The organism is Acidovorax sp. GW101-11A03, from assembly GCF_059424825.1.
In genome coordinates, this window is the sequence record NZ_JBWKZU010000026.1 from 1 (window position 1) to 57438 (window position 57438).

Consider the following 57438-nt stretch of genomic DNA (forward strand, 5'->3'; position numbering starts at 1 on the left):
GCCAAGGGTGTGCGGCTGGCAGGGGTCGAGGTGGTAGTGGCAGAGGGGTTTGAGCGCATCCACCGCACCAATCTGATTGGGATGGGGGTGTTGCCGCTGGAGTTTGAGGCGGGCACCAGTCGGCTGACGCTGGGCCTGGACGGCACCGAGACCTTTGACGTCGAAGGCAAGCTGAAGCCCCGCACACGCCTCACGCTGATCGTCCGGCGCAAGAATGGCGAAGTGCTCAACGTGCCCGCAGTCTGCCGCTTGGACACCGCCGAAGAGGTCTCCGTGTACGAGGCAGGTGGCGTTCTGCAACGCTTTGCACAAGACTTCCTCGCCAAGAGTGTTGATAAAAAGCAGGCCTTGGCGCGCGCCTAGCCAGCGCCAACAGCTATCAAATTTGATATTCCTCCATGAGCACCTCGTTGGCACCACAGATCCGCATCCCCGCCACCTACCTGCGCGGCGGCACCAGCAAAGGCGTGTTCTTCCGCCTTGACGACCTGCCCGCCCCCGCCCAGCAACCCAGCCCCGCGCGCGACGCCCTGCTGCTGCGCGTGCTGGGCAGCCCCGACCCCTACGGCAAGCAGATCGACGGCATGGGCAATGCGTCCTCCAGCACCAGCAAGGCCGTGATCCTCTCGCGCAGCACACGGCCAGGGCATGACGTGGACTACCTGTTTGGCCAGGTGTCCATCGACCAGCCGTTTGTGGACTGGAGCGGCAACTGCGGCAACCTCTCGGCGGCGGTGGGTCCCTGCGCCATCCACATGGGGCTGATCGATGCGGCGCGGATTCCGCAGGACGGCACCATCCCCGTCCGCATCTGGCAGGCCAACATCGGCAAGACCATCGTGGCACATGTGCCCATCGCCCACGGACAGGTGCAGGAAACGGGCGACTTTGAGCTGGACGGAGTGACCTTTGCGGCGGCCGAGGTGGCGCTGGAGTTCATCGACCCGGCGGACGACGGCGACGCAGGGGGCGCCATGTTCCCCACCGGCAATGTCGTGGACACCCTCGAAGTCCCCGGCGTCGGCAGCTTCGCCGCCACGCTGATCAACGCGGGCATTCCCACCATTTTTCTCAACGCGCAGGACCTGGGCTACACCGGCACCGAGCTGCAAGGCACGATCAATGGCGACCTGGCCGCACTGGTGCGCTTCGAGGCCATCCGCGCCCACGGCGCCCTGCGCATGGGCCTCATCCAACACCTGGGCGAGGCCAGCACACGCCAGCACACGCCCAAGATCGCGTTTGTCGCGCCGCCGGCCAGCTACACGGCCTCCAGCGGCAAAGCCATTGACGCCAAAGACATCGACCTGCTGGTGCGCGCGCTCTCCATGGGCCAGCTGCACCACGCCATGATGGGCACGGCAGCCGTAGCCATTGGCACGGCAGCGGCCATACCGGGCACGCTGGTCAACCTGGCAGCAGGCGGTGGCGTGCGCAGCAGCGTGCGGTTTGGCCACCCCTCGGGCACCCTGCGTGTGGGGGCCGAGGCAGCGCAACTCAACGGCCAATGGAAGGTGACCAAGGCCCTGATGAGCCGCAGCGCCCGCATTCTGATGGAGGGCTGGGTGCGAGTGCCTGGCGGTATTTTTTGAGGTTTTTTGGCCTCTTCCGCGCATCCATCATCCCCTTATAGCTATCAAAACAGTAGCGAATCAAGATCCTTGCGACTCATGAACAGCAAACAACAACTCAAAGCCCTGGCCCAGGCCCGCCGGGGTGTGATCGTGCCCGGCGCATTCAACGCGCTTTCCGCCCGTGTGGTGGCCGACCTGGGCTTTGAAGCCCTCTACGTGACCGGCGCGGGCGTCACCAACATGTGGTTCGGCTTGCCCGACCAGGCCTTCATGGGCCTCACTGACATTGCCGACCACACGGCGCGCATCCGCGATGCGGTGGAGCTGCCGCTCATCGTCGATGCCGACACGGGCTTTGGCAACGCACTCAACACCTACCACGCGGTGCGAACGCTGGAGCGCGCAGGTGCCGACTGCATCCAGCTCGAAGACCAGGTCAGCCCCAAGCGCTGTGGGCATTTCAACGGCAAGGAGGTGATCCCTACCTGCGAGATGCTGGGCAAGATCAAGGCCGCCGTGGACGCGCGCCGCGACGCAGGCACCCTCATCCTGGCCCGCACCGATGCCTGCGCCACCCAGGGCTTCGAGGCCGCCGTGGAGCGCGCCCAGCGCTTTCAGGAGGCGGGCGCCGACATCCTGTTTGTCGAAGCCGTCACCACGCTGGACGAGATCCGCGCCCTGCCCCGGCGGCTGGCTGCGCCGCAGCTCATGAACATGGTGATTGGTGGCAAGACCCCCATCACCAGCGCAGAGGAGCTGGCCACGCTGGGCTACGGCCTGGTGCTGTATGCCAACGCCGCGCTGCAGGGTGCCGTGGCGGGGATGCAAAAGGCGCTCACGGTGCTGCGCGAGCAGCGGCGCATCGACGAAGACCCGGCCCTGGTGGCACCGTTTGCCGAGCGCCAGCGCCTGGTGCGCAAGGCCGAATGGGACGCGCTCGAGACCCGGTACACCTGAGACCCTCACCCGCGCCCCGGCACCACACGGAGCGGGCGCAAACCGGCGGGCGGGGTCGGGGGCGTGTTTGTTTACCCACACAGCGCCACACAAAAGCGACGACAACCGCAGTGTGCGCGGCACAATGGGCTTCCACTCCTGCACCTTGCGCGCGCCGCCCATGCACAGCATTCCTTCTTTGAACGTGGTGGACCTGATGCTCGATGCCGTCTGCCTCGTCAACGTGGACAGCACCATTGTTTTTGTCAGCCCCGCGTTCGAGCGCATATTTGGCTACCTGCCTGAAGAAGTGGTGGGCAAGCGCATGCTGGACATGGTGCACCCCGATGACCTCGCCATTACCCAGCGCCAGGCCAAAAGCGTGACCGAAGGCAACCTGCAGCTGCAGTTCGAGAACCGCTACGTTCGCAAGGACGGCACCATTGCCCACATCCGCTGGACGGCGCGCTGGCTGCCCGAGCAGCAGATGCGGCTGGCCGTGGCGCACGACATCACCGAGCGCCGGCTCACCGAGTCCATGCAGGCCGTGATCTACGCGATCTCCGAGGCCGCCCACACCACACAGAACCTGCAGGCGCTGTTCCAGCACATTCACCAGATCATCGGGCGGTTGCTGCCCGCCACCAACTTTGCGGTGGCGCTGTACGACGCACAGGCCGATGCGCTGAGCTTCCCCTACCACGTCAACGAATCACTGCCTGCCCCGCCCCCCATGGCGCTGGCACAGGACGCGCTGTGTGCCGAGGTCATCCACAACGGCTGCACCCTGCTGCTGACCCCCGAGAACCGCACCGCCCACCCACCACCCGCCCCACAGCAGCGCCCGCCGCTGTACTGGCTGGGTGTGCCCCTACAAACACAGAAAGGCGCAATTGGCGCGCTGGTGCTGCAAAGCTACACCGAACAGGGCCGCTACACCGACAAGGACAAGGACCTGCTGCAGTTCGTATCCACCCAGGTGGCCGCCGCCATCGAGCGCAAGCAGATGCACGAGCGCCTGGAGCACATGGCGCAGTACGACCAGCTCACCCACCTGCCCAACCGCCAGCTGTTTCTGGACCGCCTCAAGACCGCCCTGGCCCGTGCACGGCGCGACCAGCGTCTGCTGTCGCTGCTGTTCATCGACCTGGACCGGTTCAAGGAGGTCAACGACACCCTGGGCCACGCCATGGGCGACCTGCTGCTGCAGCGTGTGGCGCAGCGTTTGCTTGAGTGTGTGCGCGGCTCCGACACCGTGGCCCGCCTGGGGGGCGACGAATTTGTGGTGCTGCTCGAAAGTGGCCTGGCCCGCGACCACGCCACCACGGTGGCCGACAAGATCCTGTCGGCCTTTACGCAGCCGTTTGACCTGGAAGGCATTCGCCTGAACATCCAGCCCAGCATTGGCGTGGCCATCTACCCCGAACACGGGGGTGAAGAACACCACCTGCTCGGCCACGCCGACGAGGCCATGTACCAGTCGAAGAAAAGCGGCGGCAACCAGGTGCGTGTGGCACAGCAGGCAGCAACGGAGCCTATTTGATCGCTGATATGTTGCAGCGCACTGTCGCCAGGACCACTGGATCAGCAAGTATTCGATGCATGAACGCCTAGACACGAAGCTATGACTGCCTTCGGCCTTCCTCAGTTTTTGGCGTTTTGCATTTCGTTGTTTGGACTGCTGGGCCTATTCATTTACGCAACTCTGCGCTCAAAGAAGTCCTCAGGTTTAGGTTTAGGCGCAGTGACATGCGGAGTTGTAGCCTGGATGTGTTTGGTGCTGCTCTCCTGGGGTTTGGCTGGACGCATCTCAGGGAGACCGTTCCTTCCGTCAGCATTGGCGCCTATCGAGTTGGTTATCAAAGCCGTTCCTTTGTTCTTCAGAGCACTTTGACGCGAGCGCCGGTAGAAAATCAGCACTGCCATACCCGCTTTGGCACACCACATGCAACCCGGGGGAAACGTCAGAGACTTACTCGGATCGATCCCAATCCACAACTTCATCACCCCCATGCTCTACAACGCCCTCAAGCTCGCCCATGTCCTGTCCATCATCGTGTGGATCGGTGGCATGGTGTTTGCCCATTTCTTTCTGCGCCCTGCGGCGCAGTCGCTGGAGCCGCCGCAGCGCCTGCGGTTGATGCACGATGTGCTGCAGCGTTTTCTGGGCGCTGTCTCCGTGGCGGTGGTGGTGGTGCTGGTCAGCGGGCTGTGGATGATCGGCAACGTCGCGCGGCAGGCTGCGCAATCAGGCGGAAGTTTTGCGATGCCGCTGGACTGGACTGTCATGGCCACGCTGGGCCTTGTGATGGTGGCCATCTTCGGCCATATCCGCTTTGCGCTTTTTCGGCGCCTTCAGCGGGCGGTGGCAGCGTCTGACTGGCCTGCGGGCGGACAGGCCATGGCCGCCATACGCCAATGGGTGGCTGTGAACCTGGGCCTTGGCCTGGCCATCGTGGTCATTACCCTGCTGATGTAACCCACGGCAACGCATTGCGCATGCTGGGGTCCACAGTGCACCCACTCCAGGCGCGGGCAAGTCGGGGTGATCTCACTTTCCGTGCAGAAAACCCGGTTAAGAGCTACGGGTTAACCCGCACTTTTTTATTGTCTGGAATTATCAGTAGCGAATACGTAGACTGCAGCAGGCTTGCGACCGCGCCAGCCACGGGAGGACCAGCTTGTCTAGCTACTACCTACGTTTCGTTGGCGCCGATACCCTGCCCAAATCGCTATCCAAGCGGGAAGTCGAAGAGTGTTTTGGGCTGAGTATCGAAGACATCCAGGAGCTGCGCCCGCCCCGGTTCAGAGGGACTGCACGCCTTGGCGCTGCAGTTCAACTGGTCATGCTGCGCGCTACGGGGCGGCACCCCGATGCCTTTTCAGGCATCCCCTCCGTCCTGCTGCGGTACCTGACCTCAGCGCTTGGCATGAACGCGACGGACATCGCATCGGTGACCTCGCTGTACAAGGACAAGGACACACGATACGAGCACCAGCTCTGGGCTCGGGAACGTGTTGGCTTCGCGGTAGTGGACGACGCCACAAAGCCGCTCCTGGCCGATGCTCTGGCTGAGCTTTCCGCCTCAGCGGTATCAGTCGATGACTTGATCCACCAGTCAGAACACTGGCTCTTTGATCGACGGCTTGTCCTGCCTGGTGACCGGACACTGCGCGACATGGCGCGGATGGCCTTCGCTGAACAGGAAAATGCCGCAATCGCTGCGATCCGCACCTGTGCGCCACCCAAACAGGTTCAGGCGGCTCTCTCGCACGCATTCTCAAAGCGATCAGGGCCCGGCGGTCACACAGTGCTGGAGTGGCTGCGCACACCCCCAGGGAAGCACGGGCAGCTCACGCTGAGCGAGGTCACCAAGAAAATCGAGTGCCTCAAGTCACTGCAAATTCACAAGTGGAAGCTGTCGGCGATTCCATTGAATCGTCTCAGGGCGTACAGCCAAGAGGTGATCAATCGTCCACCCTCCGCGACGAAGTTTCTCTCTGAGGATCAGCGCGATCTGCGCATCGTCTCTTTCCTGCATGTCACCCTCTTGGATCAGACCGATCTCGCCGCAGACATCGGTGCGCGATGTCTCACAGATCTTTATCACAAGGCTTCTGGCAAGGTCCTAAAGAAGCAGGCCGAAAGTGCTGTGGATCTGCGTGCTGAGCGCGTCAAGCTGAAGGACATTCTCTACGACACGCAGTTGACCGATGCTCAGATCGTCGCGGCGATGCGCGACCTGGTGCCCAAGAATGCAGAAAACTTTGCCGGTACGCGGGCTCAATTCGTCCGGGAAACACTGGTGAAAGAACAAGCGCCGCGTATGTCGGCCCTGCTCAATGCCCTCGGAGTCCTTGAGATCAAAGGCGAGGAAACGGACAAGGCGCTCAAGCAGCTCAAGACGCTGCGCGATTTGTCCAAACGCGGCATCAGCAGCCTTCCCGAGGGGTTTGATGTGTCGGTTGCGGACCCAAGCTGGCACTCGCTGCTGGAAGGCCCTGATCGCAAGGTTGCTCTTGCAGCTCTCAAAGCAAGCGCAGCGACTTCTTTGAAGAAAGCGATCAAGGGCGGAAAGCTGTGGCTGGAACACAGCAGCCGCCATCGCAACCGTGCCGATCAGCTGATACCCGAAACACAGTGGGCCGAGAAGCACAAGTCGCTGATCCGAGCTTTGAGCTTGACGGACAATCCAGATAAGTTCCTGGAGCGCGTGCTGGGACGGGTCAAAGCGGGCATCGGCCAACTGGTGCAGGCCGTGGAGGACGGGGCCTTGACCATAGACAGCCAGGGGCATATTCACATTGCACCGATTCAGGCGCTTGAAGTCGAACCCCAGGTCACCAAGACACGCGAGAGCATGTTCAACATGATCGGCGATGCCCAGTTTGGCAACATGCTGGTCGAGATCGACGCAAAAAGCGGCTTTAGCCAGGCTCTGCTAGGCCGCAGAGCCAAAGACATGGCTGAACTGAAGGCCGTCTACGGCGCCCTATACACACACGGAACAGAGAACACGGCCAAAGGTGTCTGCGCGATGATCCCAGGCCTGCAGGTGTCTCAGGTCACTATGGCCATGCGTGCAACGGAGGCCAGTGGCCGTTTGCGGGAGGCCAACTCACGGGTCATTGAGTTCCAGCAAAGCATGCCTATTGCCAAACTCTGGGGCCAGGGCGACAAAGCATCCTCTGATTCGATGACGCTCGATACGTCACGGTACCTGCACTCGGCGCGTATGGAATACCGCCGCAAGCAGCATGGTGTTGGCATCTATGTGCACATGCTTGATACCTGGGCACTGTTTCATGACCAGCCTATCGTGATCAATGACCGGCAAGCAGCGCCAGCGGTGGACGGTGTCGAAGCGCACAACTGTTCCCGCCGCGAGGACCAGATCCGACTATCCCTGCTTGCTGTGGACACCCATGGCTACACCAACGCAGCGATGGCTATCGCCAAGTTGCTGGGCTTCGATCTGTGCGTCCGTTTGCGCCAATTGTCGGAACGTAAGATGTTCTTGGCCAGGGGGGACACCGTGCCGGAAGCTTTGGAGCGCCTAACCGTTGGGAAGGTCTCGCTTGGGAAGATTCGAGCCGGATGGATGGACCTACTGCACCTAGTTGCCTCTATCCGGCAAGGGCGCTTGACAGCTGGAGAAGCTATCGCCCGCCTTGGCAGCGCGGCGCGGGGCGATCCCGTGCACGCTGCCGCAGACGAATTGGGCAAGTTGCTGCGTACGATCTTTTTGTGTGACTACTTCACCATTCCCGAGTTTCGCCGCGAGATGCATGCCTTGCTCAACAGGGGCGAATCTGTACACCAGCTGCAGCGCGCTGTGTACCACGGACGTGTAGGAGTCTCACGCGGGCGCAGGGCTGATGAGCTGCGGGCTATCTCAACAGCGCACACCCTGCTGACCAACGTCGTGATCAGCTGGAACACCATGAAGATGCAAGATGTCGTGGATCGCTGGAAGGTGGCCAAACACCCCATAGATGAAAGCTGGCTGCGCCGCATCGGACCCGTGCACTTCGAGCACGTGAATTTTCGGGGGACGATCGCGTTTGACATGGATCCGTACATCGATGCGCTGATTGAGCGCCCAGCCAAGCAGCGTGTAGCACGGCTGAAATGAGCCGGTTGTTTGCGCTGCAGCAGAACGAACCATCCGGGGCCAAGACCTGAATCCAAGCCGTGGCGACCACCCACAATCAGCCATCATCCCTCGGTCCAAGACGCACTCCGGAATGCGCGCAAGTTTTCAAATGTCAGCTCTTTTTGCGTGCGATTTACCGGGTTAGCAAACCATGAAACCCAATGAAATCAACAACTTAGAGTTTTGCTTAAAAAATGGGCAACTCTTTTTGCGTGCGATTTACCGGGTTAGCAGTTCCGCTCGGTAACGGGGACTTTTCACACAGCGAAGAGCCTGCTCAGTGATCCTCTAGGCTTTGCCGCGAACGCGTGACTTCGATCATGGCCTCGGTCGGTGAGGCGGATGGCTGCCACGTATAGTGCCTTTGCACGGATCTGCGCAAGCCACGGCCCTGGCCTTCAAGTCCACTCAATCCTGATCGGGCGTTGGCGCTTATGCGCAGGGGGGTGAACAAGGAACGCCTGCGAAGTAGCCTGGTTGGCTCGCTCATTTAAAACTTGCCATCCCAGAATCGGCAACTACGATTTCGTAGACCACAAACTTCTCTGGAGCGATAGATGCGACACCTGCTATCTGTGACGTCAGCCATTGCACTAACTTTTAGCATGGGGACGTTGCAAGCGGCGACTGTTGATCCTGGTAGCCTGAAGCGGATGAGAGATGCGGTGAATGAGGAAGGCGAGGTACGAGTGATGATCACCCTACGCCACCAGAAACTTGAAAAATTATCGCCAGAGCAAAAAAACAATAATTTGAAAAAAGATGTAGATACCATACGTGCGTTAAAAGCAGAATTAGGAAACGCAGCATTTACCGAAGGGGCCTGGGAGAGCGAGAGTGGGCAGATCGGGATGTATATAAAATCAGAAGGAATTAGCATCCTTCAAAACAGCCAGAATGCACTGGCCTTTACAATAGATCCCACTGACAAATCGCGCATTACTGCTATGGATCTGGATGGCAGCCTTACGGCCCTCCGGAAAATCTTGCGCACTAGAGCAGAGGTTAATGCCGAAATAATTCTTGGCACTCAGAGTGCCAAATATCAATTATTGCAAGACGGCTCAACCCATATAGTAAATGTCGGCGAGGTGATCATTGAGGCCAATTCTCTTATTGAGAAAATCCGGGAAAATTTTCAAAAACTAGGCCGTTCCGGACCTGCTCTGGCATTAGACAATGCGCTACCAATAAAAATAACGACCTCCATCGACAAGAAAAAGTTGCTCCTCCTGCAGAATCATCCTGATGTGCGAGGAATTCGGCCTATCGGCTATCAAGATCCTCGGACCACCTACTGGTCTGCAGGAGCATCCGATATAGCCGAAAAAGAGGGACAGGTAGAAGTAAGTATTTCTTTACGTGGTGGGGTACTTTTCTCTCCTGATTTAAATTGGAATTCCCGTGGAGGAAAAAATCAGGCAATGGCTAATCGAGAAGCCATGACGGAAATTCTTACTGATGCCAATATAAAAATACCACAAAGCGATCCTGTCGGAGATTCAATTGGGTCGTTTCAGATGATGCTTACCAAGGATCAGCTGTCTAGACTCCGCGCTAAAAATGATCCACGAATCTTGGAGTTGCGTGAAAACCGTCCACTGGGTGTTCCGCAACTTCAAAGGAGCATGCCGACTATTAACATGCCTATTGCATGGGCTTCTGGAAATAAGGGTAGTGGTGTAGCGATTGCCGTGTTAGATGACGGCATTCGAAAAAATCACGAGATGTTTCTCTTTAGCGGTACTACTAAAGTAGTCGGCGAAGATTGTTTTGGGTCAAACTCCGGAGGCTTTAAGTCTGTATGTCCTAACAAGGATTTGTTCGGTGATAGCCCAGCGGGGACTCCAAATGCGGGTGAACCAAACAGTGATCTCATCGGATGCCAGCTGATTGATCAGCAGCGGTGCGGGCATGGTACGCTAATGGCTTCGGTTGCTGCGGGCCGCGCATCGCCGAACGTGGCTAGCGGAATATTGCAAGGGGTTGCACCGGACGCCCAACTCATTTCGATAAATATTTTTTCATATGATCGCATCAATAATAAAAAAACATATTATCTGAACGACTTGGAAAAAGGGCTCTCGTCGGTGCTTCTGAGGGCCGGCGGGGCTACGCCCATCTCACCTGCAGCGCTGGTTGTCAATCTGAGTATCGGTACCGTTGCCAGTTACCCATCCGACTGTGATGCCAATGTCAGCATCGCCATCAGAAATCTTATTCGACAACTTAGGACCGCAGGCGTACCTGTTATTGCATCGACAGGAAATTACCAGATTCAAACTGCGCTTTCGCATCCTGCTTGTAGTGAATACTCAATAAAAGCTGCTTCTGTACTAAACGATGAAATTGGGTATACGCTCGCGACAAAATCAAATATCGCGGCTTTAAGTCAGTATACGTATCCAATTTTTTTGGCGCCTGGTGGTGACGAAAATGCTATTGGTGTCAATGGAGCGGGACGCGTTTCGGATACCGATTTGCTTGCAGGCTGGGGCACATCCCTCGCTGCAGCTCATATCTCAGGGTTTGCAGCCATCTACAAGAGTACGAATCCCACTCATAGCGTCGATCAGTTCATCGCTTGGGTAAATTCGACCGGCAGCGTCCCTGTCAGCAGCACAATTGCCAGCGGTGTACAAACTTGGCGCAGAATTGCATTCCCGTGAAAGTTCACTGGTTTTTACTGCCGAAGCATTTTGACTAGCAAGGTCGTAGGTCGTAGGTCGAGGAGCCGTAGATGGTTGAGCATCTGGAAGAAGTTGTGAAAGACCTTGTAGCGAAGCAAGTGGGCTTTTATGTGTGCCATGACAATGCTTCAGGCCAAACCACGCTGCATCTCACTTCGACAGAGCTGATCCGATATTCGGCTGACCCTGTTGGGTATCTGTCAGAGCACTATAGCGTCAGTCGCGAAGACTACTTGGGTTGGCACCGTTCTGGCTACAAAGTAATCTGCTCTGGCCTCACGAAATCGGGAAAACCATGCAAAGCTACAGTTCCCGGCCTATCGATAGTGCATAGTCCAGCAGAGTGGGTGCGAGGCAGAGGTGGACGCTGTACTGTCCATGGTTAGACCGCCACAGCACTGCCGTGAAGCTTGAGGCAATCTCGGTTTCCGTGCAGAAACGGAAACCACTGGTAGACGAGTCCAGGCGACCGGCTTTGTGGCACATGTACGGCCCGGCCGTCCATGCCCTGCTAGGGGTGATCTCGGTTTTCGTGCAAAAACAGAAACCTGTGGGAAAAGTTCTTTTTAAATCAATTACTTAGGCTTGCGACCGAACACGCCGTCAAGCTGAAAATCTTCCAGTGTTTTGCCGCGTGCAAGCGCTTCATTCAGCCAAGTAGGACGTCGCCCGCGTCCTCCCCACGTGTTGCCGTTGGCGTCCCTATACAAGGTCGTGGTCGTCTCAGAGATTTCCCCGTCAAAAAGGTCGCCTGGTTCCAAACCAAATCGAGCAATGGCCTGCTTCATTAGAGGAATGATCTCCTCCGCTTCAGTGGCCTCGGTCATTGCGTCTTCAAACCGTTTCTTCATCTGAGCAAGTGTCTTTGGCAATGCAAACTCCCATTGATACGTGAAGTGACGCGCCAGTGCCGCATCACTGCGGGGCATGGACGCCAAGGGCCCGGTGCACCACCACAGTAGTGCGGTGCGTGACCTCACTGGAGGTTGTGCCCGGATACGGGTCAAGATCCCACATCAGCCAGAACGATCCAATTTGCTCAGTTGAAATTCAAGGAGGGCACAAAGCGACTTGAACTTTTCGCTCAGCGCAGCGACTGCTCAGTGCTAAACCAAGCCACGCCGCGAATACTTGGCTTGGTACATAGCCTCATCTGCGAGGCGGATGGCCTCGTCACAAGTGCCTTCGCAAGGGTCAACACAAACCACACCTACACTTGCCCCTGGGTACTCTAGCGTTCGTTGCCCCGCCAAGGGGACGCGGCACACCGTCGCATCCTGAAGTCGTGACTGCAAGCTTCGGATGGCCTCGGCCGCGCCCTGGCCACGCTGGGGACCTGGGCCGACGAATACAAACTCGTCTCCCCCAAAACGGCTCAAGAAGTCACTTTCACGCATGACGGCACGCAATTGGTTTGCAACAGCGCACAGCAGCGCGTCGCCCGCTTCATGGCCGTGGGCATCGTTGACTTGCTTGAAACCGTCCAGATCAAGGAACGCGACCATGACCATACTGTCTGAGCGACGTGCGCGCGCCTGCAATCGCTCAAGCTCTTCAAACAACGCTCGGCGATTCGGAGCGCCGGTGAGGGGATCCAGCAAGGCCATGGCCGTCAGCTGCTCGTTTTTGCGCTGAAGCTCCTCCAGAAGTTGCTCGCGCTCAACCTGCTGTGCAATCAGACTGGCAAACAACTGCAGCATTTTTTCGGTCTCGGGCGGAAGCTCCGCACGTTCGGCACTAGCTGCGCAGAGAGTGCCATACACTGCGCCATCGGAAAGTCTGACCGGCATGCTCACGTAGGTCTGTATCCCAAGGGCAGCTGCAGCCTCCGAATCGCCCCAGCAACTCCGCACATCGGCCGTGAACATGCGCCCCTCCTTGAGCGCGCGGTAGCAAAGAGTGTCGCCCCAGGGCACGGTCAGGCCCTCGGGTACCACCATCGTGCGCGTGTTTCGAGCGTAGAGCACATGTTGCAAGGCCTGCTCGAAGTTGATGGTCGTGAGGTACGTTGACTCCAACCGAGTGACCTTCTCAAGCATGTCCAGCAAGGGACGGGCCAAGTCCTCAAGCGTTTTGGCTCGAACGACGGAATCGGATAGTCGGGCGAGAAGCGGATCCATGGCTGCAAAGTCGGTAGGGTGAACGGCTGGCAAGTCAGTCCATCGGTAGATGTCGTCCCTCATCGCACTGTACGTCAGTTTTGTTCTTACATACCGCTCAAGTAAGAGAGCAAATCTCTGCTAGATCGGCTCGCTTTGTGTTCTTGCCTGAATATGATTGTGCACTCCACAGTCATTTTCTCGAAATCCCTGGTGCTTCGCTTCGGTAGCCCACTGGCTAATCTTATTCCTGCATATCGAACGACGTTTGACTCGTAAAGTTATCTGCCATTTCAATCTGCAAGCGAAATTCAACGACTTTCTTTCTCTTGTTCCGGCTCAATACATGCAATCTCACTGGAGAGTAATAACTTGTTGTAGCCGGAACTTCATATTGCTTCCCATAGATGGTGACCATTGATGCGGGTTCTTTCTGCTGAAGTACGGAAAAGCCTCCTCCGCGCACAGTCTCCATCAGGTTTCTTTCCTCCTCAACAGTACAGCTGACCGTTATCTCCGGCAGTGCTGTGACTTGTGAGCGCTGGTAGGAGAGCTTGCCTTCAACGATATCGCTAGCTCGCGCCAAGGTCCGATGATCTTCAGTAGAAATGGGCTCGAAGATATCGATAGGCGCACTTTTTCGAAGATATCGAAGCACATTTCTGGCTCGCCTAACATAGAAGGCAAATGCCAGCGTTTCGTTTATCTCCTCAATATGCTTGGGAGTATGAAAGTTCCCGGATGCAGCCTGATTTCCTTCGACTTCTAAAGTAAATGAGATGGAGGCGGAGGAGTCAAGAATCGTTTCTAGCAAATTGATGAACGCGTCCAGGTAGGGAGGGCTGGCCCCCTCCTTTCCCTGCCACGCTCGCACATTGGTGGTCAGGTTGGATACCGAGTGGACACCGTCACTACCGGTCGGTGTAAAAATAATTTCCACGTCCAGAAGACCGCCACATCCAGCGCCTGCAAACCGGATTTGTTTGCGTCCAGCTGTTAGTTGACCGTTAATGGTTTCAAAAACTGCAGGTTCTGTCTGGGGTGCAAGTATCTTCATCACGGCTGGACGTGCCGCTGGCATGATCGTTATCGTTGCCAGGTCGGCATCTTTGTGAAGCACGTCGAAGAGTTTTGATCCTTCAAACACTACCCCATCGAGTGGCAGCGTCGCTTCACGCCCCTCGTCGATGGATGCCTGAAGACCTTTGCGCCAGACATCAACCGATTGCGGCCCAATCTTGATGGAAAAAGGCACCGTCTCTTTCACTCCCAGCATGATCGTTGTGTTTCCACCCGAGTAAGCCGTGGAGATGGTGAACCTAGGGTCAACAGACTCCAGTTGATCGACGAGCGACTTGTGAACATTGCCAATGGCTTCAGGGTAAAACCCTGGCGTCCGGTTGCCCATGGCCATGGCCGCCATGCGATAAATATCCTTTTCATCAGGAAGCGGTTTGCCTTGTTCCAACAAAGCCCTTGCCTCAGCCGATGTTTTCCATGCTTTGAGCGTATCTGCTGAATACGCATCCGGGTCCCGGTCAATGATCGTTGAGCAGGTCTGGCAAAGCCAGATGATGTTGCCGAAGCTGCGCCGTTCTTCTACCGTCATGGTCGCGAGGTATCGGGGTCCCCCGGGCGATGCCGCATGAATATGCGCGCCAACCCCAACGTTGGAGAAATCAACTTCACCCACTGGCGCGGAGGTGGTGGCACGGCATTTGGAACAACGGCCAGCCACCCGTTGATAAGCCTGATTCTTGGTGCGTTTAGTGAAGTCGTCGCGTGCCATCGGATCGTCGCTATCAAGTATGTAAATTCTGCGTGGGTCTTTTTCGCTGACTCGCGGCCGACGTGCAAGCAATCATTGGCCGTCCGCAGGCTTCTTCTTGCGCACCGGTCTGGTTGGCGGTTGAAACTGCGCTACCAGAGCGCGCAAGGTGTCTGCCTCCGCTTTGCGTTGCGCCACCGCCTGCAGCGCCTGCTGCAGCTCTACGCCTTGCAATTGGTTCACGCGGGCGCTGTCAGCCAGCGAAGATCGTGCACTCTCCAGATCTGAGGCCAATCTTGCCTGCGCTGCATTGGCCTCCAAGAGCTTGGCGTGGTGATCCCGCTCCGCCTCTGTGAGCTTGCCTCGCAGCTGCTCCAGTTGCTTGTCCATCTGAGCGCGAGCGGTGCGCTCCCGGTCAATCTCGCGAAGCGCACGGCGCTCAGCCTCGGCCGCTCGGGAGGCGGCCTCGTCGATGGCTGCACGCCCCTTATCCAGCTCCGCACTGAAATGCTGGCGGCTTTTGGACTGCTCCAATTTCAACTCGTCCACCTGGCGCGACAGGGTCTCGGCACGCGCCGCAGTGGCGGCGTGCGCGCGGCGCTCGTGTTCCAACTCCGTGCCGAGGTGGTGCACGCGTCCTTCCAGTTCGGCGCCTTTGCTCTGCGCCTCCAGGAGGAGAGCCTCGATCGCAGCGTTTCGCTGCTGTACTTCTTGCAGTGCTGCCTTCGCACTGTCAGCTTCGGCCCGCGCCTCGACGCGCAGGGCCGCAAGCTCCTCGCGTGCCAATTCTGTCGATTGGGCCCACAGCACGCTGACGGCCTGGCCTGCGGCCTCTTTAAGCGCCTCTGGTAGATCGGGGTGATCAATCTCCACACGGGCCTTGCCGCGCAAATCCTCCCAGAACTTGGCCAACGCCTCGGCTGGGGCGCTCATCGAGCCCTTGCGAACATGCTGGTAGAGCTTGCTGGCGGTAGGCGTGATGCCGTATCGAAAAAACAGCAGCGCACACACCTCGCGATACAGCGTTTTGGTGTCGCTGAAACGCTCCCGCAAGGCCTCAACTTCGGCTTGTATTTCTGATTCTTCGCTCATTCTTAAATAATACAACGTATAACGTATAAATCAATGAATTTATTTCTAATTTTTGGACATAATTACTCTAATGTCCATAGAATGCGGCTGATGAGCAGTTTGATCGTTGCACCGGCCGTTTTGGCGCATCTTGAGCCTTTAGAGGGCTTGGTGCTACCCCTTCACCTGTCTGGTGAGCGTGGGCGCAATCGAGCTCAGGGTCTACCCCAGGTCGCGGCCAACGACGACCGCTCTGCTGTTTTGGCCTGGCTGGCGCGTTACAAGGATTCGCCGGCAACGCTGGCCAGCTATAGCAAGGAGGCGGAAAGGCTGCTGCTTTGGTGTGTGCACCAGCATGGAAAGGCCCTGTCCGATCTGACCCACGAGGACTTCCTGGCCTACGAGTCCTTTTTGGAAGATCCCCAACCGGTTGGTCTGTGGGTCATGCAGGTCGCTCAGAAGGCGCCGAGGTCCTCGCCAAACTGGCGTCCGTTCGCCAAACCGCTGGACCGGCAGAGTCAGCGCCAGGCACTGTCGATCCTCAACAGCCTTTTCAACTGGCTGGTGCAGGCGGGCTACTTGGCAGGGAACCCCCTGGCCCTTCGGCGAAGAAAAGCCGTGGCGCGGCCGGCAAACACGAGCAGGTTCTTGCCGCACGAACACTGGGCCCACGTTCGCGCCACCATCGAGTCGCTGCCGACCACCACGCCTCGCCTGGCGCTGCAGGCGGCCCGCTACCGGTGGCTTTTCTCGCTGCTGTACATCGGTGGGCTGCGGATCTCCGAGGTCTGCAACAACTCCATGGGGGACTTCTACTGGCGCAAAGGGGCAGACGGCCGCGAGCGCTGGTGGCTGGAGGTGCGTGGCAAGGGGGAGAAAACCCGCGTGATACCAGCGACCGATGAGTTGGTAGCCGAGCTGATGCGCTACCGAAAGGCGAACAACCTCAGCCCGCTACCGCGCGAAGGGGACGCGCTTGCGCTCCTACTCCCGCTCATTGGGGGCGCGCGCTCCATGGGGCGCAGTGGCGTGCACGAGCTGGTCAAGGACATCTTCCGCGAAACCGCAGCGCGCTTGCGCGCCCTGGGGCCCGATCACGAGGCCGCAGCGGCTCACGTGGAGCAAGCGTCAGCGCACTGGATGCGCCACACGGCCGGCACCCACCAAAGCAGCAGTATGGACCTCAAGGCCGTGCGCGACAACCTGGGGCACTCCAACATTGCCACGACCAGCGTCTACCTGCACACGGAGGACGATGCCCGTCACGACCAAACATCGAGCGCTCATCGGATTGGATGGTCGAGTCTTTGAAAGCGATCACACCGCCTTGACATTCAGTATTTGAGGATGAGGCCTTCGTGCCGGAAAATGGCGGCGACGACTTCATAAAGAGGGAAACATGGCTCAACTTGGGCAGATGCTGCTGCGCGTGTGGGACGTGAAGCATGGCGCATGCGCCATGCTTCATCACCAAATCAATGGTTCTGCCGGGCGACTTGCCATGATCGATTCGGGATGCACTGCGACGTGGCGCCCGAGCACCTTTATCAAGCACGGGCTCGGGAGGCAACGGCTCGACTACCTTTTTATCACCAATGCCGACCAGGATCACATGAGCGACTTGCAGGGTCTTTGGGATGAAGGCATTCATGTTCCGGTGTGGCATCGCAATCCCAGTCCGACTGCAGACAACTGGCGGGACATGAAACTCACAGGGGGGCCGCTCACCGATGACGCAAGGCGTTTTATCGCGAACTGCGATGAGTTCCGAGGGCCGCCTGCAGAGCCCTTCAACCTGAACATGGGAGGCATCACGTGTACCACGTTCTACAACCCATATCCGCAGTTCACCAATACCAACGATCTCAGCCTCGCGGTATTTGTCGAGTTCGACGGTTTCAAGATACTCTTTCCTGGCGACCTGGAGAAGCCAGGTTGGCGGGCCTTGCTGCAGCGACCGGACTTCTGCACGAAGCTGCGCGACACCAACATCCTCGTGGCATCTCACCACGGGCGCGAGAGTGGGTTCTGTCCGGAGATCTTTGACTACTTCACCCCGGATGCCGTTGTGATATCGGACAAGCCCATTGAGCACGAGACCCAGAAAATGGGGCCGGACTACCGCCGGGTAGTGCGTGACAGCGGCGTGCGCGTGCGAAGCACTGGCAGAGACAGGCGTGTCCTCACCACCCGGCGTGACGGATGGATCCAGTTCACTGTTTCTGATGGAAGCTATTTCATCGACACGGAGTACGCAGGATGAAAGCGGCTGCGCCCCGGAGCCTCAAATCCCTCAACATGGTGTGGCTGGTGTCCATAGCGCTCGTTGACATGCTCGTCGTGGTTGCTCTGGTGGCTCCTGAGTGGCTTCAAAATGAATCATGGACACGATCAGGCATGGCTCGCCTTGCGGCTTCGATCGCGATGCCGGCACTGGTCCTTCTCGTAGCCAACCTGCTCCCGCATGATGTCAAGGCAATGCTGGTGTATTGGAAGCCGCTCGGCAACCTGCCAGGCTCTCAGGCATTCACAAAGCATGGCCCGGGCGATCCACGGATCGACATGGGCGCGCTCAAGAGGAACGTGGGCGTCATGCCCAAGGATCCTAACGAGCAAAATGCCAAGTGGTACAAGCTATACCGACAAGTGTCCAGCGAGACCGAGGTCGTGGAGGCGCACCGGCTGTTTCTGCTGTACCGCGACATGGCAGCGGTATCGCTGCTTCTGGGCATGACTGTGCCTTTCGCGCTTTTGTATGCCGGCACATCGGCTGCTGCAGTGGCGGGGACTGCGGCGCTGTTTCTCGTCCAATACCTTGCCACGGCAGTTAGTGCGCGCTGGAGTGGCGTTCGCTTTGTGTGCAGCGTATTGGCCGTGCATTCGGTGAAGAAGGTTACCGCGTCGAAGGCAGCTGTCGCGCCGTGACTGAGCAGATCCCGACTTCCCGCGCCGCCAGATGCCTCCTTGTGTCTATTGGCGGACTCCGCGCAGCAGCCTGAGGCCATTGGCCACCACCAACAGGCTGGCCCCCATGTCCGCAAACACCGCCATCCACATGGACGCGCTACCCATCACCGCAAGGACCAGAAACACCGCCTTGATGCCCAGGGCGAGCACGATGTTTTGGACCAGGACACCTCGGGTGCGCTGGGACAGTTCAATGACTTCGGGGATGCGACGCAGGTCATCGTTCATGATGACGACGTCGGCCGCCTCCATGGCTGTGTCGGTGCCAGCGGCACCCATGGCGATGCCGATATTGGCGCGCGCCAGCGCCGGTGCGTCATTGATACCGTCACCGGTCATTGCGGTCGGGCCGTACTGACTCTGCATCTGCTCGATGGCGGACAGCTTGTCCTCTGGCAGCAGGTTGCCCTGCGCCTTGTCGATCCCAGCCTGTTTGGCGATGGTGTTCGCGGTGGCGGTGTTGTCTCCGGTGAGCATTACTGAGGAGACGCCCAGCTTGTGCAGTTGAGCGATCGCTTCTCGCGAACTCTCCTTGATCGTGTCCGCCACGGCGAAGATGGCCAGCACTTCCGTTGTGCTGGCGAGCAAGGTGACCGTACGGCCCTGGGCTTCCTGCTCGGCCAGCAGCGCTTCTATCTCGTCATTGCACAGTTGCCGCTCTTCAACCAGGCGATGGTTCCCAAGAATCAAGGACTGGCCTCCGATTTGCGCCTCCACGCCACGGCCGGGGAGTGCCGTAAATCCGCTGACGCCCCCCGGCCCTGATTCCAGACCCTGTGCGATGGCTTTGGAGACAGGGTGGTCCGACTCTGACGCAAGGTCTGCCGCCCAGCCGAGGATTTGAGCTTCCGAAGCGTGCTTCGAGAGGATCTGGCGAGCCACAAGCTTGGGTTTGCCTTCCGTGATCGTGCCGGTCTTGTCCAGTGCGATCGCCTTGAGCTTGTGGGCTTCTTCCAGGTACACCCCCCCCTTGATGAGAATGCCGCGCCGCGCCGCCGATGCCAAGCCGCTGACCACCGTGACCGGTGTTGCGATGACCAGTGCGCACGGGCATGCGATGACCAGCAATACGAGCGCTTTGTACAGGGCCTCCATCCACGTCAGGTTCATCAGCAAGGGCGTGAGGACCGCGACCAGCACAGCGATGGCGAACACCGCAGGTGTGTAGATGGCAGCGAACCGGTCCACGAACTGCTGTGTCGGCGCGCGGGACCCCTGGGCTTGCTCGACCGAGTGGATGATGCGGGCCAGCGTGGTGTCGCTGGCCTCCGCAGTGACAGTCACTTCCAGAGTGCCTGTCTCGTTGATGGTGCCGGCGAACACGAGGTCTCCTGCAGCCTTGTCCACGGGGATGCTCTCGCCGGTGACGGGCGCCTGATTGACGGCACTCGTGCCGCTCGCGACGGTTCCGTCCAAGGGAATCCGTGCACCTGGTTTCACGCGCACGGTGGCGCCGATGGCGACTGCGGCCGATGGAAGGGTCTGCCAGGTGCCATCAAGTTGACGCACCTCGGCCGAGTCGGGCGTGAGGTCCAGCAGGCTCTTGATGGCGTTGCGCGCGCGGTCCACGGCGCGGCCTTCGATCATCTCGGCGATGGCATACAAGGCCATCACCATGGCGGCCTCGGGCCACTGGCCGATCAGGAAAGCACCAGTGACGGCGACCGTCATCAGGGCGTTGATGTTCAGCCGCCCCTGCAACAGGGCTGCAAAGCCTTTTCTGTAAGTCGAGAAACCTGCCAGCCAGATAGCGGCAGCCGCCACGGCCATCCCGATGCCCTTGAACACCATCGTATCGGGGGAGAAAAACGCGACGGCCTCGGCGATCACAGCGAGCGCCAGCGCGGCGCCCATGCGCCCGAAGCCTTCACTGGGCGCATCGTGCTCGTGGTCTTCGCTGGTTGATCCGGTGCCCACCGGTTCAGGATTGAAGCCTGCCTTGCGTATGGCTGCGAGAGCTTGGGGAATCACCTCGTCGGGCGCATCAATGGCCAGGGTGCGAGCACCCAACTGAAACCCGAGTGTTCGAATGCCACTCACCGGCTCCAGGGCCCTTCGGATCTCGCTTTCTTCCGAGGCGCAATCCATCGCGGTGATGCGGAACACTGCGCCCTTGGTTGTTGGTTTGCCGGGCGTGAGGGGGGCCACACGGTCACCACAGCACGCATCGGCAGGAGTGGCGGACTTGCCGGGGCCGCAGCAATCGGTCTGTGCTGCAGAAGCATTTTCCCGTGCGCAGCAAGCGTCCGGGGCGTTGATACGGGTGTCGTCACAGCTGGTTTTCATAGGAATGGTTCCTTCTTGGTGTCCATTGGAAACCTTGAAGTGGCTTCAATGTCAAGTTCAGGGTGGAATGGGTTCAGCTTGCCGCTGCACGCGCAGGTTTTGTGTAGGAGCAACCGCATTTGCACAGGCGGCTAGCTCGCGAGCCGGGTGGCGGCGATCAACTCGGCGATATCCGCTCGCACGGACATGGGTTCGAAAGCGCTCACGTTCGCGCGCCCCGGATTGCCCAAAGGAAGACGCTTGAGCAGGTGACCCAAGGGCACCAGGGCCAACCGCAGGAGCTGTCCAGCGAACTCTGGACCATTCTTGGTCGCCAGGGCAAGCTGCAGCATCGCAACGTGGGTTCTCCAGTGAGGCGTGAAGCGGCTTTGCCCAACGACATGCGCGGCTTCGAGGGTCAGCCATTTCGCTTCTGCATCGGTTTCAGGGAGCGCCTCATACCTGGCCAGCAGACGCTCGAACACGACGGGATCGAAGGTTGTGGCAGATCGCGGATCAGATAGCTTGTTCATTGTTTTGTCTTTTTGACGGCCTTGTGCAGAGGAAGCGCAGGACGAATGCCCGCTGGCGTCAATTGGAAACCTTGGAGTGGCTACAGTGTCAATAATCAAAAAATGGAAGGAACCATGCAGATCAAGAATCTGGCCAATGCCGCGGGCGTTGATGCCGAAACCATCCGCTTCTACGAAAAAGAAGGCTTGCTTCCCAAGCCCGCTCGGCTACCCAACGGCTACCGCGACTATGCCGATGCCCATCTCGAACGCCTTGCATTTGTGCGGCACTGCAGGGCGCTGGATATCCCTTTGGCCGATGTAAAAAGTCTCCTCAGTGCACTTGACGCGCCGCAGGACGCCTGCGGGGACGTCAACGAATTGATCGACGGCCAGCTCAGCCGCCTGCGTGCGCGCCTCAAAAGCATGAAGGCCCTCGAAAAACAACTCCTGCAATTGCGTTCCGCCTGCGCAGGCGAGCATCCCCATCAAAGCTGCGGGATCTTGAAGGAGCTTGTCTCCGCTGCCCACGGCGAGGCGTGCCTGTGCCATGCGGAGAAGCCTTCCTCCACCTTGCAAGCGCTGCGGACATGACGAACTTGTAATCTGCAAGTCCGAGAGTTGTTGGCGTTGGTTCATCAGACTGTCACCAGTGCCTCTGCTACTGACCAAATGGGTGGTTCGGCGCAGTAGACACAACTACCTGAGGAGACACCATATGGCGATTCGCACACTCTTGACAACCATTGCACTCGCAGCACTTGCCGGCCCGACGTTGGCCAGCGGTGTAATCCATTCAGCGAATACCGAGATGGGTTACACGACGCATCCGGATCACGCGGCTCAAGGGAAGTCACGTGATCAGATCGTCGCAGACATGGAGCAATCCAAGAAGGATGGCCTGTGGCAGTACCACCGCTTTGGCGCTCCGGTTCCAGTCAAAGGTACGGCGTTGACCCGGGAAGAGGTCTTGGCGGACCTTGAACGTGCTCAAAAGCATCCAAGTTGGGCCCTGCGCCGTGTTGGAGCACCAGTTGCAAACGTACCTGCACCCTGAGTATCTATCGGTCATAGGAAGGCTCGCGATGGGTAGCGCCAACGATCGGCAACGAACGGTTGTCTACGATATGTGAGCTACCCGTAGAGGGTCTTCAGCAGCACGCCGCCCAGGTGGCGTGCTGCACATTTCCAGTCCGATTCTCGTCACGCCTTCGCTGCTGCTGGCGATTGGGTGGCCAGCATGCATCCGTGCAATTGCTGCAGTGATTGCCAAGCCCAATCCGTGATTCTGCTCGCTATGTGATCGAGAGGCCGAAGCTCTAAAAAACCGATCAAAGATTCTTTCCAGAACTTCCTCAGGCACTGTCTGCCCAACATTGCTGACGGAGATGCGCACGCGCCCTTCGGCCGCCTGTTCGATACTTACGACGACTGTGGTACCCCTGTGGGCATAGCGAGTGGCATTGCCAATCAGATTTGACAGCGCTCGCCTAAGCAGAGGCTCATCAAAGTCACCAACTGCATCTCCCAAAATACGGAGTTCCAATTCAGCCTCCGACAAGGCAGCATCGTGGTAGTCCACCACGTGCTGAACAACGGCCGCCAAGCTCGGGGTATGCGTTCGGCGTGCGACTGCTCCGCGATCAGCCTGGGAGAGAAAAAGCATGTCATTCACGATGCCCGTCAGTCGGTGAAGCTCTTCCAGATTTGAAGACAGCACTTCCTGGAGGTCAAAGCTGGCTGGGCGGCGAAGCGCCAACTCGTTGCTGGCAAGCAGCGTTGCCAGCGGAGTGCAAAGTTCATGTGCAACATCTGCATTGAAGCCTTCCAGTTGGGTGTAGGCTTGATTGAGCCTACCCAGCAAGCCGTTGAACTGTTGCACCAAAGGCACCAGTTCTGAGGGCTGTCCCGAGCTGTCCAATCGCTGGTCCAGATTGTCCGCAGAAAGCGCTTGAACCTGCTTCGCAAGCTTGCGAATCGGTGCCAGCCCAAAGTGAACAATTGACAGGCCGCCCAGAGAGACGACCAGTGTCCCCACTACTGCGGCAATGGCCAGGGTCAACGCCAGTCGCTGGAGGTGTTTCTGGTCGTCCGCTACATCCATGGACAGCGTGACCCGGAGCGCAGGGCCGCTACCCGATTGCGCCGCTACCTCGAAGCTCCTTGCGGCCACGTTCATGTCCTGAACACTCGGTTCGACCAGGGGGAACAGCAAATGCCCATCGCTTGATCGGACGACGAGGCGGAAGTTCTCATGGCCAATCAAGAAGTCACTAAGCGGATGTTCCCGCGAGGTTTCTCGAACGGAATGCTCACCGGTACTCAGGAGATGGCGAACAATGTTCTCTTTCTGAGACAGCATGTCCGTCTGTCTCTCGGACAGATTCATGGCAGTCACGAGGTACACCACCAGGCAGACACCTCCGAGGCCGGCGAAACTTTGCGCCGCAAGCCACCAAGACAAGCGCTGGCGCAATGAACGAGGCAGATCGCGACTCATCGGCCCCGCTCCTCCAACACGTAGCCCATGCCTCGTATCGTGTGAAGCAGCGGCTTTTCAAACGGGGAGTCCATCTTGCTGCGCAAGCGGCGGATCGCCACCTCCACGGCATTGGTGTCGCTGTCGAAGTTCATGTCCCAGACCTGCTCGGCGATTTCTGTGCGAGAAAGCACCTCACCCTTCCTTCGCAAGAAGAGCGTCAGCAACAGAAATTCCTTAGCCGTGAGATCGACCCTCTGCCCCGCCCGAGTCGCCTTGCGACGCACAAGATCCAATTCAAGATCGGAAACGCGGAGCAAGTTCGACTCACTTTTGTCCTTGGCCCCGTGCGAACGCCGCAGCAGCACTTGAATGCGAGCATTGAGTTCTGAAAATGCGAAGGGCTTGACCAGGTAGTCATCCGCTCCTGTCTGTAGTCCTAGAACGCGGTCTTCTACGCTAACCCTCGCGGTCAGCATCAACACAGGCGTCTGCTTGGACTTTCGCAGCGCCGTCAACACCGTAAAACCATCAATACCGGGAAGCATGGCGTCAAGAATCACGAGGTCGTGTGCTCCTTCAAGAGCCATGTGCAAGCCATCGACGCCGTTATGAACCGCATCGACGTTGAAACCCGCTTCCCCGAGACCTTTGCGCAGATACGCCGACAGTTTGACCTCATCCTCAATGAGCAGAATTTTCATAGCTGGTATTGGCTGAGACTGTGTCAGTTGGTGGAGGAGTGCGCGACGTATGAGTACATGTGCGGCATTTGGGCCCCGCGCAGAAAGCATGTGCGCCTCAGCGCTTGCAGCGCTTCCGAGCCTTGCGCATTGATTTCAACTTCAATCTGGTCAACTGCCGCTGCTGAAACCGTCGAGCCAACTTCAAGCTGTACTTTGCCTTGCTGTCGAGTGGGCGTACGTACCGGATCCACAGCTTTCGCAGCTGCCAGAAGGTGATGGCGCAAACCAATAGGCTCAGCCATATCCAGGTCAGCTTGAGTGACAGATTTCCTGCCGGGATTCGCTGGAACATGGACCGCCCCCACTGAGTGCCGCTTCCACCGCGTATTGCCGAGCTGCGCAGGCCCTGTGCGCATGTACGCAGTTCGGCGAAAAGTGCCGCGATAGATGCTGTAGTCCCGCGCGATTACTTCAAGGTGAAACGTACGGAAGCGATGGTCTTTCCTGCTTTGGTCACCGCAACAACGGCCTTGCTGCCTGCCGCGACCTTGAAGCTGCCCGTCACCTCCAGCTTCCCATCCACCGGCTGGAGCTGCGCTTCTTGTTTGTCGCTGCCGGACAGCAGCGTTATCTTGGCTGCCATACCCGAGGGATCCAAAGGCTTTCCGTGGTCGCGCATGTACAGCTGCAGCTTGTCGGGCTTGGCAACCAGTTCATAGTCGATGTCCTTGGCTTCAGCCACGGCGCCACCGTGCATGGGTTTGATTTCATGGCCATCGGCATGCTTGTCGGCGGCGAAGGCTGTGCCCGAAACAGCGAGGGCCAAAGCAGTCAGCAGTTGAGAGATTTTCATGGATCTTCCTTGATTAAGTTGAGGGAGAGAGGTAGTTGCCGGTTCATCGCGGGATGAACCGGCCGCTGTCACACCGTTGAGGGCGCGTTCGGGTGAGTCGGCTCTGCGGAGACGTCTTCGTCCTGCTCATCGGGCCGGTGTGCCAGCCGGTAGAGGATGGGCAGCACCAGCAGGGTAAGCAGGGTTGAAGAAAGGATCCCGCCGATCACCACCGTTGCCAATGGTCGCTGGACCTCGGCGCCCGTACCGGTAGCGATCGCCATGGGTATGAAGCCCAGCGAGGCGACCAGCGCGGTCATGAGCACTGGCCGCAGGCGGGTCAAGGCCCCCTCACGGATGGCAGTGTCCAGGGGGACGCCTTCCTCTCGCAGGCTGCGGATGTACGAGATCATCACTAGGCCGTTCAGCACAGCGACGCCCGACAGCGCGATGAATCCCACGGCGGCGGAAATCGACATCGGGATATCGCGCAGCCAGAGAGCCAGGATGCCGCCCGTCAAAGCAAAGGGGATGCCAGTGAATACGAGCAGGCCGTCCTTGACATTGCCGAACATGGCGAACAGCAGCACGAAGACCAGCAGCAGGGATGCTGGCACCACGATCTGCAGACGCCGGGTGGCAGACTGAAGGTTTTCGAACGTACCGCCCCAACTTGTCCAGTAGCCGGTAGGAATCTTGATCTGCGCGAGCCCTTGCTCCGCGTCAGAGACGAATGATCCGACATCCCGGCCTCGCACATTGGCGCTGACCACGATACGCCGCTTGCCGTTCTCCCGGCTCACTTGGTTAGGCCCGGGTGCCAGCTCGAAGCTGGCGACTTCGCCCAGCGGAATGAAGTTGGTACGGGCCTCAGTACCCGACGCCGATCGGGGAAGTGGGATGGGCAGGCGCTTCATGCCCTCCAGATCGTTGCGCAGCGTCTCCGGCAGGCGCACCAGAATGTCAAAGCGCCGATCGCCCTCGAACAGCGTTCCCGCCTCCCGGCCCCCGATGGCCGTCGCAACGGTCTCCTGGATGTCGGCCACGTTCAAGCCGTAGCGGGCCGCCTTCTGGCGGTCGATGTTGACCGTGAGCATGGGCAGGCCCGTCGTCTGCTCGACTTTCACTTCCGAGGCACCCTGGATCTTTTGCAGCATCGCAGAGACTTCCTCGGCCGTCTTGTTCAAAACGTCCATGTCGTCGCCGAAGATCTTGACCGCCACATCGCTTCGCACGCCTGAGATCAGTTCGTTGAAGCGAAGCTGGATGGGTTGCGAGAACTCGTAGTTGTTGCCGGGGATCTTCCCGATCACCCCTTGAATAGCGGCGAGTAGTTCGTCGCGGGTTTTTCTGGGCTCAGGCCACTCACTCATCGGTTTGAGCATGATGTAGCCGTCCGAGATGTTGGGCGGCATGGGGTCCGACGCGATCTCTGCCGTGCCCGTGCGTGCAAAGATTCGCTCGATCTCTGGGAATTTCGCCTTGAGCGTTTTCTCGATCTGCTGCTGCATGGCCACCGACTGCGAGAGGCTGGTGCCCGGAATTCGCAGTGCCTGTATGGCGAAATCGCCCTCGTTGAGGTTGGGTACGAATTCGCTGCCCATGCGTGTTGCTATGAGCCCGCACAGGACCACGGCTACAGCAGCAACGCTCAAGACCACCGCCTTGGCGCCCATCACCCGATCGAGCAAGGGCGCGTACAGGCGCTTGGCACCGCCCAGCAAGAAGTTTTCTTTCTCGCTGACCTTGTTGCCGATGAACAGGGCGACGGCCGCAGGAATGAAGGTCACCGAGAGAATCATCGCGCCGACGAGGGCCGCCACCACGGTGAACGCCATTGGATGGAACATCTTGCCCTCCACGCCGGTGAGCGCAAAGATCGGCAGGTACACCACCATGATGATGAGCTGGCCGAACAGCAAGGCACGGCGCGATTCCTTGGAGGCCAGGAAAACCTCGTGGAAACGCTCTGCTCGCGTGAGCGGTCGGCCATAGTGCGCCTGCGCATGGGCGAGGCGACGCACACAGTTCTCCACGATCACCACGGCGCCGTCGATGATGATGCCGAAGTCCAGCGCGCCCAGGCTCATTAGGTTCGCACTGACCTTGTACGACACCATCCCGGTGAAGGTAAAGAGCATGGACAGCGGAATGACGGTTGCCGTGATGATGGCCGCCCGGATGTTGCCCAGGAAAAGAAACAGGATGACGATCACGAGGATCGCGCCTTCCAAGAGGTTCTTCTTGACGGTGCTGATCGCTTTGTCCACTAGGACCGTGCGGTCGTAGACCGTCACCGCGTGTACGCCCTCGGGCAGGCTGCGGTTGACCTCGATCATTTTTTTGTCCACGGCCTGGGACACGGTACGGCTGTTCTCGCCGATCAGCATGAATACGGTGCCTAGGACGACCTCTCTGCCATTGTCGGTCGCCGCGCCCGTGCGAAGCTCGCGTCCGATGCCTACTTCCGCCACATCGCGAATACGCACGGGTACGCCATTGGCGCTGCTCAGGATGACGTTTCCGATGTCCTCCAGAGTGCGGACCTGGCCAGGCGCGCGGATGAGGTACTGCTCGCCACGCTTTTCGATGTACCCAGCACCAACGTTGCCGTTGTTGCGATCGATCGCCGTGACGATGTCCTGCAGCGTGACGCCCAGCGATGCGAGGCGCTCGGGCGACGGTGCAATCTGGTATTCCTTGGCAAACCCGCCGATGGAATTGATTTCCGTGACACCCGGCACGTTGCGCAACTGAGGCTTGATGATCCAGTCCTGGATTTCGCGCAGGTCGGTGGCGGTGTAGGGAGTGCCGTCCGGTTTCTTCGCGCCGTCCTTGGTCTCCACGGTCCAGAGGTAGATTTCCCCCAATCCGGTCGATATTGGTCCCATTGCTGGCGTGATGCCTGCCGGAAGCCGGTCACGCGCTTCCTGGATGCGTTCATTGACCAGTTGACGCGCGAAGTAGATGTCGGTGCCGTCCTTGAAGATCACCGTCACCTGCGACAGGCCGTAGCGAGAGAGAGAGCGGGTCTGCTCCAGGTTGGGCAGTCCTGCCATCACTGTCTCGATGGGGTAGGTCACACGCTGCTCGGTCTCCAACGGCGAGTAGCCCGACGCCTGCGTGTTGATCTGGACCTGGACATTCGTGATGTCAGGTACCGCATCGATCGGCAGCTTCTGGTAATTGAAGACACCCAGCGCTGCCATGGCTAGTACGGCAAGCAGTACCAACCACCGTTGCTCGATCGAGAATCGAATCAGTTTTTCAAACATTGAGGAACTCCGGGTCAGTGCGTGTGTTCGGCTGATCCCTTGCCGAGTTCGGACTTAACGACAAAACTGCCTGCTGCCGCGTAAGGCATACCGGCCTTCAGGCCCCGGACGACCTCGACCCGCTTGCCATCGCTGCGACCCAACTGCACTGGCTGAGCGATGAAGCCGCCGTTGACCTTAAGAAACACCACGGGCTTTTCGCCGATGCTTTGAACCGCATCCGCAGAGATCGTCACAGGGATCGAGGCTTCTTCGGATACGACCTCCACGTTGACAAAAAGTCCCGGACGCCAGGCACCCTTGGGGTTGTCCAGTACGACACGCGCCTTGGCGGTGCGCGTCTGCTCGCCAATGAGCGCGCCGACAAAGGCCACAGTGCCCGTGGCGGACGCATCAAACGCTGTGGCCTTGATGGTCACCCTTTCTCCGACCCGCACTTGTGATATGTCTTTGGCTGGAACATTGATTTCGGCCCACACCTTGCTGAGATCAGAGATCGTGAAGACGGCCGCGTCTTCCTTGACCGCCTCGCCCAGGCTGATGTGCTTCTCGATGACGACGCCATCGAAAGGCGCCCGCAGTTCGAGCCGATTGAGCCCGGAAGCGGAGGATCCCGAGAGGCCGAGCGCGCCCAACTTCTGATGGGCGTTGGCAACAGCAACTTCGGCCTCGCTCAAGGCCTGCTTGGCCTGGAGGTAGTCCTGTTCAGCCGAGACTTTCTGCTCCCAGAGCTTCTTCTCGCGGTCATACGTTGTTTTGGCCAAAGCCAGGCGTTTCTGAGCGGTCTGCAGTTCGCTGCGTTGCTCGGAAGCCATAGGGCTGGCGATCGCGGCCAGGATCTGCCCCTTCTTGACGACCTGGCCCAGATTAGCGCTGACGCTTTCCACCACGCCTGCCAGGCGTGGGACCACATGCGATGTCCGGTCCTCATTGAGGCGGATTTCGCCCGGCAGCAGCAATGCCGTTTTGATGGTAGCTGCCGAGGCAGTGTCCACTCCGATCGCGGCGGCTTTGATCTGGGCATCAGTGAGTTCGACCTTGCCTTCTTCTTTGCTCATGACGAACATGAACGGTTCGGTAGCCGTCTGGGCAATGATTTCGATCTCGAACGCATGCGGCTCTGCAACCACCTCCCGACTCACCCAACTTCCTTTTTCAGGAGTGAATGTCAGTTTTTGTGTTTCCTGCGTCAGGCGAGTGATCGTTGCCGAAACAGATGCAGTCCCGGCAGGCAACGATTTGTCCTTGTCGGACATCCAGATGCGCAGCCGAGGTTCCCCGCCGTCTTCCACGAGCAACGCCTCCAGGCTGAAATCGCCTTCCTTGAAGAGGCTTCCGCCGTTCGGTCCCTTGGCCTGGCTCTCCTCGTGGTGCTCTCCATCCTCATGGCCTTTGTCATGGCCGTGTCCATCACCTCCACCTTTTCCATGATGCTCACCATCGCCATGGCCTTTCTCCTCCGCGTGTGCTCCATGTCCATGGCCATCACCGCCCGCTGTGCTGGGCTTGCCGCTCTTCAAGATGAAGGCTCCCGCACCAACCCCCATGGCGATAACGACCGCGATGGCAATGAGGTGCTTTTTGCTGATACTGGTTGTGCTGCTGTTCATGATGTTCTCAGTTCAGAGGCGCGCTCTGGCCGTTGAAAGTGGGATTGCCCGTAAGGCGTGCGATGTCTGCAGCTGCGCGATGAGCTTCCGCGACGGCCTTTAGGTACTGGGACTTGGATGCAAGGTAGGTTCGTTGTGCGTCCAGCACTTCCAGGAAGTTGAACTTCCCGTTCTCGAAGCCGGTGATCGCCGCGTCGTACGCTGACCTGGCACCTGGAAGAACCTCTCGTTCCAGCGCCTGAACCTCGACAGTGATGGCCGCGATCTTTTCTCTAGCCTGAGAAATCTCGCTTTGGACGCGAATGGTGGTAGCCCTCAGGTCGTCTTGTGCCTTGTCCTCCAACTTCAAGGCTTCAAGCAGATTGCCTTGGTTGCGGTCAAACACTGGTAGAGGTACTGAGAACCCCAGAAGCGCCACATTGCGTTGAGTTTCGTTGCTGCGCTTGACGCCGACGCTCACGGTAAGGTCAGGCACACTCTTGCTTTTCTCCACAGCGGTAAGCGCGCGGCGACGATCCACCTCCAGGCGCGCCCGCACTAAAGCTGGGGAAGACGCAGCAAGCGTTAGAAGATCGGCAGTTGCAGGAACCGCGGGCACTTGATCCGCTTTGCCATCCAGAACAAGAGGTACCGGGTCTGTCTTGCCAAGCAAAGCCAGCAATCGCGTCTGCGCGTTACGCTCCTCGCTCGCAGCCTGGACCAGCTCGACCCGCACGCTAGCCTCCGCAACTTTGGCCTTGGTCTCTTCCACGGGTGAGACTTTGCCGGCAGCGACCCGCTTCCCAACGTTCTCCGTGGTTGCTTTTGCCAACAAAACGCTCTCATTGGCCAGAATTCGGCGCTCCTGAGCATTGAGTGCATCAAAGTAGGCGGCGACGACATGGGCACGAACTGTTGCCTTGACCTCATCCAGGTCCACCTGGGCCTGCTCACGCGCCTTCTCCGCAGCCTTCGTCCGTGCTGCGCGTTTGCCTCCAAGTTCGATTGGCAAGTTGATTTGCCAGCTCTGCGCACGCGACTGTGTGCGAGTATCTTCAAGCGAGTAAGCCAACTCCGGATTGGGACGCGCCTGTCCTTGCAAGACCTGCCCCTCAGCAGCCTGTACTTGACGCAGGGCCGCTGCGACCTCTGGGTTGTTCTCCAACGCCTGCGCGAGTGCCTGCGTCAGCGAAAGCGGTGGCGCACTCAGCGCTGCAGCTCCAGCGACTGCGTGAATCTGACCTGCAGGCGGAGCTTGGCCAAGAGTCTGAGCGATAGCTCCACTCGTAGTGATCAGCAGCAGTAGTGAGGTGCTGATCGCACGAACGGTTTTTTTTCGGCGGCATTGCGCGCCGAGTTGTTTTTGAATGTAGGAACCCTTGAACATCCGATTCTCCAGTGATGACGAACACACAGGAATCGGCGGGGCGGCGCCTGGGCTTCCAGACGACCGGTCAAATACATACAGCGCACGCTATGGCGCCTGCTCTCAGCGAGCAGATGCAGATGACTGAAGCAAAAAAGTAGTTGCCCCCGCCGATCAGGCGAGGGAAAGCCACTGAGGGCGGTCCGGAGGTACAGCCGCTACGCCCGTCAGGGGAAAAGCGGCACGGACCGTGACACTGGATTGATTGGAGGTCGCCGCCTGACCTGCCAGCAAGTGCGTGACGCCAATGCCCAGCCCGTGGCAGAGGCAGCAGTCCACATCGAAGGTGTCTGATGCCTGAAGACCGTCGTCTGCCTTGCCTGGCAAGTTTGAAGCTTCGTGATTGTGCTCGTGATGGCCCACGTGCTGTGACTGGGCAGGCGCGCGCTCATGCATGCAATAGGTCGCCACCGCAGCCCAGCTGAACTGGAACGGTAGCAAAACGAGCAACAGTGTGGCGAACCAACGACCCATATACAAAGTCTAGCATGCGCTTTCAGACGACCCGTGCTGAGAATGACGCACGGGGGCGATAACTTGACGGGTGAATTTTTCAAGTCCGAGGGGATTCTAGAAGACACGTGGCAACGGTGACGTGGCGCCAAGATTACGATTCTGAAAGATTTGTCGTCCCAGCCACCGCTCTGAAGTTCACGGTATCTCCGTCCTCAAGGCTTCCAAGAACGCAGCAGCAACGCATTGGTCACCACACTCACGCTGCTGAGGGCCATAGCTGCTCCCGCCACCATGGGATTCAACAGGCCAAATGCAGCCAAGGGGATCCCGACCACGTTGTACGCGAATGCCCAGAAAAGGTTCTGACGGATCTTTGCGTACGTGCGCCGGGAGATGTCGATGGCATCTGCGATCAACGCAGGGTCACCACGCATCAGCGTGATCCCCGCAGCATGCATGGCCACGTCGGTGCCCGTGGACATGGCAATTCCCACGTTCGCTGCCGCCAGAGCAGGCGCGTCATTGATTCCGTCGCCCACCATTGCAACATGCCTGCCACCTGACTTGAGCTGGGCCACGATATCCGCCTTGCCTTCCGGCAGCACATCGGCACGAACCTGATCGATGCCCAACGCGCGGGCTACTGCGCCTGCGCTTCCCTTGTTGTCTCCGGTGACCAGGACGGTCTGGGTGCCCAGAGCATGCAGTTGGGCAATGGCCTGTTGTGAGCTGGGCTTCACTGTGTCTCCAAATGCCAATAGTCCCATCACTTCTGGCGCATCGGTCACGTCCGCCAACCAAGATACAGTGCGGCCCTCTTGCTGCATCTGCGCTGCAGCCCCGGTCAGACTGGCCGTGTTGACACCCAACTCCTCCATGTAACGTGTACTCCCGAGGCGGATCTGGCGTCCTTTGATGACAGCAGACATGCCTCTGCCAGCGACCGCTGTGACCTCAGTGGCACGAGGAACGGTCACACCCTGGGTGCGTGCAGCGTCCATCACGGCCTTTGCCAGTGGATGCTCGCTGCCGTTCTGAATGGCCGCAGCAAACGGAAGCAACTGATCCTGGAGGCCTTCTGCAGGCATCGCAGCCGTCAAAGTGGGCTTCCCCTCGGTCAGGGTGCCGGTCTTGTCGAATGCCACGGTGTCGATGCGGTGGGCAACCTCCAGCGCTTCTGCATCCTTGATCAGAATGCCGTGGCGTGCTGCTACGCCAGTGCCCGCCATGATTGCGGTGGGAGTTGCCAAGCCCAGCGCACAAGGGCATGCGATCACAAGTACCGCAACAGCATTGAGGATCGCCTGCTCCCAGTTGCCTGTAGCGAAGCCCCAGCCCATCAGTGTGATGGCAGCAAGACCGAGCACGACAGGCACGAAGACAGCACTGACTTCATCCACTATTCGTTGGATGGGGGCCTTCTTTGCCTGCGCCGACTCAACCATTCGCACGATGCGCGACAGGGTTGACTCTGCGCCAATGGCAGTCGTCCGTACCAGCAGCAAGCCCTCCGCATTCACGGCGCCCCCCGTCACTTTGTCGCCGACATGCTTCGCCACAGGCAGGCTCTCCCCGGTGATCAATGACTCATCCACCTGGCTGGCGCCTTCGATCACCGAGCCGTCTACCGGGACTCTCTCCCCTGGGCGGACAACCACCGTATCACCTACTTTCACGCGTGAAAGCGGTAGATCGACGTCGCCGTCATCAGTGCGCACGCGTGCAACTTCTGGGCGCAGCGCATGCAGCGCCCGGATCGCTTCTGTGGTTTGCCGCTTGGCTCGGGCTTCCAGCCACTTCCCGAGAAGGACTAGCGTGACGATGACAGCGGAGGCTTCAAAGTACAGGTGGGGCGTGCCGTGCTCAGCGTGCTTGAACAGCAGGTACAAGCTCAAGCCGTACCCGGCCGACGTACCCAATGCGACCAGCAGATCCATGTTGCCTGCGCCTGCACGAAGAGCCTTCCAGCCAGCGCGGTAGAACCTCGCGCCCAGCCAGAACTGCACAGGCGTGGCCAGGGCCAGTTGAATCCAGCCGTTGAGCGTCCAGTCTAGACCGAACAGCATGCCAAGCATGGGCAATACCAGGGGGAAGGACAGACCAGCGGCCAGAGCGACAGGCCACCAGGGCGCCGACTGCTTGTCGTGTTCGGTGGGAGTGTTCGTGTCCGCAACCTGTGCCTCATAGCCCGCCTTTACAACGGCGGCTACCAGACGTTCGGGAGGCAATCCTGCATCGAAACGAACCTGCGCACGCTCCGTGGCTAGATTGACTTCCGCGTGCTTGACGCCCGGTACACCCTTCAGCGCTTTTTCGACACGTCCCACGCACGACGCGCAGGTCATCCCATCGATCAGCAGCTCCACGGACTCTTCCGCCACTGCGTATCCAGCCTTTTCGACAGCCGCAGCCAAGGCCGGGACTGGCACCGTAGATGCGGCAACCACGGAGGCGCGTTCAGTAGCAATATTCACGGTCACCTCGCGGACCCCAGGGACGGCTTTGAGGGCCTTTTCAACGCGTCCAACGCAAGAGCCGCAGGTCATGCCAAGTATCGGAAGATTCAGGTGTGCGATCGATAGTGAGGCGGACGGCCCCGCTTCATGGGCAGTGGTATTCATAGCAATCTCCATGTGGTGTTCAACTTCGGCGTTAACCGGCAGAGTTCGAACTTTCAGGGTTGACACGATGGGAGACGCAAGCGAGGCGGCGCTCCTGATTGGATATCTATCTGGTCACTTGACCTTGCCCCAGTGGCAGACCGGAGACTGAAAGCCTCTTAACTTTTTCCAAGAGGTGAAAAATGCATGAATTCCAACTCCCCGACATGACCTGCGGACACTGCGCGGGGATGGTGAGCCAGACGCTTCAGATGACAGACCCTGAATGCAAAGTGCAGGTGGACATGTCCAAACGCATGGTCATTGTGCAAAGTGCGGAAGATCGCAAGACACTGGTCGAGGCACTGACCGAAGCTGGATATCCGCCCGCCTGATCTAGGCTTTACAGACGCCAATATTCAGAGCGCTTGACATTGACACGGTGGTAAGGACGAAAGTCCTTGCTACCGTGTTATTCCTTTGCACAGGAGCATCCATGACCACACTCATGAACATCGGCGATGCAGCCAAGGCGGCAGGCGTATCGGCCAAGATGATCCGCCACTACGAGCAAACAGGTTTGTTGCCGGAAGCCGAACGCAGCGAGGCCGGCTATCGAAAATACGGTGAACGTGAAGTCTCGGTACTGCGCTTCATCCGGCAGTCGCGCCGCCTCGGCTTCTCCATGCCCCAGATTGCAGAGCTGATTGGCCAATGGGGCGACACCCACCGCACCAGTCGTCAGGTGAAAGCGATTGCCGAGCGCCATCTGGCAGATCTGGAGGAAAAGCTACGGGAAATTGTCGAGATGAAATCGGCTTTGGAGCAGTTGGTTTCTGTGTGCGCAGGCGACGATCATGCCCATTGCGCGATCCTGGAAACCCTCGCTGCGGACAGTCCCTCTGCCCCCAAGCACAGTGCGAGCTTTGTCAAACCGAAGCGTCGCGGTGCCAAGGCCACCCCCGCTCACTCTGAGGTAGCCAACAAGCCGACAACCAGTCATTTGGATCTCATGACATGGATGCGCGGCGTACATGTGCATCGAGGCGCGCACTGACCTGGATAGCCAGGAGCCGTCCACATGAAGCGGCTGCTGCAGGCGGCCGTGCTTGGGCGGCCGCCTATAGGAGTCATGATTTTCTGTGCTCCTTCCCCTGCGCTTGTGCCCGGGAGTTCGCGTGACGCGGGGACTATTGAGACAGCCGCAGTAGAGGTTTGATCCATCAACACAGAGTTACCTTCGCAAAATTTCCCTTGGAACGAAAAAGCCGACTTGCGTCGGCTTTTTTCCTCGCGCTTCAGGTGATCCAGCCACAAAGCCATCGCGACTGGTTTTGCGTTGTGTGCATAGCACGCTAGCCACGGGACCGGCGATAGCCCAGCTGTGTGGATCCGGCGTTGATCAATCCCACCGGACCAAACAAAGAGGGCATACCCATGCTTGTCACTTGGGCGTAGAACCCGGAGTGGCTTCCTTGTGGGGCATGGCTTCGCGTGCGGCAGCCTTCTCCTGCCCGCGCGATTCGGCCTTGTTGGTTGTCGCCACACCGGAACCTTCACCACGGGCGGTGCTTCCATCGTTGGCACGCTTGACCGGCACGGCTGGGCGAGCCTTCTTGTGATCTTCACCATGGGCCTGGGCCTTGGAGTTGGTGTATGGCGTGGCTTCCTGGGTGTCGCCAGCTGCGAACGCAGAGGATGCGGCGGTCAGGGCGAGGGTAACAAGAAGAGTTTTCATGATTTTTCCTTTGTGAATTGATGGATGAACTGATAACGGTCCGATCGCGGGGCGCGAGCCGCTTACTTGGCAGGTTCGATGGCGGTGACCACCATCTTCCCGTTCTCGCTCACCACCATGAACTGGATCTTGTCACCGACCTTCGCCTTGTCGAGCAAGGCCTTGTCCTTGGCGGCGAACACCATGGTCATGCCAGGCATTTCCAGGTGTTTGATGTCCCCATGCTTGATGGTGATCTTGCCCGCATCCTTGTCGATCTTGCGCACTTCACCATCGGTCATGGATGCCGCAGCAGCAGCGGATTTGCTGGGCTCAGGGGTAGCCTGGGCCATACTGGTCACAGGAACCAGCGTCGCCAGCGACAGCAGCGCTGCAGCCAGAAATTGGTTAGCTTGTTTCATCTCTGAGACTCCTTTGCTTGTGGTTGGCAGCAATCCTGCGGATTACTTCTTGGAGACCTTGACCTGGCCTTTCATGCCAGCGTCGTAGTGGCCTGGGTACAGGCAGGCGAAATTCACATCGCCAGCCTTGGTGAACTGCCAGATGATTTCGCCTTGCTTGCCAGGAGCCAGGGAGATCTTGCTGGGTTCGTCGTGCTCCATCTCTGGGAACTTCTTCATCGTCTCGTAGTGCTCCTTCAGTTCTGCTTCGGTGCCGAGACTGAACTCGTGCTTCACCTGGCCAGAGTTCTTGATCACGAACTTGATGGTCTCGCCTTCTTTGACGGAAATCGCTGCGGGCGTGAAGCGCATGGTGTCGGCCATGTCCACATTGATGGTTCGGCTGACCTTGCCTGCTTTGCCTGGCTGACCAATGGCGGATTCAGCGCTGCCATGGCCACGGGCGCCACCGCCATCATGGCCACCACCATGGTTGCCACCAGCAAAGCTGTTGAAGGACAGGGCCACCACAGCGGAAGCTGCGATCAGGGAAAAAGTGCGTTTCATAGGTACCTCGGGTTGTGAATCGAAAAACGGAGCGATCAGTGACCGCTATGGGAAGAAGGCTTCTTGGCTTTGACGACCGTGTCTGAACTGGCCTTGTCTTTGCGCGGCATGGACTGGCCACCTTCGGACTTGAAGCGGGCGGGCTCGGCCATCGGACCGGTGTACTCGTAGGCAACCGTCCCATGTGGCGGCTTGTACCAACCTGGATTCTTGTAGTCGCCAGGCTTCTGGTCCCGGCGCACCTTGACGACGCTGAACATGCCGCCCATCTCGACCGAGCCGTAGGGACCTTCGCCAGTCATCATCGGGATGGTGTTGTCCGGAATAGGCATTTCCATTTCGGTCATGTCCGCCATCCCGCGCTCGCCCATCACCATGTAGTCGGGAATGAGGTTGTTGATCTTCTTGGCCACGCCCCGGTGGTCCACGCCGATCATGGTGGGGATGTCATGCCCCATGGCGTTCATGGTGTGGTGGCTCTTGTGGCAGTGGAAGGCCCAGTCGCCTTCCTCATCGGCCAGGAATTCAATCTGCCTCATCTGGCCCACCGCCACGTCCGTGGTGACCTCGTAGAGCCGTGTGCTCTTGGGGGTCGGTCCGCCATCGGTGCCCGTCACCAAGAACTCGTGGCCATGCAAGTGCATGGGGTGATTGGTCATGGTGAGATTCCCGATGCGAATGCGCACCTTGTCGTTCAACCGAACATTCAAGGAATCAATGCCAGGAAAGATACGGCTGTTCCAGGTCCAGAGGTTGAAGTTCAGCATTTCTGCAACTTTGGGTGTCGCAGCGCCTGGCTCAATGTCATAGGAGCTGAGCAAGAAGCAGAAATCGCGCTGAACTTCATCGATCAGGGGGTGCTTGGCCTTAGGGTGTGTCACCCAAAAGCCCATCATGCCCATGGCCATTTGCGTCATTTCGTCGGCGTGAGGGTGGTACATGAACGTACCGGGTCGGCGTGCAACGAATTCGTAGACGAAGGTTTTCCCGGGCTGGATTGCGGGCTGATTCAGGCCTGCCACACCATCCATGCCATTGGGCAGGCGCTGTCCATGCCAGTGGATGCTGGTGTGTTCCGGCAGCTTGTTGGTCACATAGATGCGCACCCGATCACCTTCGACCACCTCGATGGTGGGGCCTGGGCTTTGACCGTTGTATCCCCACAGGTGGGCCTTGAAACCGGGGGCCATTTCGCGCACCACGGGTTCGGCCACGAGATGGAACTCCTTGACGCCCTGGTTCATGCGCCAGGGCAGCGTCCAACCATTGAGTGTGACCACGGGGTTGTAAGGGCGGCCAGAGTTGGGAACCAGGGGCGCCATGGTGTCGGCGCTGCCCTGGAAAATGGGCTCTGGCAAAGCCGCCATCGCGACTCGGCTCACACTTGCGGCAGCGACAGCTCCTCCGGCAATGCCTGCAAAGCGGAAAAAATCTCTTCTTGAATTCATGTTGATTTCCTTGGGGATCAGTGACCAGCACCAGCTTCGGCAGCAGCGGCGGCGCCGCCCGAGACTCCGGCACTTGTGGGCTTGCCAATCAGGGAGGCTTGCAAGGCAGCGTCCGCCAGCCAGAACTGCTGTTCGGCATTCAGCGCCGCCATCACGGAATTGACCTGATCTCGGGCGTCGGCGAGCAGCTCAAAGACACTGATCAACATGCCGTTGTAGCGAAGCTGGTTTTCTTCGGAGATGGTCTTGCGCAGGGGGATCACTTCCTCGCGATGGTGGCGGGCGATGTCATAGGCCGTACGGTAGGCTGAGTAGCTCTCCCGCAAATTGGATCCAGCCGCGCGAGCGGTGGCCTCCAAGCGATTGGCCGCAGCCAGGGTCTGGCCATTCATCGCATTGCGGCGCATGCCGCCCCAGTCGAAAATAGGCAGCTGCAGGCTGATCTCAAAGCCGCGCCGTGTTGAGTGCGTGTTTTCTGCCGCATCAAAGACAGAATCACGCCGTACCCCCAGTTCGATGTCAGTGAACGTGGTGACCGTGTTCCACCCCTGTGCCCGCGCGGCAGCGTCGTACTCTGCCTTCGCAATTTGCAGATCCAGACGGCCCTTGGAAGCTTGGCGGCCCGCGTCGGCAGCAGACAGCGGCTCTGTGGGCAAAGCTGGCAGGCGCTGTGGCAGCTTGAGCATTTGGGCCTGTGCGTCGTCCAAGCCCAGCAGACGAACCAGTTCCTCTCGGCTCGCCGTCACCTGGTGCTGGGCGCTGGCCAATTGGGTGGCGGTATCCGCATAGAACGCTTGCTGCCGCGCACGGTCGAGCTTGTTGAAGTTTCCGACCGCCTGCATGCGCTTGGCCAACTCTGCACTGGCTTGGGCACTGGCGACCACTTGCTGTGTGTAGGTCAGTGTCTGCTGCGCCGCGACAGCACGGACCCAGGCCTGTCGTACCTGCGTGACCTGATCGACCACATCGCTGCTTAGACGCAGCTGGGTTTGCTTGATGCGTTCTTCTGCCAAACCCTTGCGCGTTGGAAGGGTCAACAGATCCAGCAGTCCGAACGACAAGAGTCTGCCGATTTCCGTCTCACTTCCCAGGCGCACACGCTCCAGACTGAGAATGGGATTGGCAATCCGACCGGACTGGGCTGCAGTCGAGGCATCCGCCCAGTTCTGGGCCACGATGGCCTGCATGGATGGGCTGTTGACCAAGGCGAGTTGAACGGCGTCCTTCTGGCTGAGGGGTTTGCTCAGTAGCTCCGAGGCGCGCTGACGCAAGGCGTCACGTTCGGCTTGGTCCCTTGCGAGCGTGAGTTTGCCGTCGGTGAAACCACTTGTCGCGGTGTTGGCGTTGGAAAGGTTTTGTTCCAGGTTCACGCTGGCACAGCCAGACAGAACGGCCACCGTGGCGACAGCCAAAACGATTTTGGTAGAGGGCATACGCAGCTTGCGGTTCATTGCTTGCCCCCATGGTGTGCATCATGACCGGCGGCAGACGGCTCCTGCCCGGACGCAGGAGCTGCCTGGCGCATTTCCTTGGCATAGGCACGCCATCCGCCGATTTCGCCCACCTTGTCGTTGGCTTGCCGCCAAGACTGCACCTTTTGCTCCTGGTAGGGCTCATAGCTCGTGAACGCTGATCGGTAGGACAGCTGATAGTCCGGCTTTGCCATTTCAGGCGCCGCCGATTGCGCGAAGCCCAGGGAAGGAGCCAGTAGCGCGACCGCCAGAAGTTGGGTTGATTTAGGTCGTGAAGTCCAAGGATTTTTCATAGGTGCCCCATGCGTTTCTTGATGTAGGGCATTCTGTGCGGACCTTGCTTCCGCCGAAATAACATGTTGATTACATCTTTGTTATGTTGAAGAAAGGAAAGTGATCTGCGGGCACACTTGCCGCCACACCTGAGTCAAGGAGAGTCCCGTGAAGATATTGATCGTCGAAGATGAGATCAAAACCGGCGAGTACCTGCGCCAAGGATTTCGGGAGGCGGGGTTCAACGCGGATTTGGTCCGCACCGGCGTGGATGGCCTTCACATGGCCCAGGAAGGCGACCATGACCTGATCATCCTGGATGTGATGCTCCCAGGAATGGATGGATGGCAAGTGCTCAAGAGCTTGCGCCGCAGTGGGCAGGAAATGCCGGTGCTGTTTTTGACCGCCAAGGACCAAGTAGACGACCGCATCAAAGGCCTGGAGCTGGGCGCCGATGACTATCTGGTCAAGCCATTCTCATTTGCAGAGTTGCTTGCTCGCGTGAGGACCATCCTGCGGCGCGGGCGCAATGGCTCGGAGGTGACGGTGCTGCAGGTCGGCGATCTAGAACTGGATTTGCTGCGCCGACGCATCAGCCGCTCGGGCAAGCGCATCGACCTCACGGCCAAGGAGTTTGGATTGTTGGAATTGCTCATGCGTCGCCAGGGGGAGATCTTGCCCCGCTCTCTGATTGCCTCCCAGGTATGGGGCATGAACTTTGACAGCGATTCCAACGTGGTCGAGGTAGCGATGCGACGCCTTCGCGCAAAAATCGACGATGCCTATGACACCAAGCTCATCCAGACAGTGCGCGGCATGGGATACGTGCTTGAAGCGCCCGAGGTGTAAGAGTGATCCACCGGTATTCGCTGACCACCCGGTTGACGGTTTTTTTTACCCTTGCGTCTGCTTTCGTCCTGGTGGGACTGGGCGTTTTGGTCGCCATCTCCATTGACCGCCATTTTGTAGAACTTGACCGCGATGCATTGCGGGACAAGATTCACCTGACCCGCGAAGTGATAGGCAAATCCACGTCTCCTCAGGATCTCAAAACCCGCCTGGATGACGTTCTGCACAGCCACGAAGGGCTTTTTGTCAATGTCCTTCGCGGCCAAGAGTCCATCTACTCAACGCCTGATTTCCAGTTCCCGAGCAACATGCTTGAGTTGACTTTGGGAGCCCGCCTGGGGGTTGCATCATGGCAAACCCCGAAGCACGAATACCGAGGAATGGCCGAGTCCATTTCCATGCCAGAAACCTCGGAACAGCCGTTGCAGATTTGGGTGGCTCTGGATATTGCCCACCACAAACATTTCATGTACGGCCTGATTCAGGCACTGGTGGCCTATGTGGCCTTGGCGACGCTGGTAGCAGGAGCCCTGGGCTGGTGGGCCGCCAAAAACGGCTTGGCGCCTCTGAGGACCATGCGCACGCGCGCAATGGCCATCACGGCGCAACGGCTGGACGAGCGCATTCCCAGTCACGCATTTCCCATTGAGATGGCTGACCTTGCGACGACCCTGAATGAGATGCTCCGGCGCCTGAAAGGAGAATTTGACCGCCTGTCCGAGTTTTCCTCAGATTTGGCGCACGAGTTGCGCACCCCGATCAACAATTTGATGACGCAGACGCAAGTGACGCTCAGCCAGGCCCGGACTACGGCCGAGTACCAGGACATCCTCGCGTCCAATGCCGAGGAATACCAGCGCCTGGCACGCATGGTCGCGGACATGCTGTTTCTGGCCAAGGCCGACCATGGGCTCATCCTGCCCAGTACGGAGAGGATCGCCGTGCACGATGAGGCAAGTGCCCTGTTTGAGTTCTACGAAGCCCTGGCTGAAGAAAAGCAGGTGCACCTGAGGCTGTCTGGCGAAGGGGATGTCAGCGGAGACCGTTTGATGTTGCGCAGGGCGCTCAGCAATCTTCTGTCCAATGCCATTCGATACACCCCGCCCGGTGAGCAGATTGCCGTTGAGATTCAGGGTGATGTGCACGGAACCACGGTGAACGTGATCAACCGAGGGCCTTCCATCGACGCGCAGATGATCCCCAGGCTGTTTGACCGTTTTTTTCGGGCCGACAAGTCGCGCAAGCAACTGGACTCCGATGGTGCAGGTCTTGGGTTGTCCATTACCCAGGCCATCGTTCACGCGCATCGTGGTCGCATTTCCGTGAGTTCGATAAGCGGCACGACCTGTTTCTCGATGTATTTCCCCAGTACAAAATCGTAGGAAAGCTCCCGACAACAGATGCATGATCCACTTGCCGAACTCATCGATTGCTGGAAAGCGGATCCCGGCAGTACCTACAACACCTGGTTTCTTTGGGACCAGCGGATAAAGAACTTTCGCTCAATCCGCCGTGGGATTGCGCAGGTGGTGCTAGATATTCGCGCAGGGACTTTTGGCAACGCCTACCGAGGTTCCTCGCTGGAGACAGTGGTAGGGTCGGTTGCGGAGCAGCGCCAGATATTCAAAGGTGCGGACCACGCGTTTCTCTGGAAGCCCAAACTGCGCATCCCCGATATCTATGAGAACGCCAGCAACCAAAACGCCTTTGCTGATTTGCTTCACACCTGTGACCACTGCGATTGCGCGGAGGATGTAGTGGCGGCAATACAGCGTATAGACGCCATTGGCATCAAAGGCCTGGGCCCAGCTGTAGCGAACTTGCTGTATTTCATTCACCCCACGTTGGTGACCCCCTTCAACACTGCCATCGTCAATGGGTTCAATGTCGTCACAGGGGGGCGCGTGAAGCTTGGCCGCTGGGACCACTATCTCTCCATGCGTGAAGGCCTGCTGCGTCTGAATGAGCAATTCCGCCTGAAGCTCTCCAACGACCTGGGAGCGATAGCTGGACTCATGTTTGACGTTGGCGCTGGCCGATATACACCGCCGCCCGCCGCTATGGACGGTGCCGCTATCGACCTCTGGAGAGAAGATCTGGAGCGCGTGCGACAGGAGTCCGCTGCCATGCAAAAGGAATTGGCGCTGGCCCGCGAGGGCGACGCAACGCATACAGGCGTCCAGGCCTTGCTGCGGGATCTCGGAAAAGCCCTGGGGTTTGGTGTCTGGATTGCTTCCAACGACCGGGGGCGGGTGCATGGCAGCGGCCTGCTGGGAGATGGGTGCATGGACCAACTGCCCACCATGGCAGACGGTGGCCTGGAATCCGTGCGGTTGATTGACGTAGTGTGGGTCGATGCCCACACCAGCCGCGTTGCCGCTGCGTTTGAGGTGGAGCACACCACGTCTATCTATTCAGGGATAGTGCGCATGCTCGACCTGGCTTTGGGAACCCCCGTTGCAGAAAAGTGCGCGTTGTTTCTGGTGGCCCCGGACAATCGCCGCGACAAGGTGGCGGAGCAACTTCAAAGACCAGCCTTCTCCCGCGTTTCGGAACTGGGGATTCGTTATCTTCCCTACAGTCAGCTAGAGCAGCACCATGCGTCTATGAGCCGCTTTGGCTCCAGCATCAAGCCACTGCTTGAGATTTCCCAACGGCTGTAGCCCGTCTGTTCGGCTAAAACAGCGCTCGTCCACGAGGTGCAAGGTCCCCGCCCTTGGCGACTGGCCTGCCTGGTGCTGCCAGCGAGATGATTTTGATGTTATGACCAGCTGCACAATCGGAGGGCTGGCGTTTCAGGCGGAAGTGTCCGCACAGGAGATTGGTATGCAGTCCAAGGATCATTGGGAGCAGGTCTACACGACAAAGGCCAGCTCCGGCGTAAGTTGGTTTCAGGAGCACGCGCGGCAATCGGTGGAACTGATTCAGCAAACGGGCGCCGCCCCTGACTCCAGCATCATTGATGTGGGCGGTGGTGCTTCGACCCTGGTGGACGATCTGCTCGACGGGGGGTACCGGAAGATCGCGGTCTTGGATTTATCAGCGGCGGCGCTGGCGGCATCGCAGTCACGTTTGGGGCATCTCGCCAGCAAGGTTTCCTGGCTGGCGGGCGACATCACAACACTTGAACTCCCTCGGCACGCCTACGATGTTTGGCATGACAGGGCAGTATTTCATTTCCTGACATCGCCAGAGGAGCGCAGGGCCTACGTCGATTCGGTCCTGCGCGCAGTCAAGCCTGGAGGGCACGTCATCGTGGCAACCTTTGCCGAGGACGGGCCACAGAAGTGCAGCGGTCTAGAGGTGATGCGCTACAGCGCGGATGGACTTCATGCAGAGTTTGGTGCTCCATTCACGCTTTTGAAGCAGGAGCGCGAAGAGCACCGCACGCCATTGGGAACGGTGCAGAAATTCACCTACTGCCTCTGCCGCAAAGAGCCAAACTGAGGCCTCACCCGCCACTGAGCGGGCTAGCGGTATCTTGCCGGACTCAGCTTGGCTTCAAGCATTGTGCTTCCGAGGCCAAGTGCTTTTCCTCGGGCCTCTGCAGTGGGCGGTAAGAGAGTTTAGAACTGTGGATCCTTGGCCGAAGCATCCAAGCTGGTCGCCACAGCGGCATGGTGTGCCGCGTGGTAGCGGTCTGGATAGATCTCGTTGAGTTTGCGGCCGTCTTCACCCACCGCTACAAGCTCACCTTCGCGAATGGCGCGTGCAAGTTCGCTTTTGACCTGATCGCGGGTCTTGTAAGACTTGGCTTCCACAACGGGGTAGCGCCGCGACATCAGTTGATTGAGCTTGGCACCTGACTCTCCCGCCGCGAGCATTTCGCCTGATCGAATTGCTTGCTCCAGTTCAGCTCGCACTTGCTCACGGGTTTTCATGGACGGCGCAGTAGCAGTTACCGGGTAAGCGCTGGGGTTGATTTGCTTGAGCGTCATGCCCGATTCGCCATAGGCAAGCATGTCGCCACTTTGCATGGCCTGTGCCAGCTCCGCCTGAACCTGCTGGCGCGTCTTGCTGATTGCCTGATCCGAGGCAAATGCAGGGGCTGCGATCAAGGAGAGGACGATGAGTGTGGATTGGATTTTCATGATGAACTTTCCTTCTTGAGAAATGATGGATTGGGTGTGTACAGCTGTATGCCAGTTCGTGGATAGGCATACAGCCGTGGTTCTTGTGAGAGGGGATCAGGGCAGTTGTCGGGCATCAACCCAGCCAGCCTCGCCGCCCATATCGCGCACACCGTCGCGACCCACGGGATTGCGCTTGGCCGACTGCAATTCATCCAGGACCTGTTGGCGGGTCTTCGTCAGCTTGGGGCCTGGGACGAGTGGATAAGTGGCGGGGTAGCCACGGCTGATCCAGTACAACGAGCCGTCCTTCTGAGCAGCGAGAACGGTGCTTTCAACGGACTGGCGGGTAACTGCGTTGCCAAGATGGTCGGGAGCCAGGCTCACGCCTTCTTCCTGGCTTGGGCTGGTGTGATACACCGACGTGGCGAAAGAAGCTGAGGCGGATGCAGCAAGGCTGGCGACGAGGATTGCGGTACGGACTTTCATGATGGTCTCCTGTGGCGCCGGATGCCCGATATGGTCCATCCAGGTGGCGTTTTGTGCGCCACGGAGAGAAGTCTATAAATCGCCCCCGAACAGGACGGTGACCTGCTGATTACTCTTTTGATACCTGCATACGCTGATGAAGGTTTCGGTTGCATTGCGCCCACTACCAGGCGACCAAGTGACCAATCCCGCACGCTGAGTTCGGTTATGACGTCCCGACTACGGCTTTAGGCCCAGCCAGGCGCTCGCACTGAAGCGCGGCACAGCCGTAGACAAGCCTTGATAGGGTCTCCCTCTAAAAAAGCTGATATTCGAGCATTCTTTCGATAATTCAACATTTATTGTATTATTGAGGAATGAATGAATCAGACGTAGTCCGCTCGCTCGCAGCCCTCGCGCAAGAGGTGCGCCTCCGGGTGTTTCGGGCACTCATCGTTGCAGGCCAGGAAGGCCTCACGCCTGGGGCAATCTCCGAGCAACTGGGGGTGGCCTCCAACACCCTGTCGTTTCACCTCAAAGAGTTGGCCCATGCTGGCCTGGTGAGCCAGGAGCGCCAAGGGCGCAACTTGGTGTACCGCGCCTCGTACCAGACCATGAACGATCTGCTGGCTTATCTGACAGAAAACTGTTGCCAGGGTGCGCCTTGCCTCACTGAAGAGGCTGCCTCCTGCCACTGCTGAGTGGTTCGCCATATGGCAATACATGACCCGAGCGCTGGTGCGCGCTCAGCCCCGATTCACCCATCTCACCACCATTGACCCTGGAGTTCACCATGAGCGAAACGCAACAACCCTTGAACGTTCTCTTTCTTTGCACCCACAACTCCGCGCGCAGCATCCTGGCCGAGGCCCTGCTGAATGACATGGGCTCGGGCCGGTTCAAGGCTTACTCCGCAGGCAGCAGCCCGCGCGACAACCAGCAACCCAACCCCCTGGGCCTGCAGGTGCTGCAGAACGCTGGCATTTCCATCGAAGGCCTGCGCAGCAAGAGCTGGGATGAGTTCGCCACGCCCGACGCGCCACAGATGGACCTGATCATCACGGTGTGCGACAACGCGGCTGGCGAGGTCTGCCCCATCTGGCCAGGCCACCCCGCCACAGCGCACTGGGGCTATGCCGACCCCAGCGAGGGCGACGGCACGGACGAGCAGAAACTTGAAGCCTTCCGCCAGACGCTGCACGCCATGAAGCGTCGGCTCGAACTGCTGGTGAGCCTTCCCGAAGACAAGCTGGCCAAGGCGGTGCTTCAGACCACCGCTCGCCAACTGGTCACAAACTGAGAAACGCGATGCAGAAATCCAGCATGAGCGTGTTCGAGCGCTACCTCACCGTTTGGGTGGTGCTGTGCATCGTGGTGGGGATCGGGTTGGGCCAGGTGTTTCCTGGCGCAGCACGCGCGATTGGTGCGTGGGAAGTCGCCCGCGTGAACATTCCGGTGGGCCTGCTCATCTGGGTGATGATCATTCCGATGTTGCTCAAGGTGGACTTTGCCGCCCTGGGCGAAGTGCGCAACCACATGCGCGGCATCGGGGTCACCTTGTTCGTGAACTGGCTGGTCAAGCCGTTCTCCATGGCTTTTTTGGGCTGGCTGTTCATACGCCAGTGGTTTGCCCCGTACCTGCCAGCTGACCAGATCGACAGCTACATCGCTGGCTTGATCCTACTGGCCGCAGCGCCGTGCACCGCCATGGTGTTCGTGTGGAGCCGCCTGACGGGGGGCGATCCCCTGTTCACGCTGTCCCAAGTGGCGTTGAACGACAGCATCATGATTGTGGCATTCGCGCCGCTCGTGGCTTTCCTATTGGGCCTGTCGGCAATCACAGTGCCATGGGATACCTTGCTCACCTCTGTGGTCCTGTACATCCTGATTCCAGTTGTGCTTGCCCAATGGTTGCGTCGCGCGCTTCTGTCACGAGGCCAAGCGGCGTTTGACGCTGCGCTGCATCGCATTGGTCCGTGGTCCATTGCTGCGCTGCTGCTCACGCTGGTGCTGCTGTTCGCGTTCCAGGGCGAGGCCATCCTGCAGCAGCCCCTGGTCATCGCATTGCTGGCGGTCCCCATCCTGATCCAGGTGTTCTTCAACTCCGCGCTGGCGTACTGGCTCAATCGTGCTGCCGGAGAAAAGCATGCGATTGCCTGCCCATCAGCATTGATCGGTGCTTCCAACTTCTTCGAGCTGGCCGTGGCGACAGCCATCAGCCTGTTCGGCTTTCATTCGGGTGCGGCACTGGCCACGGTGGTGGGCGTTCTCATCGAGGTACCGGTCATGCTGCTGGTGGTCAAAGTCGTGAACTCATCCAAGGACTGGTATGAATCCGGATCTTCCCAACGTTGATGCTGCGCTCTTGGAGCGAGCCGATCTTGAGCGGTTGGTACCCGCACAAAGCTCTACCCATGCCCCCCGCATCCTGTTGCTCTATGGCTCGGTGAGGGAGCGCTCCTACAGCCGATTGCTGACCGAAGAAGCCGCGCGACTGCTGCGCACCCTCGGTGCTGAAACCCGCATCTTCGATCCCCGTGGGCTGCCACTGCCGGACGCGGAGCCTGACAGCCATCCGAAGGTGGTGGAATTGCGAGAGCTTGCCCAATGGGCCGAGGGCATGGTCTGGACCTCCCCGGAACGCCACGGCGCGATGACAGGCATCTTGAAGATGCAGATCGACTGGATACCCCTGTCTGTGGGAGCAGTGCGGCCGACCCAAGGCAAGACGCTGGCGGTGATGGAGGTGTCGGGCGGCTCGCAGTCGTTCAATGCTGTCAACCAGATGCGGGTGCTGGGCCGATGGATGCGCATGATTACGATCCCCAACCAGTCGTCGGTGGCAAAAGCCTTTCTGGAGTTCGACGAAAGTGGCCGCATGAAGCCATCGAGCTACTACGAGCGCGTGGTGGATGTGATGGAGGAGCTGGTGAAGTTCACGCTGCTCACGCGCGACTGCGCTGACTACCTTGTGGACCGGTATAGCGAGCGTCGGGAGAGCGCCGAGGCGTTGTCTAAGCGAGTGAATCAGCGCAGCATTTGAATGGCCGTTATAGGGCTGGGTCCTTGCGTCGCAAGACGCCTGAATTTGTCAACCACCCCCGCAACTTTTGCTCGATGGCATGCCAATCAGCCATCAGGCATGGAAGCTCTCGCGTCGTTGGCATTGTCAATTCTCCGTCCAGTTGCAGCACCGCCTGTCCGAGCGCCCCATGCATACATTGCCGACCAAGGTTTGGGCGCTGCCTGCGGACCTGATCTACAGATTGTGATCTGTGGTGACGGTGTCCATCAAACGCACTCCCACCGTCCAGAATCGCCTTGGAGGGGGTTGACTCTGTACCCGCCGTCATTGTCCTGTGAAGGCGGGTACAAAGCGGCCGGAGCTTGTCGCCCCAGATGCTGCCTCAGCGGAGAACCAGGACCGGGACCCTACAGTGACGCAGTAGTGTTGTTGTGGTGCTGCCGATCACGAGATGGCGAATGCGCGAATGCCCATACGCCCCCATGACCAGTAGTCCTGCCGCTTGCGACTCCATCAAGAGCGGCAGAGCATGCTCGGGTTCCCCGGGGAGCAATGTCACCGTGGCTTCAAATCCTGAGGTTTCCAGAATTTCTTTGGCCGCGCGCAGTTGTTCGTGGGCTGCAGGTGTATCGGGTGCACACATCGCCACCAACGCAGGCAAGCCTTTGAGCATCGGGCTGCGGGCGACGGTTTCCAGCATTTTGGTTGCGGTAGCACTTCCATCAAATGCGATGACAAAACGCTCGGGCTCCACGAAGTGTTCGGACGTTGCCACTAGCACAGGTCGCTTGACCGCGCGGATCACCCGTTCAAGGTGGTGGTCCAGGTGCAGCTTCCCAGTGGTCTTGGCCTGGTAGTGCTCACCAAGTACGAACAGCCGCGCATCAGACTCCAATTCCACCACGGAGTCTACAAACTCCCCATGGCGCATCCGGCCCTCCACCTGTTGGACCCCGGCTGCCGTGGCGCGCGCCTGGGCGCTGGCCAGCATCTGACGCCCCGCTTCCTGGGCCAGCTTCCCCCGCTGGGCATCCAGATCACTCAGTTGCTGAAGCAGCATCTCTTGCGCGCCCAAGCCAATGGCTCCGCTGAAATCGGTAACGGCAGAGCTGCTGGGGTCGCGCTCTAGCACGTGCAGCAGCTCCAGCGGAACGCCCAGGCGGTTGGCGGACCATGCAGCCCAGTCAACCACAGCGGTGGTGGTCGTCAGGCCATCAATACAGGCATATACCTTGTTCATCGGGAGTCTCCTCAATGCATGAGTTGTTCAACAGCGCCAGGCTTGTCATGGATGGCAAAACGGTCCACCAGCGTGGCGCTCGCTTCGTCCATGCCGACCACCTCGACCTCGGTGCCCTCGCGGCGCAGCTTGAGCACGGCTTTGTCCAGGGCACTCACAGCGGTGATGTCCCAGAAATGCGCGCGGCTCACGTCAATGCGCACCCTTTGCACCACTTCCTTGAAGTCAAACGCGGCAAGGAACGCCTCGGACGAGGCAAAGAACACCTGGCCCACTACGCGGTAGACGCGGGTGTTGCCGCCGTCCTCACTCGCGCTGTCCACGCGCAGCACGCGGCCCACCTTGTGCGCAAAGAAGATGCCCGACAGCAGCACGCCCACGAACACTCCCTTGGCCAGGTCGTGCGTGGACACAGTGACAACCACGGTGGCGATCATCACGATGGACGAACTGGGCGGGTGCTCGCGCAGCTTGCGCACCGAGTCCCAGCTGAAGGTGCCGATACTCACCATGATCATCACAGCCACCAGCGCAGCCATGGGGATCTGGCTGACCCAGGGACCCAGAAACACCACCATGGTCAGCAGCAGCGTGCCCGCCGTCAGCGCCGACAGCCGCCCACGCCCGCCGGACTTCACGTTGATGACCGACTGCCCAATCATGGCGCAGCCCGCCATGCCGCCGATGAACCCCGTGGCAATGTTGGCAACCCCCTGTCCCATGCATTCACGGTTCTTGTTGCTGGGGGTGTCGGTCAGCTCGTCCACGATGGAGGCCGTCATCATTGATTCCAGCAAGCCCACTACGGCCAACGTAGCCGCGTAGGGGAAGATGATCTTCAAGGTTTCCAGGTTCAGCGGCACATCGGGCAGCAGAAACACCGGCAGACTGCTGGGCAGCTCGCCCATGTCGCCCACGGTGCGAATATCAAGACCCATGACCATCGAGATCGCGGTGAGCACTACGATGGTCACCAGCGGCGAAGGAATCGCCTTGGTGATGTATGGAAAACCGTAAATGATGGCCAGACCGGCAGCTGTCATGGCATACACCACCCAGCTCACGTTGGTCAGCTCGGGCAATTGCGCCATGAAGATCAGGATGGCCAGCGCGTTGACAAAGCCCGTGATCACCGACCGCGACACAAAACGCATCAGCGCGCCCAACTTGAGCACACCTGCCAGGATTTGCAGAACCCCGGTGAGCACCGTGGCCGCCAGCAGGTACTGCAAGCCGTGCTCCTTGACCAGAGTCACCATCACCAGTGCCATGGCGCCGGTGGCGGCAGAAATCATGCCGGGGCGCCCGCCCGCAAAGGCAATGATTACGCAGATGCTGAATGAGGCGTAGAGACCGACCTTGGGGTCCACCCCCGCAATGATGGAAAACGCGATGGCCTCGGGGATGAGCGCCAGCGCAACGACGATACCGGCGAGCAGATCGCCCCGGATGTTGGCAAACCATGTTTGCTTGAGAACTGAGAAATTCATAGGCATAGGAAACGCGACCAGCCAATGCTGATGCGTTCAAGATGGGAGGACTAGACAAGACTGCACCACTGAGGCTAGGTGCTAGGCTCAGAGGCGAGATGGTGAAACGAGGCGAGAACCCGCTAGTGCGGTGCCTGAAGAGGCGGGACTACGGCGGTGTCACCGAGCAGAAATACCCAAGCGGCAACTCACGGTTTGGCACGAAAACCGTAGCTTTGGAACACTTCTGGATAAGTTTTGACACCATCGGATTGTAGTCGGACGCTCCTTTTGCAACCTACTTCCTTCGCGGAGGTGCGCGCAGCCAATCATCGTCTCCGCCGTTCACGATCAACAGTCAAGTTGTTCGAAAGGCAGGACTGACTGTTAAACGGTTCCGGTATACGCAGATGTTGCCCGACATGCACGACAGATTGAATTCTTTCTGCAGTTGGGTCTAGGGATAGCGCATCCCTTGATTCAGGTCAACGACGACCGCCGCTCACGGTTGACATTCCCACCGTGTAAAGCCTTATCGTTTTCGCAAGGTTTACCAATCTTCTGCGTACCTTTTGGAGAACACCGTGAAGCATGGCCACATCACAGAGCATTCGAATACTACGACCCCCACTGGTAACGGCAAAAAGTTGATCGGAGCAGCGGTCATGCTTGGGCTGATCGGTGCATTCTTCCTGGTCAGAGAGCATTGGTCGCACATCGCAGGCTACTGGCCATATCTGCTCTTGCTGGCCTGCCCTTTGATGCACCTCTTCCACGGGCACGGAGGGCATGGAGCCCACGGTGATGATTCGAACAAAAAGTAGTCCCTACTGACTTGCAACACATCTACAGGGAGGCCATCCATGCCAACTGCATCGCCGCACGATCACGCAAGCCACGGACACCAGCATCATGAGGGCCATCACGGACATTCATCTGTGCCTGCGACAGGACTGAAAGATCCTGTTTGCGGGATGAATGTGACTGACCAGTCGCCTCACTCTGCAGAACACCAGGGAAAGCGCTACTACTTTTGCAGTACCAAATGCCACACCAAGTTTGTCGCGGCACCTGACAAGTACGCGCCCTCGGCCCTTGGCGAAGTCGCTGCGCAGCCCGAGGAAGCCCAGCCCGGCACCATTTACACCTGCCCAATGCACCCGGAGGTCCAACAGGACCATCCTGGAAACTGCCCTAAATGCGGCATGACATTGGAGCCCATGCTCCCCACTCTGGATGAGGGAGAAAACGCCGAGCTCGTGGATTTCCGGCATCGCTTCTGGTGGACGCTGCCCCTCACCGTCGTGGTCACTGTTCTGGCCATGGTGGGGCACCGGCTGCAGTGGTTCGAGATGGCGACACAGAGTTGGATTGAGCTGGTCCTCACGGTACCCATCGTCCTGTGGGCGGGCTGGCCCTTCTTCGTTCGCGGTGCGCAGTCGGTCGTGAACCGCAGTCCCAACATGTGGACGCTGATTGGTCTGGGGACGGGCGCAGCATTTGTCTACAGCGTGGTCGCTACCGTTGCGCCAGGGGTGTTTCCAGCCTCGTTCCAGGCCATGGGGCGCGTGGCGGTGTACTTCGAAGCTGCAGCCGTCATCATCTCGCTCACGCTCCTGGGCCAGATGCTGGAGCTGAAAGCACGCTCCCAGACCTCGGCCGCCATCAAATCGCTGTTGGGCCTGGCTCCCAAGACGGCGCGGCGCATCGACGCCAACGGCCAGGAAAGTGACGTCCCGTTGTCCCACGTCCATGTGGGTGACCTGCTGCGCGTGCGCCCCGGGGAAAAGGTCCCTGTCGATGGGGTCGTGGTCGAAGGGAGTAGCGCAGTGGATGAAGCCATGCTCACGGGAGAGCCTGTGCCCATTGTCAAAGGGCCGGGGGATGCCGTCATCGGAGCCACGCTCAATACCAACGGAGCGCTCGTGATCCGGTCCGAGCGGGTGGGCTCCGCCACCATGCTGTCACAGATCGTTCAGATGGTTGCCCAGGCACAGCGCTCCCGGGCTCCCATGCAGCGCATGGCCGACCAGGTGGCGGGTTACTTCGTGATGGCCGTGGTGGGTATCGCGTTGCTCACACTCTTCGCGTGGGGCCTGTTCGGACCGGAGCCACGTTGGGTCTATGGCCTCGTCAACGCCGTGGCCGTGCTGATCATCGCGTGTCCCTGTGCGTTGGGCTTGGCTACGCCTATGTCCATCATGGTGGCCACCGGCCGGGGTGCAACCAGTGGTGTTCTGTTCAGGGATGCCGCCGCCATAGAAAACCTGCGCAAGGTGGACACGCTGATTGTGGACAAAACAGGCACGCTGACCGAAGGCAAGCCCTCCTTCGAGCGTGTAGTGGCCATGCCCGGTCAGTCGGAGGATGAGGTTCTGCGCCTGGCGGCCAGCCTGGACCAAGGCAGCGAGCACCCGCTGGCCGACGCCATTGTCCAGGCGGCCCGCGCCAAGGGGTTGGCCCTGGACAAGCCCGAGGACTTCGAGTCCGGGTCGGGCATCGGGGTACGCGGACGGGTCGCCGGGCGCCAGATCGCCCTGGGAAACACGGTCCTTATGGAGCAGGTGGGCGTTTCTGCGGATCCGCTGCTTGCGCAGGCCGAGGCCTTGCGCGCCACAGGCGCCAGCGTGATGTACCTGGCGGCCGATGGCCAGCTTCAAGGCCTGCTGGCGGTCTCCGATGCCATCAAGGCCAGCACACCCGAAGCGCTGGCAACCCTCCATGCGGCGGGACTGCGGATTGTCATGGCCACGGGCGACGGCATGACCACCGCCCAGGCCGTGGGCGCCAAGCTGGGCATTGACGAAGTGCATGGCGAAGTCAAACCTGCAGACAAGCTGGCGCTGGTGTCGCGGTTGCAGGCCGAAGGCCGCGTTGTCGCCATGGCGGGGGACGGGATCAACGACGCACCCGCCCTGGCCAAGGCGGATGTGGGGATCGCGATGGGTACTGGCACCGATGTGGCGATGAACAGCGCACAGGTCACCTTGGTCAAGGGCGATCTGCGAGGTATTTCCACTGCTCGGGAATTGTCGGAGGCAACGGTGGGAAACATGAAACAGAACCTGATGTTTGCCTTCCTCTACAACGCGCTGGGCATCCCGATCGCCGCAGGGCTGCTGTATCCCTTCACTGGATGGCTGCTGTCGCCAATGATTGCGGCCCTGGCGATGAGCCTGAGTTCAGCGTCGGTGATCGCCAACGCCCTGCGGCTTCGCCAAAGTTGAACTGACAAGCTGACCGCAGATTTGATCTAGGTTAAGCCCGCAACCCCGACTCTGGTTACCATTCGCACCATGACTTCCGCCAGGAACACCGTATTGCGCCGAGGACGCTGGATTTCCAGCATCCTGGTCGCGGCGTTGCTCCTGATGCAAGTGGCACTGGCAGCCTACGCGTGCCCGAAGCTGGACTCCGCAGTTCATGCGGTGTCGATGCAAAAGGCGGGCATGGCCATGGAGAGCGCTGTCGGCATGCCCTCCATGCCGGAATGCCACGCCATGGCAGGGACGATGGATGAACAGGATCCGCAGCTTTGCCGCGCCCACTGCGATGGCGACAGCCTGTCTTCGCCGACGCTTCAGGGCCTTGATCTCCAGGCCATCGCGGCGCATGCCGTCTGGATCGCCTATGTGCTTCCTGCAGTGCTCGATTCAGAGCGCCACATCGACGCTCGGGCTGTCTATTCCGAGTTGGACAGTCGAGCGGGCTCGCCGCCCATTTATCTGACGCACCAGGTCTTCCGGAATTGATCGTGCACGGTGTGCGCGCTGCCCTGTGGCATGCGCGCATTTGATTTCGTGCCCTTTCATTTCGAGGACCATCATGCCCATCATCTCCCGTGGCGCTCCCGTCGAGCGCCTCTCTGCGCAATCGCGCATTCATTCCGCAATCCCGCACATCCGTGGGCGCAGCGCCCGCCATCTGCCTCTGGGCGCTTTGTGGTTCATGCTGGCAGGCATCGGCTTTGCAGGAAATCAGGCCCACGCCCTGGGTTTTGCCGAGGCCCTGAACTTGGCAGAGCAGCACAGCCCTCGTATCACTGCCCAGCGGCTGCAAATTGACGCCGCCAGCAGCACCCGAAAATCGGCAGGAACACTGCCGGATCCCAAGCTGTCGGTCGGTATCGAGAACTTCCCCATCAGCGGCATGGACCGCTTCAGCCTCACCCGCGAGTCCATGACCATGCAGCGCCTGGCGCTGATGCAGGAGGTGCCCAACCGCGCCAAACGAGATGCCCAGATTGCCAGTGCCGAGGCCAAGGTGGAACGCGAGCGCGCGGCCCTGGGTGTCCAGCGCCTGCAGATCCGCCAAGAGTTGAGCCAGGCGTGGATCATGGCCCAGGCCATTGAACAGCGCGACCAGGTGCTCACCGATCTCTTGGCTCAGAACCAGCTGCTACAGGACAGCCTTCCAGCCCGCATTGCGGGCGGCACGGCCCAGGCTGCGGACCTGCTGATGGCCAGGCAGGAGGCGCTGGCGCTGTCGGATCGAAGGGATGACCTGCAGCGGGATCGGACCAAAGCCCGCTCCATGCTTCGCCGTTGGGTGGGCGCTCGTGCTGACGAAGTGCTGCAGGGAACTCCCGGGCCGCTGAGCCGCCCTTTGGATCAGCTGCGCTCGGAGGTACACCGCCACGCGGAACTTGCGCAGTACCCGGCCATGCAGGCGATGGCCTTAGCGGAAACGCGCGAAGCCCAGGCAGAAACCAAGGGTGATTGGTCCTGGGAAGTCGCCTACAGCCGCCGCGACCGCCGCTGGGGCGACATGGTGTCCTTCCAGGTGACCTTTGATCTTCCCTGGCAACAGGAGCGGCGCCAGGCACCTCAGATAAAGGCCAAGCAACTGGAGTTGCAGCGTCTGGAAGCTGAGCAGGAAGACGTGACCCACAGGCACCTACAGGAGCTGGAGGACAACGCGTCCGAGCTGACGGCACTGCAGAGCCAGATCGAGCGCCTGCAATCGACAGGCATCGGCCTGGCGCAGGACCGCGCCCAGCTGGCGCTGACCAACTATCAGAGTGCCAAGGGGGATCTGAGTGCCGTGCTCGCAGCGCGGGCCCAAGTGCTGGAGACACGCTGGCGCCTGATTGAGCTGCAGACACAGCGCGACGCATTGATCGCCCGCCTCAACAGCCTGATCGCCGACTGATCGGAGAACAACATGACCAATAACGCTTTCAAGAAAACCGCAGTTGCCTTGGCCCTGCTGGCAGCAGGCATCGCCCTTGGGTGGGGCATTTCTCAGTGGGCAACAAAGGATGGCCATGCACCGGGAGCTGGACCGGCTGCTGCCGAAACAGCAAAGGCCGACCGCAAAGTGCTGTACTGGTACGACCCCATGGTGCCGACGCAAAAGTTCGACAAGCCAGGCAAATCTCCCTATATGGATATGGCTCTGGTCCCCAAGTACGCGGATGAGGATACGCAACCGGGCACGGGTTTGAACGTGTCCTCTCAGGCCGTGCAAGCCCTGGGCCTGCGCACAGCCTTGGTGGAGCAGCGTGAGATTGGCACAGACGTGGACGTTTTGGGCACCGTTCAGCTCAACGACCGGG

50 protein-coding genes and 1 pseudogene (1 of these 51 only partly in view) are annotated in these 57438 nt (G+C 59.4%); 27 read left to right on the top strand and 24 right to left on the bottom strand.

Annotated elements, in window-relative coordinates; genetic code table 11:
* The 7 genes and pseudogenes from AC07Z7_RS12570 to AC07Z7_RS12600 all read left to right on the top strand — a co-directional run.
* Positions 1-363: pseudogene (locus AC07Z7_RS12570) on the top strand (Fe/S-dependent 2-methylisocitrate dehydratase AcnD); the annotation flags it as partial.
* A 35-nt stretch (positions 364-398) separates the two neighbouring features.
* Positions 399-1592 (top strand): 2-methylaconitate cis-trans isomerase PrpF, encoded by a 1194-nt coding sequence (gene prpF, locus AC07Z7_RS12575; protein ID WP_207253359.1) that lies wholly within the window; start codon positions 399-401, stop codon positions 1590-1592.
* A 78-nt stretch (positions 1593-1670) separates the two neighbouring features.
* Positions 1671-2531, top strand: coding sequence for an isocitrate lyase/PEP mutase family protein (locus tag AC07Z7_RS12580; RefSeq protein WP_207253360.1), 861 nt, complete (start codon positions 1671-1673; stop codon positions 2529-2531).
* Between the two features lie 160 nt (positions 2532-2691).
* On the top strand, positions 2692-4053 hold the full coding sequence (locus AC07Z7_RS12585; RefSeq protein ID WP_207253361.1) for a GGDEF domain-containing protein: 1362 nt from the start codon (positions 2692-2694) through the stop codon (positions 4051-4053).
* A gap of 468 nt (positions 4054-4521) precedes the next feature.
* Complete coding sequence (locus AC07Z7_RS12590) at positions 4522-4989, top strand: CopD family protein (protein ID WP_207253362.1); 468 nt, start codon at positions 4522-4524, stop codon at positions 4987-4989.
* A gap of 202 nt (positions 4990-5191) precedes the next feature.
* The gene (locus tag AC07Z7_RS12595) at positions 5192-8146 is read left to right on the top strand and encodes a Tn3 family transposase (protein ID WP_207253363.1); all 2955 of its coding nucleotides are present in this window, start codon (positions 5192-5194) and stop codon (positions 8144-8146) included.
* Positions 8147-8724: 578 nt separating this feature from the next.
* Positions 8725-10836 (top strand): S8 family peptidase, encoded by a 2112-nt coding sequence (locus AC07Z7_RS12600; protein WP_137747716.1) that lies wholly within the window; start codon positions 8725-8727, stop codon positions 10834-10836.
* Between the two features lie 596 nt (positions 10837-11432).
* Here AC07Z7_RS12600 and AC07Z7_RS12605 read toward each other — a convergent pair.
* The 4 genes from AC07Z7_RS12605 to AC07Z7_RS12620 all read right to left on the bottom strand — a co-directional run bounded on the left by AC07Z7_RS12605 (position 11433) and on the right by AC07Z7_RS12620 (position 15816).
* Positions 11433-11786 (bottom strand): H-NS histone family protein, encoded by a 354-nt coding sequence (locus tag AC07Z7_RS12605; RefSeq protein WP_137747715.1) that lies wholly within the window; start codon positions 11784-11786, stop codon positions 11433-11435.
* 177 nt (positions 11787-11963) lie between these two features.
* On the bottom strand, positions 11964-12977 hold the full coding sequence (locus AC07Z7_RS12610) for a sensor domain-containing diguanylate cyclase (RefSeq protein ID WP_137747714.1): 1014 nt from the start codon (positions 12975-12977) through the stop codon (positions 11964-11966).
* A gap of 223 nt (positions 12978-13200) precedes the next feature.
* Positions 13201-14565: a hypothetical protein gene (locus tag AC07Z7_RS12615; protein WP_137747713.1), complete on the bottom strand. Its 1365-nt coding sequence runs from the start codon at positions 14563-14565 to the stop codon at positions 13201-13203.
* Between the two features lie 252 nt (positions 14566-14817).
* The gene (locus tag AC07Z7_RS12620; protein WP_137747712.1) at positions 14818-15816 is read right to left on the bottom strand and encodes a DNA-binding protein; all 999 of its coding nucleotides are present in this window, start codon (positions 15814-15816) and stop codon (positions 14818-14820) included.
* A gap of 90 nt (positions 15817-15906) precedes the next feature.
* On the opposite strand from AC07Z7_RS12620, the gene AC07Z7_RS12625 reads away from it, so the two are divergent.
* From AC07Z7_RS12625 to AC07Z7_RS12635, 3 genes are all read left to right on the top strand, one after another.
* Positions 15907-17106, top strand: a complete 1200-nt coding sequence (locus AC07Z7_RS12625; RefSeq protein ID WP_207253365.1) for a tyrosine-type recombinase/integrase — start codon at positions 15907-15909, stop codon at positions 17104-17106.
* An 88-nt stretch (positions 17107-17194) separates the two neighbouring features.
* A complete protein-coding gene (locus AC07Z7_RS12630; RefSeq protein WP_207253366.1) occupies positions 17195-18058 on the top strand; it encodes a ComEC/Rec2 family competence protein in 864 nt (287 codons plus the stop codon).
* A 35-nt stretch (positions 18059-18093) separates the two neighbouring features.
* A complete protein-coding gene (locus tag AC07Z7_RS12635; RefSeq protein ID WP_494766446.1) occupies positions 18094-18720 on the top strand; it encodes a hypothetical protein in 627 nt (208 codons plus the stop codon).
* Positions 18721-18765: 45 nt separating this feature from the next.
* Here AC07Z7_RS12635 and AC07Z7_RS12640 read toward each other — a convergent pair whose 3' ends face one another.
* Together AC07Z7_RS12640 and AC07Z7_RS12645 are read right to left on the bottom strand one after the other, a co-directional pair.
* Positions 18766-21048, bottom strand: a complete 2283-nt coding sequence (locus AC07Z7_RS12640; protein ID WP_137748208.1) for a heavy metal translocating P-type ATPase — start codon at positions 21046-21048, stop codon at positions 18766-18768.
* Positions 21049-21179: 131 nt separating this feature from the next.
* Positions 21180-21560 (bottom strand): DUF3703 domain-containing protein, encoded by a 381-nt coding sequence (locus AC07Z7_RS12645; RefSeq protein WP_137748209.1) that lies wholly within the window; start codon positions 21558-21560, stop codon positions 21180-21182.
* Between the two features lie 114 nt (positions 21561-21674).
* On the opposite strand from AC07Z7_RS12645, the gene AC07Z7_RS12650 reads away from it, so the two are divergent.
* Positions 21675-22133: a Cd(II)/Pb(II)-responsive transcriptional regulator gene (locus AC07Z7_RS12650; protein WP_137748210.1), complete on the top strand. Its 459-nt coding sequence runs from the start codon at positions 21675-21677 to the stop codon at positions 22131-22133.
* Positions 22134-22257: 124 nt separating this feature from the next.
* Positions 22258-22596 (top strand): DUF4148 domain-containing protein, encoded by a 339-nt coding sequence (locus AC07Z7_RS12655; protein ID WP_171012298.1) that lies wholly within the window; start codon positions 22258-22260, stop codon positions 22594-22596.
* 63 nt (positions 22597-22659) lie between these two features.
* Here the strand turns inward: AC07Z7_RS12655 and AC07Z7_RS12660 are convergent, their stop codons facing one another.
* The 8 genes from AC07Z7_RS12660 to AC07Z7_RS12695 all read right to left on the bottom strand — a co-directional run bounded on the left by AC07Z7_RS12660 (position 22660) and on the right by AC07Z7_RS12695 (position 34903).
* Complete coding sequence (locus AC07Z7_RS12660; RefSeq protein WP_137748212.1) at positions 22660-24039, bottom strand: heavy metal sensor histidine kinase; 1380 nt, start codon at positions 24037-24039, stop codon at positions 22660-22662.
* On the bottom strand, positions 24036-24722 hold the full coding sequence (locus AC07Z7_RS12665; RefSeq protein WP_137748213.1) for a heavy metal response regulator transcription factor: 687 nt from the start codon (positions 24720-24722) through the stop codon (positions 24036-24038). The genes AC07Z7_RS12660 and AC07Z7_RS12665 overlap by 4 nt, the downstream gene beginning before the upstream one ends.
* Before the next feature lie 23 nt (positions 24723-24745).
* On the bottom strand, positions 24746-25006 hold the full coding sequence (locus AC07Z7_RS12670; RefSeq protein ID WP_137748214.1) for a hypothetical protein: 261 nt from the start codon (positions 25004-25006) through the stop codon (positions 24746-24748).
* 164 nt (positions 25007-25170) lie between these two features.
* Complete coding sequence (locus tag AC07Z7_RS12675) at positions 25171-25557, bottom strand: hypothetical protein (protein WP_137748215.1); 387 nt, start codon at positions 25555-25557, stop codon at positions 25171-25173.
* A 68-nt stretch (positions 25558-25625) separates the two neighbouring features.
* Positions 25626-28811 (bottom strand): CusA/CzcA family heavy metal efflux RND transporter, encoded by a 3186-nt coding sequence (locus AC07Z7_RS12680; protein ID WP_137748216.1) that lies wholly within the window; start codon positions 28809-28811, stop codon positions 25626-25628.
* Positions 28812-28825: 14 nt separating this feature from the next.
* Positions 28826-30421 carry an efflux RND transporter periplasmic adaptor subunit gene (locus tag AC07Z7_RS12685; protein ID WP_137748217.1) on the bottom strand — a complete coding sequence of 532 codons (1596 nt, stop codon included), beginning with the start codon at positions 30419-30421 and terminating at the stop codon, positions 28826-28828.
* Positions 30422-30428: 7 nt separating this feature from the next.
* Positions 30429-31787, bottom strand: a complete 1359-nt coding sequence (locus tag AC07Z7_RS12690; RefSeq protein ID WP_137748218.1) for a TolC family protein — start codon at positions 31785-31787, stop codon at positions 30429-30431.
* 707 nt (positions 31788-32494) lie between these two features.
* Positions 32495-34903, bottom strand: a complete 2409-nt coding sequence (locus AC07Z7_RS12695) for a heavy metal translocating P-type ATPase (protein ID WP_137748219.1) — start codon at positions 34901-34903, stop codon at positions 32495-32497.
* Between the two features lie 182 nt (positions 34904-35085).
* Here AC07Z7_RS12695 and AC07Z7_RS12700 point away from each other — a divergent pair, with 182 nt between their 5' ends.
* Both AC07Z7_RS12700 and cueR read left to right on the top strand, forming a co-directional pair.
* The gene (locus tag AC07Z7_RS12700) at positions 35086-35277 is read left to right on the top strand and encodes a heavy-metal-associated domain-containing protein (RefSeq protein WP_137748220.1); all 192 of its coding nucleotides are present in this window, start codon (positions 35086-35088) and stop codon (positions 35275-35277) included.
* A 101-nt stretch (positions 35278-35378) separates the two neighbouring features.
* Positions 35379-35939, top strand: a complete 561-nt coding sequence (gene cueR, locus AC07Z7_RS12705) for a Cu(I)-responsive transcriptional regulator (protein WP_307722881.1) — start codon at positions 35379-35381, stop codon at positions 35937-35939.
* Positions 35940-36326: 387 nt separating this feature from the next.
* Here the strand turns inward: cueR and AC07Z7_RS12710 are convergent, their stop codons facing one another.
* From AC07Z7_RS12710 to AC07Z7_RS12735, 6 genes are all read right to left on the bottom strand, one after another.
* On the bottom strand, positions 36327-36620 hold the full coding sequence (locus tag AC07Z7_RS12710) for a hypothetical protein (RefSeq protein ID WP_137748221.1): 294 nt from the start codon (positions 36618-36620) through the stop codon (positions 36327-36329).
* A gap of 62 nt (positions 36621-36682) precedes the next feature.
* Positions 36683-37021 carry a copper-binding protein gene (locus tag AC07Z7_RS12715; RefSeq protein ID WP_137748222.1) on the bottom strand — a complete coding sequence of 113 codons (339 nt, stop codon included), beginning with the start codon at positions 37019-37021 and terminating at the stop codon, positions 36683-36685.
* A 42-nt stretch (positions 37022-37063) separates the two neighbouring features.
* A complete protein-coding gene (locus AC07Z7_RS12720) occupies positions 37064-37567 on the bottom strand; it encodes a cupredoxin domain-containing protein (RefSeq protein ID WP_137748223.1) in 504 nt (167 codons plus the stop codon).
* Positions 37568-37602: 35 nt separating this feature from the next.
* Entirely contained in the window at positions 37603-39015 is a 1413-nt protein-coding gene (locus AC07Z7_RS12725) for a multicopper oxidase family protein (RefSeq protein WP_137748224.1), read from the bottom strand.
* A 17-nt stretch (positions 39016-39032) separates the two neighbouring features.
* Complete coding sequence (locus tag AC07Z7_RS12730) at positions 39033-40466, bottom strand: TolC family protein (RefSeq protein ID WP_137748225.1); 1434 nt, start codon at positions 40464-40466, stop codon at positions 39033-39035.
* Positions 40463-40780: a hypothetical protein gene (locus tag AC07Z7_RS12735; protein ID WP_137748226.1), complete on the bottom strand. Its 318-nt coding sequence runs from the start codon at positions 40778-40780 to the stop codon at positions 40463-40465. The genes AC07Z7_RS12730 and AC07Z7_RS12735 overlap by 4 nt, the downstream gene beginning before the upstream one ends.
* A gap of 148 nt (positions 40781-40928) precedes the next feature.
* Between AC07Z7_RS12735 and AC07Z7_RS12740 the strand changes: the two genes are divergently transcribed.
* The 4 genes from AC07Z7_RS12740 (at position 40929) to AC07Z7_RS12755 (ending at position 45056) form a co-directional block, all read left to right on the top strand.
* Entirely contained in the window at positions 40929-41609 is a 681-nt protein-coding gene (locus tag AC07Z7_RS12740; protein ID WP_137748227.1) for a heavy metal response regulator transcription factor, read from the top strand.
* A gap of 2 nt (positions 41610-41611) precedes the next feature.
* Complete coding sequence (locus tag AC07Z7_RS12745; RefSeq protein ID WP_137748228.1) at positions 41612-42991, top strand: heavy metal sensor histidine kinase; 1380 nt, start codon at positions 41612-41614, stop codon at positions 42989-42991.
* Between the two features lie 18 nt (positions 42992-43009).
* A complete protein-coding gene (locus AC07Z7_RS12750) occupies positions 43010-44272 on the top strand; it encodes a type II restriction enzyme NmeDI-related protein (protein WP_137748229.1) in 1263 nt (420 codons plus the stop codon).
* A gap of 163 nt (positions 44273-44435) precedes the next feature.
* Complete coding sequence (locus tag AC07Z7_RS12755) at positions 44436-45056, top strand: class I SAM-dependent methyltransferase (protein ID WP_137748230.1); 621 nt, start codon at positions 44436-44438, stop codon at positions 45054-45056.
* Positions 45057-45175: 119 nt separating this feature from the next.
* On the opposite strand, the gene AC07Z7_RS12760 is transcribed toward AC07Z7_RS12755, so the two are convergent.
* On the bottom strand, positions 45176-45700 hold the full coding sequence (locus AC07Z7_RS12760; protein ID WP_137748231.1) for a DUF4148 domain-containing protein: 525 nt from the start codon (positions 45698-45700) through the stop codon (positions 45176-45178).
* A 96-nt stretch (positions 45701-45796) separates the two neighbouring features.
* Positions 45797-46168 carry a hypothetical protein gene (locus AC07Z7_RS12765; protein WP_137748232.1) on the bottom strand — a complete coding sequence of 124 codons (372 nt, stop codon included), beginning with the start codon at positions 46166-46168 and terminating at the stop codon, positions 45797-45799.
* 356 nt (positions 46169-46524) lie between these two features.
* On the opposite strand from AC07Z7_RS12765, the gene AC07Z7_RS12770 reads away from it, so the two are divergent.
* The 4 genes from AC07Z7_RS12770 to arsH all read left to right on the top strand — a co-directional run bounded on the left by AC07Z7_RS12770 (position 46525) and on the right by arsH (position 49190).
* Positions 46525-46848: an ArsR/SmtB family transcription factor gene (locus AC07Z7_RS12770; RefSeq protein ID WP_137748233.1), complete on the top strand. Its 324-nt coding sequence runs from the start codon at positions 46525-46527 to the stop codon at positions 46846-46848.
* A gap of 92 nt (positions 46849-46940) precedes the next feature.
* Positions 46941-47447: an arsenate reductase ArsC gene (locus tag AC07Z7_RS12775; RefSeq protein ID WP_137748234.1), complete on the top strand. Its 507-nt coding sequence runs from the start codon at positions 46941-46943 to the stop codon at positions 47445-47447.
* Positions 47448-47455: 8 nt separating this feature from the next.
* Entirely contained in the window at positions 47456-48502 is a 1047-nt protein-coding gene (gene arsB, locus AC07Z7_RS12780) for an ACR3 family arsenite efflux transporter (protein ID WP_212742282.1), read from the top strand.
* On the top strand, positions 48477-49190 hold the full coding sequence (arsH, locus tag AC07Z7_RS12785; RefSeq protein WP_137748235.1) for an arsenical resistance protein ArsH: 714 nt from the start codon (positions 48477-48479) through the stop codon (positions 49188-49190). Before arsB ends, arsH begins: the two co-directional genes overlap by 26 nt.
* A 364-nt stretch (positions 49191-49554) precedes the next feature.
* Here the strand turns inward: arsH and AC07Z7_RS12790 are convergent, their stop codons facing one another.
* Together AC07Z7_RS12790 and AC07Z7_RS12795 are read right to left on the bottom strand one after the other, a co-directional pair.
* Positions 49555-50412: a universal stress protein gene (locus tag AC07Z7_RS12790; RefSeq protein WP_137748236.1), complete on the bottom strand. Its 858-nt coding sequence runs from the start codon at positions 50410-50412 to the stop codon at positions 49555-49557.
* A gap of 11 nt (positions 50413-50423) precedes the next feature.
* Complete coding sequence (locus AC07Z7_RS12795; protein WP_137748237.1) at positions 50424-51902, bottom strand: SulP family inorganic anion transporter; 1479 nt, start codon at positions 51900-51902, stop codon at positions 50424-50426.
* Between the two features lie 626 nt (positions 51903-52528).
* Here AC07Z7_RS12795 and AC07Z7_RS12800 point away from each other — a divergent pair.
* From AC07Z7_RS12800 to AC07Z7_RS12820, 5 genes are all read left to right on the top strand, one after another.
* Positions 52529-52705, top strand: coding sequence for a DUF2933 domain-containing protein (locus AC07Z7_RS12800; RefSeq protein WP_249368202.1), 177 nt, complete (start codon positions 52529-52531; stop codon positions 52703-52705).
* Positions 52706-52744: 39 nt separating this feature from the next.
* Positions 52745-55108, top strand: a complete 2364-nt coding sequence (locus tag AC07Z7_RS12805; RefSeq protein WP_271463218.1) for a heavy metal translocating P-type ATPase — start codon at positions 52745-52747, stop codon at positions 55106-55108.
* A 69-nt stretch (positions 55109-55177) separates the two neighbouring features.
* Complete coding sequence (locus AC07Z7_RS12810) at positions 55178-55633, top strand: hypothetical protein (RefSeq protein WP_137748238.1); 456 nt, start codon at positions 55178-55180, stop codon at positions 55631-55633.
* A gap of 196 nt (positions 55634-55829) precedes the next feature.
* The gene (locus AC07Z7_RS12815) at positions 55830-57032 is read left to right on the top strand and encodes a TolC family protein (RefSeq protein ID WP_249368206.1); all 1203 of its coding nucleotides are present in this window, start codon (positions 55830-55832) and stop codon (positions 57030-57032) included.
* A gap of 12 nt (positions 57033-57044) precedes the next feature.
* Positions 57045-57438, top strand: partial view of an efflux RND transporter periplasmic adaptor subunit gene (locus AC07Z7_RS12820; RefSeq protein WP_137748240.1) — the 5' end (the start) only. The gene runs 1142 nt beyond the window's last position; 394 of the gene's 1536 nt are visible here — the first part of the coding sequence; it begins with the start codon at positions 57045-57047; its stop codon lies beyond the right edge, outside the window.

Excerpts from the sequence above, each read along its gene's own strand:
- prpF (WP_207253359.1), top strand. The coding sequence starts at position 399 with ATGAGCACCTCGTTGGCACCACAGATCCGCATCCCCGCCACCTACCTG.
- AC07Z7_RS12580 (WP_207253360.1), top strand. The coding sequence starts at position 1,671 with ATGAACAGCAAACAACAACTCAAAGCCCTGGCCCAGGCCCGCCGGGGT.
- AC07Z7_RS12585 (WP_207253361.1), top strand. The coding sequence starts at position 2,692 with ATGCACAGCATTCCTTCTTTGAACGTGGTGGACCTGATGCTCGATGCC.
- AC07Z7_RS12590 (WP_207253362.1), top strand. The coding sequence starts at position 4,522 with ATGCTCTACAACGCCCTCAAGCTCGCCCATGTCCTGTCCATCATCGTG.
- AC07Z7_RS12600 (WP_137747716.1), top strand. The coding sequence starts at position 8,725 with ATGCGACACCTGCTATCTGTGACGTCAGCCATTGCACTAACTTTTAGC.
- AC07Z7_RS12605 (WP_137747715.1), bottom strand. The coding sequence starts at position 11,786 with ATGCCCCGCAGTGATGCGGCACTGGCGCGTCACTTCACGTATCAATGG.
- AC07Z7_RS12610 (WP_137747714.1), bottom strand. The coding sequence starts at position 12,977 with ATGGATCCGCTTCTCGCCCGACTATCCGATTCCGTCGTTCGAGCCAAA.
- AC07Z7_RS12615 (WP_137747713.1), bottom strand. The coding sequence starts at position 14,565 with ATGACGGTAGAAGAACGGCGCAGCTTCGGCAACATCATCTGGCTTTGC.
- AC07Z7_RS12620 (WP_137747712.1), bottom strand. The coding sequence starts at position 15,816 with ATGAGCGAAGAATCAGAAATACAAGCCGAAGTTGAGGCCTTGCGGGAG.
- AC07Z7_RS12625 (WP_207253365.1), top strand. The coding sequence starts at position 15,907 with ATGAGCAGTTTGATCGTTGCACCGGCCGTTTTGGCGCATCTTGAGCCT.
- AC07Z7_RS12630 (WP_207253366.1), top strand. The coding sequence starts at position 17,195 with ATGGCTCAACTTGGGCAGATGCTGCTGCGCGTGTGGGACGTGAAGCAT.
- AC07Z7_RS12635 (WP_494766446.1), top strand. The coding sequence starts at position 18,094 with ATGGTGTGGCTGGTGTCCATAGCGCTCGTTGACATGCTCGTCGTGGTT.
- AC07Z7_RS12640 (WP_137748208.1), bottom strand. The coding sequence starts at position 21,048 with ATGAAAACCAGCTGTGACGACACCCGTATCAACGCCCCGGACGCTTGC.
- AC07Z7_RS12645 (WP_137748209.1), bottom strand. The coding sequence starts at position 21,560 with ATGAACAAGCTATCTGATCCGCGATCTGCCACAACCTTCGATCCCGTC.
- AC07Z7_RS12650 (WP_137748210.1), top strand. The coding sequence starts at position 21,675 with ATGCAGATCAAGAATCTGGCCAATGCCGCGGGCGTTGATGCCGAAACC.
- AC07Z7_RS12655 (WP_171012298.1), top strand. The coding sequence starts at position 22,258 with ATGGCGATTCGCACACTCTTGACAACCATTGCACTCGCAGCACTTGCC.
- AC07Z7_RS12660 (WP_137748212.1), bottom strand. The coding sequence starts at position 24,039 with ATGAGTCGCGATCTGCCTCGTTCATTGCGCCAGCGCTTGTCTTGGTGG.
- AC07Z7_RS12665 (WP_137748213.1), bottom strand. The coding sequence starts at position 24,722 with ATGAAAATTCTGCTCATTGAGGATGAGGTCAAACTGTCGGCGTATCTG.
- AC07Z7_RS12670 (WP_137748214.1), bottom strand. The coding sequence starts at position 25,006 with ATGGCTGAGCCTATTGGTTTGCGCCATCACCTTCTGGCAGCTGCGAAA.
- AC07Z7_RS12675 (WP_137748215.1), bottom strand. The coding sequence starts at position 25,557 with ATGAAAATCTCTCAACTGCTGACTGCTTTGGCCCTCGCTGTTTCGGGC.
- AC07Z7_RS12680 (WP_137748216.1), bottom strand. The coding sequence starts at position 28,811 with ATGTTTGAAAAACTGATTCGATTCTCGATCGAGCAACGGTGGTTGGTA.
- AC07Z7_RS12685 (WP_137748217.1), bottom strand. The coding sequence starts at position 30,421 with ATGAACAGCAGCACAACCAGTATCAGCAAAAAGCACCTCATTGCCATC.
- AC07Z7_RS12690 (WP_137748218.1), bottom strand. The coding sequence starts at position 31,787 with ATGTTCAAGGGTTCCTACATTCAAAAACAACTCGGCGCGCAATGCCGC.
- AC07Z7_RS12695 (WP_137748219.1), bottom strand. The coding sequence starts at position 34,903 with ATGAATACCACTGCCCATGAAGCGGGGCCGTCCGCCTCACTATCGATC.
- AC07Z7_RS12700 (WP_137748220.1), top strand. The coding sequence starts at position 35,086 with ATGCATGAATTCCAACTCCCCGACATGACCTGCGGACACTGCGCGGGG.
- cueR (WP_307722881.1), top strand. The coding sequence starts at position 35,379 with ATGACCACACTCATGAACATCGGCGATGCAGCCAAGGCGGCAGGCGTA.
- AC07Z7_RS12710 (WP_137748221.1), bottom strand. The coding sequence starts at position 36,620 with ATGAAAACTCTTCTTGTTACCCTCGCCCTGACCGCCGCATCCTCTGCG.
- AC07Z7_RS12715 (WP_137748222.1), bottom strand. The coding sequence starts at position 37,021 with ATGAAACAAGCTAACCAATTTCTGGCTGCAGCGCTGCTGTCGCTGGCG.
- AC07Z7_RS12720 (WP_137748223.1), bottom strand. The coding sequence starts at position 37,567 with ATGAAACGCACTTTTTCCCTGATCGCAGCTTCCGCTGTGGTGGCCCTG.
- AC07Z7_RS12725 (WP_137748224.1), bottom strand. The coding sequence starts at position 39,015 with ATGAATTCAAGAAGAGATTTTTTCCGCTTTGCAGGCATTGCCGGAGGA.
- AC07Z7_RS12730 (WP_137748225.1), bottom strand. The coding sequence starts at position 40,466 with ATGAACCGCAAGCTGCGTATGCCCTCTACCAAAATCGTTTTGGCTGTC.
- AC07Z7_RS12735 (WP_137748226.1), bottom strand. The coding sequence starts at position 40,780 with ATGAAAAATCCTTGGACTTCACGACCTAAATCAACCCAACTTCTGGCG.
- AC07Z7_RS12750 (WP_137748229.1), top strand. The coding sequence starts at position 43,010 with ATGCATGATCCACTTGCCGAACTCATCGATTGCTGGAAAGCGGATCCC.
- AC07Z7_RS12755 (WP_137748230.1), top strand. The coding sequence starts at position 44,436 with ATGCAGTCCAAGGATCATTGGGAGCAGGTCTACACGACAAAGGCCAGC.
- AC07Z7_RS12760 (WP_137748231.1), bottom strand. The coding sequence starts at position 45,700 with ATGAAAATCCAATCCACACTCATCGTCCTCTCCTTGATCGCAGCCCCT.
- AC07Z7_RS12765 (WP_137748232.1), bottom strand. The coding sequence starts at position 46,168 with ATGAAAGTCCGTACCGCAATCCTCGTCGCCAGCCTTGCTGCATCCGCC.
- AC07Z7_RS12770 (WP_137748233.1), top strand. The coding sequence starts at position 46,525 with ATGAATGAATCAGACGTAGTCCGCTCGCTCGCAGCCCTCGCGCAAGAG.
- AC07Z7_RS12775 (WP_137748234.1), top strand. The coding sequence starts at position 46,941 with ATGAGCGAAACGCAACAACCCTTGAACGTTCTCTTTCTTTGCACCCAC.
- arsB (WP_212742282.1), top strand. The coding sequence starts at position 47,456 with ATGCAGAAATCCAGCATGAGCGTGTTCGAGCGCTACCTCACCGTTTGG.
- arsH (WP_137748235.1), top strand. The coding sequence starts at position 48,477 with ATGAATCCGGATCTTCCCAACGTTGATGCTGCGCTCTTGGAGCGAGCC.
- AC07Z7_RS12790 (WP_137748236.1), bottom strand. The coding sequence starts at position 50,412 with ATGAACAAGGTATATGCCTGTATTGATGGCCTGACGACCACCACCGCT.
- AC07Z7_RS12795 (WP_137748237.1), bottom strand. The coding sequence starts at position 51,902 with ATGAATTTCTCAGTTCTCAAGCAAACATGGTTTGCCAACATCCGGGGC.
- AC07Z7_RS12805 (WP_271463218.1), top strand. The coding sequence starts at position 52,745 with ATGCCAACTGCATCGCCGCACGATCACGCAAGCCACGGACACCAGCAT.
- AC07Z7_RS12810 (WP_137748238.1), top strand. The coding sequence starts at position 55,178 with ATGACTTCCGCCAGGAACACCGTATTGCGCCGAGGACGCTGGATTTCC.
- AC07Z7_RS12815 (WP_249368206.1), top strand. The coding sequence starts at position 55,830 with ATGCTGGCAGGCATCGGCTTTGCAGGAAATCAGGCCCACGCCCTGGGT.